This window comes from Runella aurantiaca (assembly GCF_003339505.1).
In the GTDB taxonomy this organism is placed as follows: domain Bacteria; phylum Bacteroidota; class Bacteroidia; order Cytophagales; family Spirosomataceae; genus Runella; species Runella aurantiaca.
The window spans coordinates 57672-106118 of sequence record NZ_QPIW01000024.1 but is presented as its reverse complement, the minus strand read 5'-3'; the positions used below and the strand labels follow the sequence as shown (position 1 = coordinate 106118).

Genomic DNA, 48447 nt, shown 5'->3' with positions numbered 1-48447 from the left:
GAGGAATTGGTTAGTTTTTGAATGTTTAGCAACTCCAAAATACTATTCTTTCACTCTCTATGCTATGTTGTGCTCTTTAAAACCCAGTATTATCCTATATTCCCTGAAAAGTTCGCGTTTTTTTACATTTCAAAGAACATTTCTATCTCAAAACTCACAGCCTGCTTCTCTCTTTGATGCAGGTTAGGACGCTCCGTGTTACAGACACTTCGGTTCTTTTCAGTACGCAGTCTTTAAAACAACGCACAAAGGTTTTAACTTTTATTACTCAGAACACTATGGCGAACTAGTGAATAGTTTTTCGGTGATTAGCCGTTTCAATTTTTTTTCTACAAAGCCAGAGCCGCCTAAACCTGTCTCTGGATAATCTTTGTATTTCTGAGCTTCACTTTCTTCTATTGATTGCCGCCTTATTTCATTCATGTTATCATCAAAATACACTAACTGTGGCTTGAATGGTTTTGTATGAGTAAAAAAAACAGGTACTGGAAAATCTCCCCTCTTAAAATTGGGCAAGCTATCCAAAATTTTCCACGTTCCATCTTTAAACCCTTGAAAACCAAACTTTATAATCAAAACTGGTTTTTGAAAATCTATAAGCAAATCATCAATTGACTGCGGTGGTTGATTAAATAATCTGCTAAAAAAATAACCCAATGGTGTTTTATAGTCATCAACACGAGTTACTAAACCTATCGCACATTGATTTTCAATAGGTAAAGCAATTAAATCTCCTTCTTTTGGTTTTTTTACTCTTACCATAGTCTATTTAGTTACGTTTCCTATATTTTTCAGCTGCTTTCATATATCCATGTCCTTTGGTACTTTTCAAGTTTTTATCCGAAATAGGTTTGATTTTATTCAACCCTCCTTTACTTTCTGCTCACTTTCACAGTCAAAACTGCAAAAATATACTCTCTGAATACAAGTGCATTCTCCGAGATTTACATCATCGTCAACCGACTTGGCATCAAATAAAATAATTTGTTATCGGGCCAACCATTTTTAGAATCGGAACAACGTTGAAATTTGGAAGGCAATAAACCGTACACATCCCAATTTGAGATGCTTACCGCATGATAAATTTATTGGCTATTACCGCCATTACTTTTTCCTTGGCACCCGCATTTTTCTGCACGTAGTCTCGGCAAATATCAGTTTTTTGCTTTCTTAACTCCTCATTTTCATACACTTCTGCAAATGCTTTGGTAAACTCATCGGCATTAGCCACGGTCTGCGCGCCGCCGAGCTGGAGTAAATCCAGAGCTTCCTGAAACTTCTGATAGTAAGGCTGTCCGAAGAAAATTGGCATACCAAACACCGCCGGCTCCATCGTATTGTGCAATCCGTCGCGATAACCACCACCTACAAACACAAAATCAGCGTAGCGGTAAATAGAAGAAAGCATACCCACAGTATCGAGAAAAAGCAGCGAAGATGAACCCAAAGCGCCTTGTAAGAAATCTCCGTTCTCCGTTCTCCATTCTTCCATTTTACGTCCTTCATTTTCACCACTTCCCAACAAATCACTATAAATTAATGACTTAATCTTCACTTTCTCTTGCCAACTTTTAATCTGTTCGGCATTGATTTCGTGCGGGGCTACAATTACCTTGAGCGGTTGGTTAAAGTTATTCAGGAATGAAAAAATCACTTCTAAGTCATCGGGCCACGCGGAGCCGACGATGAGCAGTGGCGTGTTGCCTTTGAATTGTTCAATCAAGGGAAAGGTTTTAGCCTGTTTGGAAATTTGTACTACTCGGTCCAAACGCGTATCTCCTGCAAGCGTAACCTTCTCATAATCAATTGACTTAAGCAAACGCTCAGACTCCAGATTTTGGACTAAAATATGGTCTAAACAAAAAAGTACGTTTCGGTAAAAACCGCCATAGGCTTTAAAAAACAATTGATTGGGTCGAAAAATGGCCGAAAACAAGATGGCTGGAATGCTACGCTTTTTGAGTGCTGAAAGATAATTCGGCCAAAATTCGTACTTGATAAAAAGCGCCATATCGGGCTGAACTACGTCCAGAAAACGAGACACATTGGCAGGAGTATCGGCGGGCAAGTAGCAAACAATGTCCGCTTGGTCGTAGTCTTTTTTGTTTTCATAACCCGACGGCGAAAAAAATGTTAGGACGATTTTGGCGGCGGGATATTGCTTCCGACACGCCTCAATCACGGGCCATCCCTGTTCAAACTCACCCAAAGAAGCCGCATGAAACCAAATGGTAAATTTGTGATTGGTGACGGTCCGTTCTCCGTTCTCCATTCCCCGTTCTCCTTCCTCCGATTTCCTACTTCTGACTTCTGACTTCTGACCTCCTTTATCCTTTCTCCGTTCTCCGTTCTCCGTTTTCCAATCTCCAATTAACGCCCACGTCTGTTCCTGCCCATTGACCCACAGGCGAGTTTTGGCGTGAAAAAGAGCGACTAATTTGGCGATGCCCTGCGCAAGATAAATTCCAAGGGTATAGATGAAAGCGAACAATTTTTGGATGAGTTACGTTATTTCCGTAAAAATAATCACTCAATCACTAATTTGCTCATAAATAAATGAATTGGCATCCACTCAATGACAGTGCCCAGTTGGAGGAAATCAAAAAAGAATCCCACCATTATCCCGTTTTGATTTTGAAACACAGCACCCGCTGTTCTATCAGTTCCGCCACGCTCGGGCGGTTGGAGCGCAGTTGGAAAAACGAGGAAGTAGGCGATTTAAAACCTTATTTTTTGGATTTGATTGCGTATCGCCCTATTTCTAATCAAGTAGCCCAAGAATTTGAGGTAGAGCACGAGTCGCCACAGGCGCTCATCATCCGCAACGGCGAAAGTGTCTATGACGCCTCCCATTTTGACATTTCTTTTGACGACCTCAAAGCGCAAGTAGCGGCTTTGGTCTGATTAACATTAACGTAAAGCCGCAAAATTTTGCGGCTTTACTGTTCAATCGCTGCGAAATATTCCTTGATTTTTTGGGCCTTATCTTTCCCCACAAACTGCGCAATTCTCTCAACGTCTGCCTCGCGAATGGCCTTTACACCCCGAAATTCTTTGAGCAAATTAGCGGCCGTTTTCTTCCCGATTCCTTCGATATTTTCCAGCTCACTCACAAACGCATTGCGACTGCGCTTATCGCGGTGGTACGTGATGGCAAAACGGTGCGCTTCGTCGCGAATCTGTTGAATAAGGCGTAGCGACTCTGATTTTTTGTCGATGTACAACGGCAGCGTATCCTCAGGAAAATAGATTTCTTCCAACCGTTTAGCAATGCCCACAATGGGGATTTTGCCGTAAAGTTTCAACGCCTTGAGCGCATCGCAAGCCGCGCTGAGTTGGCCTTTTCCACCGTCCACTACAATCAAATCGGGAAGTTCGGCCTGTTCTTCGAGCAGGCGTGTGTAGCGGCGCGTTACTACCTCGTGCATACTCGCAAAGTCGTTGGGTCCAATCACCGTTTTAATGCTGAAATGTCGATAATCTTTCTTCGACGGCCGTCCTTCTTTAAAACAGACCATCGCCGCTACGGGGTTGGTACCCTGAATGTTGGAGTTGTCAAAACACTCAATATGACGCGGCAGACTTTTGAGTTGAAGGTCGGCTTTGAGCTTAATCAGCACCCGGTCGCGGCGATTGGTGGTGGCGCTCGATTCAATCATCTGCCGCTCCGCTTTTTCTTTTCGGAAAAAGTGCACGTTTTTAAGCGCCATTTCCAGCAAGCTGCGTTTATCGCCAATTTTTGGAATGGTGATTTCAGCTTTAAAATCGGTGGTAATGTCAATGTTAGAAATGATTTCTTTGGCGTCGCTTTCGTACGTGGTACGCATTTCAAACAGCACCAACGCCAGAATTTCATCGTCAGGCTCGTCGAGTTTTTTCTTCACTTCGAGCGTTTGGGCGGCCATGATGTACCCGTTCACGATTTTCAGGTAATTCACGTATGCCGCATCTTCATCCGACGCAATCGCCACCACATCCACATTCCCGATTTTAGGATTGATAACCGTTGATTTGGACTGGAAACTTTGCAGCGTTTCTAGCTTCATTTTCCATTCATGGGCTTTTTCAAACTCCATTTTCTCGGCCGCCGCAATCATATTTTCTTTAAAATAGTTTTGCGGAATGCTCAGTTGTCCCTTCAAAATCTGGTGGATTGAGGCCACTTCGCGGTCATAATCTTCCAGCGACTGTCGGCCTTCACACGGCCCTTTGCAGCGTTTGAGGTGGTATTCCATACACACTTTAAACTTACCCGCTTCGATGTTTTCGGGGGTCAGATTAAGGTTGCAGGTACGGAGCGTATACAGCTCCCGAAACATATCCAGCAGATTGTACATGGAGCGCGCATTGGCAAACGGCCCATAAAATGTCCCCGTTTTTTTATCCAGCCGCCGAGAAGTCTCCACCCGTGGAAACGGCTCATTGAATACCTTGATAAAAGGGTACGTTTTATCGTCGCGGAGCAAGATATTGAAACGCGGCTGATAACGCTTGATGAGTTGGTTTTCGAGCAACAACGCGTCAAACTCTGTATGTACAATGGTGTATTCAATGCGCCGAATCTGGCTCACCAAGCGTCTTGTTTTGCGGTCGGAATGGTTTTTAACAAAATAACTACTGACGCGGTTCTTGAGATTTTTTGCTTTCCCAACGTAAATAATTTCCCCTTCTTCACTAAAATAACGGTACACGCCCGGCTCAGTCGGGATTTTAGCTAACTCTGCTTTGGCTTCAAAAACGGACATATTGGCTCAGTTTTTACTAACGACAAAGTTCGCCAAAGTTTGGGGAAAGAAAAATTGGGGGAATAACTTATGCTTTCACATCCCCCAGTCTAAAAAAGTTATTGACGACGTTCAATCCTCTCCTGCCGATTTTTTCCGACAACGTTAAATAATTCACGATTCGCAAATTGCGAATTCTTGCCCCTCTTTTTACTTTTATCACTTACTTTGCGTCTTCATTCAGTACTAATTTCAATCATCAGTTTTCAAAACACAACAGCCAATCAAAATCCAGTATTATGAAAAAGTCTCTCATCGTCTTTCACTTCTTACTTTTCGCTTTCGGGGCAATTGCCCAAAACCAAGATTATCAGAACGTTGTTAGCGTTCAATCGGGCGTAAGTCTCTTTTCTCCCTTCCGGGGCACCATCACCGGCTCACAGGAATCGTCGGATACAACCGTTTCTTTTTCGTCGGGAAACGCTAGCAATTTCCCGCAAATAAACGTTGCTTACGACCGTGGCATCAACAAATGGTTTTCGATTGGCGGTGCCGTTAGTTACAATAAAGGTTCAATGGATTTGAAGAATGTCGTGTATAACAAAACCGAAAACCTCGGCGATGTCAAACTCAACGTATCACGCATTACGATTGGGGCCCGTGCGTTGTTTCACTACGGCAACGCCAACCGCGTAGATATGTATTCGGGCGTTCGGTTAGGCGTCGGTATTTGGGGCGTAAACGCCAGTTCAAGTGCCGTCGACGGTAAACTTGACGAGGTTTTCAACGAAGCGGGCGGCAGCGGCATCTGGCGTACCGTACTGGGCAACAAACTTAGAGGGGGATTTGTAATGCCTCAGGTGCAAGTAATTCTGTTTGGACTACGCGGCTACATTACCGAAAGTATCGGTCTAAACGGCGAACTCGCCGTAGGCAGTCCTTATTTTGCCTCGATTGGCATCAATTACCGCTTCTGATTCTAGTATTTTGGCGTCAGACGGTTTAAAACCGTCCGACGCCAAATTTTCACTGTGTTGTTTTTTCTGCGCCAAGCGGTTGATAAACTCACACCGCCCCCTTATTCTATCGCGAAACGAATAGGCAAAAAATACTGAACTCGTAAGTTTTTCCCACTTTGACGACCCGGTTTCCATTTCGGAAATTCATTAACAACTCTTAATGCTTCTTCATCACATCCGTTTCCAAGACCACGTGTGATTTCTGCGTTAGTGATACGACCATCTGCCTCTATTATAAATCTCAGATGAACCACTCCCTTAATTTTTGCTTCACGCGCCGCAGCAGGATATTTCAGATGATACTTTATAAATCTGTTTAAGGAATCTTGACCACCCACAAATTGTGGTGGTTCTTCCACAAGTACAAAAGCCATTTCTTTTTCAGTTTGCTGCGCCCATCCCGCCAGAGGTAAGAGCATGAGCATTAATAGATACCATTTTTGATGTTTCATTGAGGAGAGCGATTACTAATGATTGATAACTTAGCTAAAGCTTTATTGTGCCTAAGCGTCAGACGGTTTAAAACCGTCCGACGCCAAAATAGCGTTATTTTCTCTGCGCCTTCGCACCTCTGCATGAGCGCTTTACTCCAGCGCAAATACAATCGGCATCGTAAATTTTACCCGTACGGCCCGCCCAGACTGCTTACCCGGTTTCCATTTGGGCATCAATTTCATGACGCGGATTGCTTCTTCATCGCACCCAAAACCAATGCCCCGAATCACATTGATGTTGGACAACGAGCCGTCTGGCTCTACCGTAAACGTCAGGTACACCCGCCCTTGGATGTTGCTTCGTTGCGCTGGGCTCGGATAATGCAGATTTTTCATTAAAAATGTCCGTAAGCCTTCATTACCACCGGCGAATTGCGGGTCAATTTCTACTTTTTCAAATATTTCGGGTGCTTTGGCTTCCACCTCAGCAGGTTTTGTTGCTTCGGGTGCGGGGGTATCTTCGGGCGGTGCGATAATGGCTACTTCTTCAGGGCCCGTTCCTTCAATGGTTTCCTGACCTGGGTTGGCTTTCTCCAGGTCTTCGACTGGAGGCGGCAGCTCTTCATGCGGAGGGTCTTTGAGTACTTCCAACATTCGATAACGCACGGAGGTCTGCTTCGGGAGTTCTTTGGGTTTTTCCAATTCAGGCAGCGGCTTTTCTTCTTTCGGAACAGGTTTTATGTCCATAACTTCAAATTCACTCATGGAATATTCAGTCTCCTGAGGGGCCAGACTTCCGTAGAGTATCGGCCCAATAAACAGTAACAGAAATAGGCCAATGCCCAACAAAACAGCATTTCGAAGCACTTCAGGATAAGATTTTCGGAGGTCATACGCGCCGTAAGCGCGGTGACGATTCATAAAAACGATGTCGTCCAAAGTCATAGCTTCGCTACTCTCAGCCAAAGCTGGGAAGGGGTGTTTGTAATTACTCATGGCTATTTTTTAGTTTAGAATTAGTTCTTTTTAGTTCTACAGAAAATGGTTTTTCATTGTTTTCTACGTTCATACTCATCTGATTTTCAGAAACTTTAAACTTTAAAAAACGAGACATTGGAGGCCCCACTCTTTTGTATATACGCAGACGATTGACAGCTATCGACCTCTACGTATTTTAGGTCTAAAAATCGAGCTAATAAAGGCGTGAAAATGAAGGCTAAAGTTGTGAACGATGCAAGCCAATGGCACAGCACCTTGTGATTGGAGCAAGCAAGATCGTGTAAAAAGTTTCGGAATTATAAAGAATTTGTCGCAAGTTCCGATAATGGCCCACGGATGACACTGATTCCTTTGGAAACACGGGTTAATCCGTGAAAACCCGTGTTGGAACATGGCAGCGGCCAACCGTCCGTTTTATCGCTGCGGCGAACCGTCCGTGTTCTATTGACCTACGACAAATAGTTAATAGTTCCGAAAAGTTTTATGGCTGTTAAAAGGCAATAGCTACGCTAGAAAAGCCAAAATGGCTTTTTGAATCAGCGAAAAAAGGCTGTTTAATCCTAAAATAGTTTCAGTGCGGAGCGCTATCAGGCAGGCACCGCGTACCGATGGGGGGCTTTTCTAAAAAACCACGTCCCCAATGAATACGCCACCCCGCATACGCCCAGCATCCACATCATTCCGGCAGTGGAAAGAAAACTCCATGACCCCTGCGCCATGCCCGACAAAAATGCCATCAGCATCATAAACAGCCCGACGCCCAATATCAGCGCACTGCGCAGGGCAAACGGATAAGATTGACGGAGGTCATAGGCCCCATAGGCTTTGTTACGAAACTCAAAAATAATATCGTCCAGCGATGCATTTTCGAGTTGTTCGGCGGTCATGGCTACTTCGTGTTGGTACGTTTCGCGTAGATATTTGACCGCTTTTGTATTGGCTTCCTGGGTGATTTTTTCCAGTGCTAAATCAAAGTTATACCCTTTCCAAAGGTATTCCTCGGCTTCGCAGGCTAAATGATCAAGCAATTCAGTAATCAGGGCGTCGTTGGTACTGTTGCCGAGAAGGTGGTTGTGCAACCTGCTTAATTGTTCGGGAGTTAGCTTTTTCATCTCAAAAAGTCGTTGGGTATTAGTCGCTGATAATCATCCAATTCATTAGGTATGAACAACAAATTGAATAAAAAAATTGATTATTTCTTAACCTATTGACAGTCCTTGTTGGGGTTGAAGCAAGATTTGCATCGCTTCCACAAAACGCTCAAATTCAGAGACTTTTTGGATGGCAGTTGCGCTCCCGCTCGGTGTGAGGGTGTAGTACTTGCGCAACCGCCCATCTACTTCCTCTGATTCAGTTAGCAAAAAACCTTCCTGCTCCAATTTGTGTAATACCGGATACAACGCTCCGAAGGTCAGAGTGATTTCGCCGTTGGTTCGCTCCTTTACTGACTGGGTAATTTCGTAGCCGTACATACGTCCCTGCTCGGCCAACAATTTTAACACAATTGTCTTGAGAGTTCCCCGTAAAAATTCGTTACTTGTTGCTTCCATAAGATTTAAAGAGTGATTTATGAGAACAAATATATATAAGTTTTTTATATATTAAAATTCTACACTGATTTTTTTCAAATTTAATTTAAAACCTAACGAAAACTGCATCATTTTGATTTCATCCCACGTTATTATGATATAGGAGGGGAAAACTTTAACGGTCTTTTTCTCTTTTTCAAACGTCGAAAACAGGAAACCGTAACAAATATGAAAAATATACTGCTGTACACAACAGCCGTCTCGTTGCTGATTCTGATTCAATCCTGCAACTCAAATCCCGACCCCACCGAGCTGAATTCACTCACCTTGGCGTTTGACCATCGCGTTGGTGATAAGGCACTTACGTTAGGAACTGACACCTACCAAAATACGTTGGGAGAAGACTTTTCGGTGACAACGTTCAATTATTTTATCAGCAATATTTCGCTCAAAAACGTCGACGGCTCCACTTTTGTTTATCCGCAGGATTCGAGTTATTTTCTGGTCAGAGAAACATTTCCAGCATCCAAACAAATTACGTTGAAACGTATCCCTGCTGGTGATTATACCGCCATTACTTTCACGATTGGCGTAGACAGCCTCCGAAACACGATAGACCTCAGCCGCCGAAAAGGAGTACTGGACCCAGGTGATGCTTCGCACGAGGGAGATGGTATGTATTGGTCATGGAATTCGGGTTATATTTTCTTAAAAATAGAAGGCAACTCCTCTAAAATCACCCCAGACCCCGCTGGCAATCAGAAGTTCAGGTACCACATTGGAGGGTATGGAGGCTACAATGCCAAAACATTCAACAACCTCAAAACCGTGACTTTGCCGCTCGGAAACATTCCCGCCAAAGTTGGACCCGACCAACAACCAGTTGTCACCATCACGACGGACATATCGAAGTTGTTTGACGGAGCGCAGAAAATCAGTTTGGCTACGACCCCAACGGTTATGTTTTCGGACTATTCTACCACCGTTGCCAACAATTACGCTGCCATGTTTCGAGTTTCGGCGGTCAAAGAATAAAGGAAGTTATTAATGAAAAAAACATTCATCATCGGGTTATCGTTGGGCCTCTGGGGATGGGCCGCGTGTAATCGTACCAACGAACCTCCTACCCCAACCGCCCCTGACCCCTCCACGGATAAAATCGAGGTTCCTCAGCCGAGTTATTTTCCCAACAAAGTGTACGATTTATCCTCCAATCCAGTGACATTCGATGGGTTTCAACTGGGAAAATCATTGTTCTACGACGGCATTTTGTCGCGCAATGGCACCATTGCCTGCGGCACCTGCCACCAACAAGCGGCCGCTTTTACCCACCACGGGCACGACCTCAGCCACGGCATCGACGACCGAATCGGGGCCCGCAATGCGCCTGCCATTCAGAATTTAGCTTGGACCAAAGCGTTTTTTTGGGACGGCGGTGTGCCACATTTAGATTTATTTCCAATCGCGCCCATCGAAAATCCCGTTGAAATGGACGAAAAATTGCCCAACGTCCTGCAAAAACTGCGCGACAGCAAAACCCCCAATTACCCCGAACTTTTCAAAAAAGCCTTTGGTAGCCCCGACATCACCACCGAACGATTTAGCAAAGCCCTCTCGCAGTTTATGTTGCTTATGGTTTCCAACAACTCTCGCTATGATATCTACTTACGCGGCACCACCAACGCACTCACAGCCACTGAAAAAGAAGGACTTACGATTTTCAAACAGAAATGTAGCAGTTGCCATTCGGGAGAACTATTTACGGACCAAAGTTACCGCAACAACGGGTTGAGAACCGACCGAAACCCCGACCAAGGGCGTTTTAATATTACCCAAAACTCCGACGACCGCTATAAGTTCAAAGTGCCCAGCCTGCGAAATATAGGCTACACAGCACCCTACATGCATGATGGCCGATTTACGTCACTGGAGCAAGTGTTGGATCATTATTCAAAAAATGTAAAACAAACACCCAACCTCGATGGTTTACTTCAACAGGATGGAAAATTGGGCATAGCACTTACGGAAGAGGAGAAACAAAAAGTCATTGCCTTTCTGAAAACACTATCCGACGAACAGTTTGTTCAGGATACTCGTTTTTCAGACCCCGGCTTCGGACATTCTTTCTAATCCCCAACTTATTAAGCGCTTCAATTGCTCACTTATTCCAGAAAAACAGTTGTTTTCGCGTTCTATTTTTTGAATTAAACAGTTAGTAAAAATGTATTCTACGTCTGCTTTTGCCAACATGATACGAAAGTCTTACGCCAAATCGGAGGGTGATTCTCCGCTTTTTTGCTGGGACATTGTTCAGCTGTACCGGGCAACGTCAACCAATACCCAACACGATGTTTCTACGCTGAAAACCCTCATGGCAACGCAGCAATGGTCATTGGACCTCAATTTTGACGAGTTGTTGCAAAATGAATATACGATTGTTGTCACCGATACGCGTCAGACTATTCAATGGGTAAGCTCATCGTTTCAGCAAATGACCGGATACGCCAAGCACGAAGCCATTGGGCAAAAACCGAGTTTTTTGCAGGGTGCAAATACCAATCCACAGCAACTTGCGTTTTTAAGAGAACAACTCACGGCTGGTAACAAAACCCAGACCGAGGTGGTGAACTATCGCAAAAACGGCGAAGAGTATTTATGTTGGATTGAGGCCTTGCCAGTCATGAATCGTAAAGGCGAATTAGTCAATTATTTGGCCATCGAAAAAGAAGTAAAACAAGTTGGATAATCTTTCAACGCAGTCTCTTCATTCCTGTCCCCGCTGTCATCGGTCGTTTGAATGTACGCCCACTTCGGCGGCGGGTTGCGTATGTTTTCAGTTTAAGATTCCTCCTCAGGTAGCCAATTTTATAAAAGCGAATTTTGATAGTTGTCTGTGTCCAGCGTGCCTTACTGAATTGATTGAAGCGTCAAATTAAACCATTACGCCGAAGAATTGTCTCATTAGCAGCCTTCTGGAAAGTAAAAATAACGTATCTTCGACCGGTAAAATAGCCCTGCATCTGAATGAAGACCTTCAACACTTACTACGCCACATTATTGACTGCCGTCACAACGGCGTTATGGGTAGGCTCCTGCCAAACCAAAGAGACCGATGTGCTTGAAGAAGGCTCCTTTAAACTCATTCAGACGCAGATTTTCGATAAGTCATGTGCCACATCAGGCTGCCACGCTTCGGAGCAAGACGCCTCCTTTCGTCAACACGGATTAGTGTTAACCGCCGATGTTTCTTATACCAATCTGGTCAATAAATTTGCCAAAAACCCCGCTGCCAACGCCGATTCTATGCGCTTGGTAATGCCCGGCAACGTATCCAAGAGCTTTCTTTACACCAAAATCAACTGCAGCGCCGCGTCGCTTTTGGCAGGAAAACAGTACGGCAATCCCATGCCGCTGGGAGCCAACGGGCTTTCGGTTGGCGAAATAGAATTTATCCGTAAATGGATTGAGTCAGGAGCGGCGCGTTCGGGCGGCTCAGTCGACGCCTCGTTGATTACCAATTCGGTGCCGCTGTGCGGCTCTAGCTTCGGAAGTACATTTACGGCGCTTGCTCCGCCAAAGCCAAGCGAAGGCCTACAATTACATTTGGAGCCGTTTGAGGTTGCCAATACGTACGAGCGTGAGATTTTTGTGCGTAAGCCCGTCGGCAATGCGTCTGAGCTTTATATCAATCGCGTTCAGACGCGTATGCGTCCTGGCAGCCATCATTTTATTTTATACAACTTCAAAAACTTCACGAACTTACCCACGGAGGGGCAAGTTCGTGACCTCCGCAATTCCGATGGCACCAACAATCTGCTTACTTTTTTGAGTATGCAAAACCACGTTTTCTGGGCAGGAACGCAAACACAAGAGCACGATTATCAATTTCCCGAAGGTGTAGCGCTTCGTATTCCCGCCAATTATTCGTTTGACTTTAACTCACATTACGTCAATAAAACAGCGGACAAAATCCCCGGTGAAGTCTACGTAAATCTCTACAAACTAGAGAAGGAGAAAGTGAAAATTGTGGCTAATTCGCTCAATTTAGGCCACGAAAGCTTTAGCCTTCCCGCTGGACAGCGCACGGTAGCGACCAAGAGCTTTATCTTTTCCAAACCTACCAAAGTGCTGATGCTGACTTCTCATACGCACAAATTAGGCGAAAAATACGTCATTAAAATAGTGGGCGGTCCCCGCAATGGAGAAATTGTCTACGAAAGTACCGACTGGGAACACCCACTTATCAAAACGTTTGTGCAACCACTCGAATTTAACAAAGGAGAGGGCCTGATGTCGGAAGTGACCTTCAATAACACCACCACAAAAACCGTCAAATTCGGTCTTACCAGCGAAGACGAAATGGATATTATTTTCGGATATTATTACGAACAGTAAATGGCTAAATCGGGATTTTACTTCTATCGAAGTAGTACGCCTCTGTGGTGTTGTCTGCTGCATTAAATTTCGACAAGGAAAGCCAACAAATATTTTTGCCCGTATTGTTGGGGAGGTTTGTGTTTAAACACTCTTTTTGAGTTATTAAATAAAATCCTTACCAGCATACACCATGATCAATCGTCGTACTTTCATTCAAAATACTGCTGCGGGGGCGGCGGTTACCTTATTTTCTCCCTACGGAATCGCCGCGCCACGCGCCACCAAGTACCGTACTGCACTCATCGGTACCGGTTGGTGGGGTATGAATATCCTACGGGCCGCCATAGCCGCAGGGCAATCGAAAGTAGTGGCGATGTGCGACGTCGACCAAAATCAAATCGGCAAAGCGGTGGCGGAAGTAGAAAAACTAAACGGTGATAAACCCAAACAATACCGCGATTTTCGGGAACTACTAGCGACCGAAAAACCTGAGATTGTGATTGTTGCTACCCCCGACCACTGGCACCCGCTGATTTGCATCGCAGCCGTGCAAGCTGGCGCACACGTGTACGTCGAAAAACCCATCAGTCACACCATCAACGAAGGGAAAGCCATGGTAGCTGCGGCTCGCAAAACCGGCAAAGTGGTACAAGTAGGAACCCACCGCCGCGTATCCCCGCATAACATCTCGGGTCGGGATTTTATCCGTTCGGGCAAAGCGGGGAAAATCGGAATGGTGCGCACTTTTGTGCATTACGGCGGCGGCCCCGGACAAGTAACCCCCGATAGCGAAACCCCTCAAGGAATAGATTGGGATATGTGGTGCGGCCCCGCTCCGCTACGTCCTTTTAATACCAAAATTCACCCGCGCGGTTTTCGTCAATACCTCGACTATGCCAACGGGACATTGGGCGATTGGGGCATTCACTGGCTCGACCAACTGCTTTGGATAATGGAAGAAAAATACCCCCGAAAAGTATTCTCCACGGGGGGACGTGCCATCAAAACCGACAATACCGACGCGCCCGATCATCAAGTCGCCGTGTATGAATTTGAAAACTTCACCGCAACCTGGGAACACCGCCAATTTGCGGGAAATAACGCCGAAAAAACCCACCCCCAGCAGGCCGTTGGTTGCTATTTCTACGGAACAGAGGGTACTTTTCACATGGGTTGGCTTGATGGTTGGACATTTTACCCAACCGACTCCAAAAAACCCGTTATCCACGAAGATGCCAAACTAGACCTGCCCGACCAGCAAAACATTGCCAACCTTTGGGCTGATTTTCTGGACTCCATTGAGAAAAAAAGAACTCCCGTTTGTGACATCGAAATCGGGCATCGCTCCAGCAATATGGCATTATTGGGTATGCTTTCCATGAAAGCGGGCCGAAGTGTAGAATGGGACGGAGAAAAAGGAATCATCAAAAACGACCCCGAAGCCAACAAACTTCTGGAAAGAGCGTATCGGAAGGGTTGGGAATATCCGAAGGTGTAGCTGTTTTGAACTGAAAAACCGAGAAATGAGCAATGTAAAACCGCAAAAGTATCAATATCATTTTTGCAGTTTTACATTTTAAAAACAAGTACTACTGATTCTAACATTTACTGATGAAAAAAGTCATTTTCTTTTTGTTGGTCCATGCTTTTGCGCAAGCTCAAACCTTCAAAAACCCGCTGCTCCCCGCGGGAGCTGACCCGTGGTCGATTTACAAAGACGGTTTTTATTTTTACATGCATACCACTGGTAAAGATTTGACCATTTGGAAAACCAAAGATTTGTCGCAACTCGCCACGGCTCAAAAAACAGTTATCTGGACTCCACCCGCCACGGGCCCCTATTCAAAAGAAATCTGGGCACCCGAACTACATTTCTTACAAAATAAATGGTACATCTATTTTGCCGCCGACGACGGTCGCAACCGCAATCATCGCCTGTATGTATTAGAAAATTCCTCCCCTGACCCCACCCAAGGCACTTGGATGATGAAAGGACAACTCAAAACACCCCAAGACAAATGGGCCATTGACGGTTCGGTTTTTGACCACAATGGCCAAATGTATCTTACATGGTCGGGTTGGGAAGGTGATGAAAACGGTCGTCAGGATATTTATCTGTGCAAAATGAGCAATCCGTGGACCTGCGTCGGTAAGCGTATCCGCATCTCTGACCCACAGTTTGCATGGGAACACCACGGCCTGCTCACTCGCCCCGGGCCTGACGATAAGCCCGTCGTATTGGTCAACGAAGGTCCCCAGTTTTTGAAAAGCCCTAACGGCAGGATCAACATCATCTTCTCGGCGAGTGGCTGCTGGACAGACTATTACGCCTTGGGTATGATTCATGCCTCACCCACTGCCGATTTAATGAATCCTCAAACTTGGAAGAAGCATCCGACCCCAGTATTTTGGGCAAATAACGTACAGGGCACTCATGCGGCCGGGCACAATAGCTTTTTCAAATCGCCCGATGGAAGTCAAAATTGGATTCTTTACCACGCCAATTCGGAAGCAGGCCAAGGCTGCGGCAAGCAAAGAGCACCGCGTATGCAGCCCTTCACATTTACCGCCGACGGCGTGCCTGTTTTTGGGAGTCCGTTGTCGCCTGAAGTAGAAATGTCGATTCCGAAAGTGAATTAACGCATAATTTTATTTTCGGCTCTTGTGTTATAAACCTATTTATAAGGCTCCCTGTTATTAAATCCATTCCCTAAAAAGGGAAAATTAAAAACGTAAAAGACATACATTTTATCAGCATAAATGCTAAGATTGCATACATGAGTAAATGATGACGATATAAAACGACTGTATGCACAAATCTATTCAGATTCTCATCGCCGACGACCATCGCCTTTTTGCCGATGGTTTGAAGTTTATTCTTAGCTTTTCTGTTGAGTATGCCTCTGTAGACACGGTGGAAGATGGAGAAGCTGTCCTGCAATATTTACAGCAAAAAGCAACCGATGTGGTATTATTAGACATTCATTTGCCCGGCATGTCTGGCATTGATGTTGCCCGACACATTCGCCAACATCATCCGCAAGTACGAATCTTAGCGGTATCTATGGCCGAAGACCGCGAAACCGTCCAAGCCATGATTGAGGCGGGCGCTCAGGGATACTGTCTCAAAACAGCAGGACAAGCGGAGTTATTAAGAGCACTTGATAAAGTGAGCAAAAATGAGCTTTATTTCAGCCCTGAAATCGTCCCTATTTTGTTACAGCAGCGCCCTAGTGAGAAATTAAACGCATTTATTGAAAAACTCACCGCCCGAGAAATCGAACTCATCAAATGGTTGATTCAGGGACACAGTGCCGCTGAGATTGCCAAAAAACTTTTCATCAGCCCCTATACCGTCGAAACCCACCGAAAAAACATCTACGCCAAACTCAATGTCCACAGTTTGAGTGAATTGATAACCTTTGCCCTACAACATAACCTTGCCTAACCACTATGCATCTACTGCGTTACATCAAAGTGTTATGTGCGGTGTTGGCAGGTGGATTGCTTCACTACCGAGCAGAGGCGCAAAAGAAGTATTATGTGACGCAAATAGATAGCGAGATCGGGATGCCTCAATCCACCGTCTACGCCATGATGAAAGATTCCAAAGGCTTTGTTTGGTTGGGTACGGCGCAAAGTTTGAGCCGTTTTGATGGCAGTAGAATACGAAATTTCACCACTACAGGCCTGGGCAACACTCATAAAGTGTCAGGACGGCTCGTCAGAGCAATTGTGGAAGATGCCGATACCCATTTATGGCTTTCGATAAGCGATGCGCTGGTCAGATTTGACCGTAAAACAGAGCGCTTTACCTTTATTAAACAACGCACTGGGAAAAATTCAGAGCACGTATTTGGGTGGCCGATGGCCATCAAAGACACCAAAGTTTGGTGTATAGCACCCACCACGGGTGAATTGTTTTACTATGATTATCAAACGCACAAAAAAAGGGTCATTTTGACCAATGTACCTTTTTTAAACGATACTTATCGGTTCCTCAATAATACTACTTTTGACGGTAAAACAGGAATTTGGGTTCATCTTACGGAAGGACTGATGTATATTAATTTGAACACTGGGCGCACATCCTATTTTTTTAGTAAACACCCCCGTAATCAAGCAGGTACTCCTGCATCGGCGGTGACCTTTAAACTTAAAAAAGACACTTTATTGGTCGGGACCAGCAGCGGAGCATTAGCTATGCATATTCCTTCCCGACGCTATAAGACAATGCTAAATCCAGCTGTTTTCAACGGTTCTCACAATTCGGCTGTTGCTTTGCCAGCCTCTCAATCTGTAGCAGCCACCGATTTTGGAGATGGCATTCTTTGGGTTCAACGCGCACACGGTATGTATAAACTCAGCCCTGTATTGCCAAAATTCAATAAAGTTACCCCAAGCACTCATCCTGGCTTCAATGGCGAAACCTCCGTCCGCTCCATTCTCTCTCTGAATGATAGCATCGTAAGAATTGGCACAGGGCAAAACAACTACCTATACAATCGTCGTTCGAAACAATTTTTACAAACGTCCTCTGCTGATATTTTGATTTCGATGCCAGGCAGGCTAATTCCAACTTCAAACGGCGATTATTGGCTTTTGTCTTCAAAAGGACTGCGTCTCTACACTGCCCGCACCCGCACTACTGAATGCTTTACAAATCCTGACACCCTCACACCCGAAACAAAGTGGGCAAATTCCATCTTTAAAGTAATTGAGACGCCCCCCAATGCGTTGCTGGTATCGACTGAATCAGGTCTTTTTGTATTCAACAAACAAGATAAAAAATACCAGCGAATACCCTTTTTTGGTAACCACCCTACCCGCTTCCCCTTGAAAGACCACGAAGGTCGGCTGTATATTACCATGGACAGCACGCTCCACATCGGTCGTCTTAAGGGTACGAATTGGATACCTGAAACCGCCCCAAAACTCGGGTATTATTTTAGGAACGGTTTTGAGGATACCCTGCATCAAGTCATTTGGGGTGCCGCCTGGAATGGCTTAAAAATGATTCATAAAAAGGATTGGTCAATGAAAATTTGGACAAAAAAGGATGGACTGATTGATTCCTATATCTACGACGTGCTCGTTGATAAAAAAGGCGATGTCTGGTTCAGTACCAATAAAGGCATTTCGAGGCTGAATTTAAAAACTAGAAAAGTTGACAATTTTCGCCTCTCCGATGACCTTCAAAGCCTTGAGTTTAATTCCAACACGGCTCACATTACCGCTGATGGGGAGTTCTTTTTTGGGGGTGTGCGCGGTTTTAATCATTTTTATCCCGAAGATATAAAAATCAACACCCGCCCAGCCATCCCGATTCTGACCGACTTTAAAGTGCGCGAGCAGCCCTACAAACTGCCCGCGCAGGTAGGAGAAACCTCTGATATTCAATTATCTCCAGAGGATAATACCTTTTCAATTGATTACAGCGCCATTGATTTTTTCAGTTCCGGTCAAAACACCTATCAATACCGACTAGTGGGGCTCGATGACCACTGGATCAACGCTGAAGCCCAAACAACCGCACGGTTTGGCCAAGTTCCGCCAGGAAGCTATACGTTTGAACTGAAAGTGGCCAATAATGACGGGATATGGAACAATACTCCCCGGCAGCTTCGTATCGTCGTGCCTCCCCCTATGACCAGTACGTTATGGTTTCGCGCCCTAATGATTCTCTTATTGCTGGCTGGTCTGTACGGCCTATACCGTTACCAGCTTTTTCAGGTGTACCAAAAGCAGCGGTTGGAATTGGAAGTAACCATGAAAACACAGGAAGCAGAACGTCAGCGTTTTGCCATAGAGCTTCATGATGGCATTGGGGCAAACCTGGCAACCCTCAAACTCTACCTGAGCGCCCTCGAAAATCCTAAGTTTCCGTCTAAAGAACTTAGCCAACGTGCTTCTCTGCTGCTGGATACCTCATTCGTTGAGTTACGACAATTAATTCATAACCTAAGCCCGCGCACCCTGACGCAATTGGGGCTTGTGGAAGCTATCCGTAAAATCACTGCCGATATTTGTCAAAGTCATCAGCAATTGCACATTGCTTTTGAACACGATGACATGCCAGAATCAATGGAAGAGATCACACGCATAAACCTGTACCGCATCGTGCAGGAGTTGCTCCAAAACACCCTCAAACACGCCCAAGCCACGCAAATTTCCATTGAACTTAGGCAGCTGAACCACCAATTTCAATTGCATTATCACGACAACGGACGAGGTTCTTTATCCACTCAAACTACTCGCGGCAACGGCCTGACAAACATTGAAAGCAGGGTGATGCTTCTGAACGGCAAGCTGCACATTGATACTGCCCCGGGCCAAGGGTTTACAATTCTCCTTGAAATACCGTCATAATTTGCCTCAAAACAATTGCGTATATACACATGCGTTTGATTGCAACACGTAAAACTACGCAGTCATCTCCCCTGCTCAGGGTATCAAAAATACCGCACTCAGGGTATTGTACACTGCCTGAACATTCCTCAACTTTGAAGTATATTTTTCTGATACATGAGCACCAATCCTAAACCTATGCGGTGGTGGCCTATTTTGTTTTTGGCCGTCATTGCAATATTGATTGCCATCATAGGTTTATTGTTTTTCTAATACCCCTACCCGAATTGGGGGGAGAGAAATAACCTATTTTATGCAAGTTTTGTACCAAAAAAACGTCTAAACATGCCCTACAATGAATTTACTTCCTACCGCTCGCGGCAGTGAGGTACAGCTCCCCTATAATACGTGTATTGAATTAACTTACCCTATTAATGAACACTACTGACCGAATCAAAATATTACTTGTTGATGATCATCAAATGATTTTAGAAAGTCTAAAACTCCTCTTTAGACGAATTCCCAATGTAGAGATTGTGAATACCATCAGTGATAGTCGCCAAGTTCTACCGTGGTTAAGTACCAATAAAGTGGATTTGATCGTGTCTGATTTTAACATGCCCTATTTGAGCGGGGTTGATTTAACCCTTCAAATTAGACATCAACGTCTCGCTATCAAAGTGATTTTACTCACCATGTTAGAAGATGCAGCTCATATCCGTGAGGCGATTAAGGCAGGAGTGAATGGGTATATTTTAAAAAAATCAGAACGAGAAGAATTGGAAAGGGCGATTGAGTTGATTATGCAAGGGAAGCGATATTTTAGTCCAGCGATTATCGATGAACTCAGTGCCTACACGGATGAAGACCAAAACAATGCTCAGCCAGCAACTATTCAAAACCTCACAGAGCGTGAAATCGAAGTTTTAAAGCATATCGCAATGGAGTACTCAAGCCCTGAGATAGCTGATAAACTTTGCATCAGCCTTTCGACGGTTGAAACGCACCGACGGAATTTGTTTCATAAATTGAATGTCAAAAGCGCCATTGGGTTGACCAAATATGCCCTGAAACACGGAATGGTAGAATAAAACTTTAAACCAGCACGGCAATTTCATTGCAAACACCGTTGCCCTCCGTATTTTTAGTGTGCCACGTTCCATTGAGACTTTCTACGCGGGCCTTTACATTTTTCATGCCTTTTCCATCAGAGTCATTGTCAAAAAAGCCACGCCCATTGTCGGCAATGGTAAGCTTTACCTGATTCTGTTTACGGACGAGGCCAATAGAAGCCTGCGTAGCATGGGCGTGTTTGAGGATGTTGTTGATCAGTTCGAGGCAAATGCTGTAAAGTTCAAATTCTGTTTTGGGCGAGAGCCTTCCCAACTGCGGGTCAATGGAGAGGTCAAATTGGATGGCTTTGGTTTGGTTTATTTTTCGGACAAAGTGCCTGAGTGCTTCGGCAAGTCCTTGTTTTTCAAATTCTTCGGGTAAAAGGTTGTGGGAGAGGAGCCTGATTTCGTTGTAGGCCGTATCAAGCATTTGTTTCAGGTGTAGATAAACGTTTTTCTCCTCGTTGTCGAGATTGTTGGTATCAATGGCATTGACGGTATAAATCAGCGACGACATCGTACTGCCGAGGCTATCGTGAAGGTCAGCCGCTACGCGCTTGCGCTCAATGGTTTGGCCTTGGAGCAGGGCAGCTTGCAGTTCGGCGTTTTGTTTTAAAAGAGAAGCTTCCTTTTCTTTGGCAAGCTGTTGAAATTTGTAAAAGTTATTTTGCAGTTGCTTTTTACTATTGGTAAAATCAACCATAAGATAATACGAAATAGCGGCCGGCACGGCTAAAGTAGCAGTAGAAAAAGTTAGTTCATTCCATAAGAATTGGTAGGGTAGATTTATTTGAAACTCTCGCATTAATGTATAAGTCGTATATAAAATTAAGAAAATGATTGAGGCTATGAAAATCCCATAAGCTCCTTGAATTCCGTTTTTGTGAGCTTTAAAGCAAATGATAGGGAGACCTATGGATAAAAGTAAAGAAGGAGCTAAGATTCCTACAATTTGCCCCCCAAAATAAGGTCTGAACATGAAAGGAATGGACAAAAAGCAAACAATTACAGTCAATTTAAAATAATAGCCTTTAGTCAAGCCAAGGAAATAATAAAGTGCGATAAAAATGAATAATTCAACGAATGGATGTATAAAGTAGATGATTATGGCGATTTGATTTCGAAGATTGACTTCAAACACAAAGGTTGATGCCAGGGTTTCTACAAAAAAAATTAGAAATGCCAAAAAAGCATATAACCCAAAATGGAGATTCGCTTTTTGCTTTTTGGAAAATAGAAAAAAACCTAAGTGTAAAATAGTAAACAAAAAGAAAATGCCTGCTTTAAACATCGCTGAGTAATATGCTCGATTGGAGAGTCGATTTATATGCTCACCAATTATATGGCTATCTTTGGTTGGGCAAACAATAAGCTTGAGACAGTAATTAGGCGCATAAAAGTTCTTGACTAAAAAAATGTCTGGAAACGCGAAACGTACGGCCAGCACATTAGATTTATTAAGTTCCAGAGGAAACGCAATTGCTTGCCCCATAGGGTCATATCCGATTGTATTGGCTTTTGCAGGAGATATATTTCCAAATTTGCCTAACAACCGTCCATTTAAATAAAAGGCAGTGGCACCTGTCTGCTTCACCACCAAGGACAGCATTTGATAGAGCGTACTATCATGCAGAGCAAGAGGTAACCGAAACCAAACTACCGGTGGCTTTCTTATTTGATCAAGTGCCATAATGTCTTTTGTCGGGTCAATACTCTCCCATTGGCTATCATCAAAATCAGGTTTTGCGAAATCGGGGTTGTCGCCTGCGTGCCATTTCCAGCCCTTGTCGAGCAAAATGCCCTGTGTAGGAATACTGTCAATACGAAAAACCTCACTTTGGGCCCAACTGCTCAAATGAATACTCGTCAGGAATAGCAGCGTCAGGAGTTTTTTCATTGCTTAAATAGGAATAGAAATGGCTGAAGAAGTCCCTATATTCTGTTTTGAATCATACTGCCAGGTTCCGTTAAGGCTTTCTACGCGGGCTTTTACGTTTTTCATGCCTTTGCCGTCGGATTCATTATCAAAAAAGCCGCGACCATTGTCGGCGATAGTTAGCTGCACTTGGTTTTGCTCTCGGGCAAGGGCAATAGAAGCCTGCGTAGCGTGGGCGTGTTTGAGGATGTTGTTGATGAGTTCGAGGCAAATGCTGTAGAGTTCAAACTCTGTTTTGGGCGAGAGTCGTCCCAATTGCGGGTCAATGGAGAGGTCAAATTGAATGGTTTTGGTTTGGTTGATTTTTCGAACGAAATGCCTAAGTGCTTCCGCTAATCCCTGTTTTTCAAACTCTTCTGGCAGTAGGTTGTGAGAGAGGAGCCTGATTTCGTTGTAGGCGGTATCAAGCATTTGTTTGAGGTGTTGATACACATTTTTCTCGTCTTGGTCGAGATTATTGGTATCAATGGCGTTGACGGTATAGATCAGCGAGGACATGGTACTGCCGAGGCTATCGTGGAGGTCGGCCGCTACGCGCTTGCGCTCGAGGGTTTGACCTTTTAAAATAGAAGTTGATATTTCTTTATTTTTCCTTTTGAGACTCCGGTTATGGTAAAAAAGTACGCCCGCAAGTGTCATCAAAAATGCGATTCCAGCTAATAGCAAATTACGGGTTTGTCGCTGGACAGTCAGCTCATTTTGTTGAGCCAATTGTTCCATAGCCGCTTTTTGTTGTTGATTTGTGTTCTTAAACTCTGCTTCTTTCCGTTTTTTGTCAGCGTTTTGTTGGGCTACGAGTGCTTGCTGGAGCAAAAGGTCCTTGTTAAGAAAACTCATTCTTGATTGATTGAGTAAAAGGTTTTGTTTACTGATAGCTAATTCTGCCCGTTGACGTTCTATTTCAGTTTCTTTCTTCTGAGTTTGGTATTGCATTTCCAATTGAGTGAGCTTGAGGCTCACCTCGGCTTTTTCGAGTGAGTCGTTGATTTGCTGTGCTTTACTGTAATGATACAACGCCTGTTCGTGATTTTTGAGATTTTGGTAGCTTTTATGGAGCATTTCGTGTGCGGTACGAGCATAAGCTACCGACTTATTTTTTTCGGCAAGCTGTAGCGACAGCTGAGCCATTTTCACTACTTTTTCGGGCATACCAGCCCCATCAAAAAACTCAGAGAGGCGATTGTAGGTAAAATTATCGTTGATTTTTTCGGGGTTTTTGTCAATATCAATGCCTTCTTTAGCAAAATAATAACGCCCGCTATCAAGCATATTGTTGAATAGATAAGACGTGGCTACGTGCTTGTATTCAATAAGTTGAGGGTTTAGTTTGTACTTTCCTACCAGATACATTACTCTACGGTGTATTTCCAATGCTTTGGTATAATTGTTCCTACTTCGATACACATTGCTCAGGTAGTTGAGGGTATTGGCTTGGCTAAAATAGTCGTTGTGTTCTTCAAATGTTTTGAGTGCTTGGTTGAGGTAAAAAAGACTCTTGTCAAACTGCAAATCCATCAATAAAGCATTGCCCAGGCGCGCACTTGCAATACCTGCCTGTCGCCAGTTTTTTTCTTTTTCCCAAATCGCTATGGACTTAATAAGATCGGCTACCGAAGAGTCTTTTTTGAGGGTAAAGACATAATATTGGCCACGAGCACGATAAAAAAAGCCCCATCCACGCTGCCATTTGGTTTTAGTAAGCATTTTTTCACTTTCCCAGAGCCAATAACGAACAGAGTCCAGTTTTTGGAGACGAGTATAGGTAGTTGCAAGATTAATTTGTGTACCTATCAGTAGCGTATCCTTTTGAAAAGAAGGAGCCATTCGGCGAAACTCGGCGATTTTTCGTAAATCATCTTGTACTGATTGCGCCTGGGCAACCGTGCCAAACATGATTATTACAATAAGAGCAATTGTTCTTTTCATAGTTAAGCGGTTAATAATGCCAATATCTGTTTAATCTATCATTTCTCAAATAATTATGGAATACAATAACCCAATATCATGGTAAACCATGAGTGCAAAATCAGGGGATACCATGAGATAAAATCAGGGTAACTGATGAAAAAGGATTTGGGACAGAATCTGGACCTTTGTATCAACTAATTCACCCTGTGCTAATGCTCACGAAACGCGAAATGGAAGTACTGCAACTCATCGGCCAAGAACTGACCACCGAACAAATAGCCACCCGGCTGCAAGTAAGCATCCCGACCATTGAAACCCATCGTCACAATCTGTTGCAGAAGCTGGGAGCTAAATCGGTGGTGGGAATGATAAAGATAGCTTTCAAGAAGGGGTTAATAGACTAATCCCGGAGAATAATTGAATTACTTAAACCATAAACCATCTATTCTCAAATGAAAAAGCTAATCCTTACCCTCGCTCTTTCTTTTGTCATGCTGACGATAGGAAGCATCTACGCCCAAACCGACCTTAAAACCGCTTTTGAAAAAGGTATGGCTGATTATGACAAAAATCCGACGGAGGCCGTCCAACAAATGGATGACAATATCCGCTTTGTGGCAGGGCATAGCGGGCAGTTTTACGACAAAGCCGCAACACTTGCTTTGGCTAAATCTCGCCCCGCTGCCAAAAGCGAAACCCAAATGAGCGACCTGCGCGTGAAACAATCGGGTAATTTGGGCGTGGTATCGGGCATTAGAAACCACGCTTTGGTACTACCAAACAACCAAAAAATGACGTGGAAAGATGCCTTTACCTACACATTTGAGTGGAAAAAGAATAACTGGGTGCTGACCGATATACACCACACCAAGATTGACTATCAAACGGGAGAAGAGGCAGCCGTTCGGCAGGTAATTGATGCCGAAACCAAAGCCTACCACGAAGCCAACTTAGCGGTATTGGGCAGCAATTTTGCCACTACTCCTTACATAGAACGGCATGACGAAAAGCTCAGAAAAATGGCCAATACGCCCTATCTAAAAGGTGATGCTCTCCAAAAAGTCTATGAGGCATTTCCCAAAACCCATAAACCTACGGGTCTTAACGCAGTTGTGAGCGATTATGAGTCGCATGTTTCAGGCAATTTGGCTTGGGCTACTTACACCCAAGAAGATAAAAAAGCCGATGGAAGTGTAGCCCAAAAACAGCGTTTCTTGCGCATCTTGGAGAAAATTAATGGCCAATGGAAGATTGTGATGATAAGTCTTACGGGCTTTTAGGGGTTTGTCGAGCGCACAAGTTCACGGATCGTTTTTACGAAGAAGCCATGAAACTACCCGAATTGGGGGGAAGCAAATGACCCAATAGTGACAAATTTTGTACCGAAAAAACGTCTAAACAACCCCTAGCATGAATTTACTTCCTACTTCTCCCAGCAGCACCGTAACGCTTCTCAAAGATACCCCAGGTACAATCTCTCTGCTGCGCGGAAGTGTAACGATAGGCTACGATGACATCGTCCGGCTGGAAGGAGAATCCAACTATACCCGCTTTGTACTGGCCAACGGCCGTACCCTTCTTACCTCCCGAAACATAGGTTTTTATGAGTCACAGTTACCCGAAAACTTTCTGCGGGTACATAAGCGGTGCATACTTAATCAACGCTACGTGACCAAAAAATGCAAAGAATTCGTGCGAATGAGCGATGGGGCGGAAGTGGAGGTAGCGCGGAGAAAGAGGCGGGCTATAAGGGAAGAAGCTATGATTTAAAAGTTAAAGAAATGTATCAAAAAACATATTAAATGGCTAAAACTATGAAATTCCCCTATTTTTCAAGACTTCTCTTTGCTTTTCTAGGAGTATCAATAGTCATACATAATGCTCACGGGCAAAGCTTATTCCAGCTCCCAAAAGTCTCTACCACGCCATCAAGTTGCATCTCAAACGAGAAAGGCTATATGGTTTACAATACCACCGACAATAAGATATATTATTGTAATGGCACCAATTACCAACCTTTGTGTGGGATTTCTACCAACTTCTTTTCATTGGATGGTTACTCTATTGTTTCTCAAGGAAAGATAAAATTGAGTGGCTTGAATCCAAATGAAGGAGCTGTAAAAGACAAAGTTTTAACAGCAGTTGATGACTTTGGAAATGTAGAATGGAAAGTCGCTTCTGGTGGAAGTGGTGCGGGTAGTGCAGGTTTTTCTGCAATAGGAACATCCCCGGGAGGGTCAAATGGACAGAATTTTACTGGTAACACGTACACAAAATTAACAATTTTTAATATTGAGGAATTTGATGATGCTGCTCAATTTAGTGGAAACACTTTCACCGCAGCTACTGCAGGAGTTTATCACTTTGATATAAAACTTTCCATATTTCCAGTAACAATACCTGTTCCAGAAGCAACTATTGCTACTATTCAAATTCGTAAGAATACAAGTACTAATATACGTGTTTCAACTCAAGCTATTGTTTTGGGTGGTGTGGACTTTAATTCTTCATTTAACATTAAGTTAGCTGAGAACGATACTATTGAAATTTACGCTGGTACTACAGCAGGTTATACAATGAAGATAAATGGAGGTTTAAATCTGAGTTTTGGGGGATATAAAGTTTATTAAAATAATCTTGTAATGAAAAATATAGAGGCAAATACCCTTCGAAGACATATTAAAGTCTTAACTTTTTCTATAATCTGCATTATTTGCAAATTGTCCTATGCTCAAACTCCTGCAATCCAACTTGATACAGCAACTGTTAGGGAAGGAACTTATAGAGCTATTGAAATTCACCCCGACGGCAGTTTCAATAGTAATAATAAATTTTACTTATCCGTTGTCACAAAAATCACGTGGAGTGCTTCGTCGAACCCCAATGACCCAAAATATATCAATGAATTTACGAATGAATCACCCATAGAGAAATGCAAAGGCAAATATGTATTTTGTTATGAAGCCCCAATTTTAGGGATTTACCCTATATCAGGAGATAATAGAACTATTTGGAATGTTGAACGGGTATATTCCGTTTTTTCGACATCACCATACCTAAAAACAAATTTTAGCCCCACACTCTCATCTAATGGTAGTAACAATTTAGTATGCACACCCTGTGAGCGAGATACGCTGCAAATAGTAAATCTTTCTGAAACAATCAATATGTCATCTTACGAAGTGCCAAGGGAAGCTACGGTACATCATTATTTTTTGATAAGAGATAAAAATAACGATCCCGTTGAAGGTGTTGTTTTGAAATATCAAATTAACGGGAGTCCAGAAATTATATCTTCGCCTCCAACTAAAGAGTCGGGTTTAGTTGATTTGACTGTGAAAGTTGGTGGCGAAAATGTAGAAAGTATTTCAGATGACATAATTTCGGCAGGCACACAAAAGGAAGTCAGTTTTGTTGATGTGGCGATTGCCAATAAAAGTTATGAATTACTTTCAAATGCTTTTGAAAACCCTTTTACTATTTCTGTTATTGATAAAGCTGAACCAACCGAAAAAGAATTTGGAATAGGATTTGAAATTGGCGTTGGAGCTGAGCTAGTCGAAGGAACAGAATTCAAAGTTGTCCCTATTAATTTTAAAGCCGGAGTGGCAAGCATTGGCATAGGAGGCACTTACTCACCGTCTTTAACATTTATTCCAGACAATTCGAACCCTAATATATGGCAGGCCAAAATCGCCTCACCACTTGGAATCAAACTTAATGGCTCAATCGGCCCTAAATTTGAAGGAGATGTGGGTGTTTTTGGGGTAGAAGGCGGAGCATCCATTGAATCAGAAGCGAGTCTCTCGTCTGTTGAAGAATATACCTATAATTTAGATGTGACAAATACAAATCACAAATTCTTTTTGGGTGCACAGCTTTTTTCCTTGGGTGTTAAATTGGCACCCAGCGGCTTTTTGCTATCCAATTTTTTATACCGTCTTGCCAGTTTTTCAGGATTAGCTAAATCAGAAAAATACGGCTTTAACGTTGGCACACAATCAAGCTTTAATGCCGGAGTATCGTTTAGTATTTCAAAGGAAATTTCAAAAAAAGAAGAGGGAGCAAATGTTGGTATCGGTTTGGGTGCGGAGTTCAAGGCAGGTCTTTCGTCTAACGTTGAGTTTGCTTTAGAACAAACTCAATCGGAAGGGGTGAATTTCTCAACGACAATTTCGGCTGGAACCAGTGTAAACGCGGGAATAGCGATAGGTCTTAGTGCAGAAGAGTTAGAGGATAATCTTGAGGAAAACCTTTCTCTACCTTTTTCTTTGGCGTCTTACGAAAGTCAAAATAGTTTTGCCACTGTTCTTAACAGACATTTGGAATCGTTTGGTGGTAATTTACTTGATGCATCTGTATCATTCTCTAATGAGAGAAACAAAGAAATAGCCGGAAAGTCATACAAATTGAACTATGTGAACAAACTTACTTACAGTAAAAAAGCCATAGATAGAATTGGACTGCTATCAAACAATTTTGTATCTAAATTTTTTGAAGATGGCAATACTTTGAAAGCCCCTTTTACTCTCGTAAGTAGCGCTCTTAGTGGCTCTGGAAGTGCGTTCAAACAAATCAATCAATATCAGTCACAAGCCTTTGGAAAACCAAAAGGAACATTAAATACGGCTGACTTTTCAACTAGTAATACCAAAGAAGTTACTAACATTAATGACTATTCGATTGGTTTTGGATTAACAGCTTTTGTAGGAGTGGAATTTGAACTAGGCTATAAAGAATGGAATAAATATACCCTTCCCTTTAAAGAATATAAGTACGCAAAAGATGTTGACAGACTTTTACCTGTCATAGACTACCCTGACATTGAGTCTAACATCCAACTGCCTGCCTCAACCCCATTGGCTAACTTTATTTCTAATCTAAAGACAAGCATTGACAACACACCCATCAGTGCCCTCAATACTGCCAAGAGTTTTGTTACAGAGTTGTCAAGTATCCTGTCGAGCATAGCACTTACTTTCTCCAATAGCCAAAATGGCTCAACACTGAGACTGGGATTGGATGCCAAACCTTTTATAACCAGTGCCAAAAACGCACGTACCAATACAGCTCCCAGTACTTTTACTTTCAATATCCCTGGTGGAAATACGGCTTTCAATGCAGGGGATGAAATGCTTTTCAAGTATTACTATCCAGAAAATCAATTGAGTGCAGCTACGCTAAGTGATACATTCAAACTTGTAACAGATGTATTCTTCCTCAATGCCATGAACGGCACTACAGATTTAGATATCGCCCCCAATGGCAACTTCACCGTCAATACAACCTTCAATGATTATGAACTTGAATTGGCAGGTCTACCGCTTACTCTTACGCCCAAAGTTCTTTTTCAACCCATTGGCAGCAATACTTGGGAGATAATCGGCGATGTTAACCAAACCATCAACTTCAACCGTTTGGGTATCTTCGCCATAGGGGTATCGCTTCAGAAAGATTTTGTTCCTCCCACTATCACCGTCACCCCACCCGCTTCTTTTGTTGATGGGCAAAACTTTCAATTTACATTGACCGACAACCTGTCGGGGATTGATTGGAGTAAAACGTATTTTATCTGCAACGGTACAATAGTGCCTTACCAGAGAGTAGGCACAAGCAATTCAGTTAATATCCCCATTGCTGGCCTTCACGTAAGTGGCTCGCCACTTCCCGAGACGTTTTCCATTCAAATCCGTACGATTGATTTGGCATACAATAAAAAATCATTTTCCAATACCTATCCTTGCCCTAAAAACATCAAATTTTTCAGCATTTTGGGCGGTGGTGCAACCCTCAACAAACACCAAGCCCTCGAATCCATCGAAGTAAGCGGCTCGGCGGTTATTCCACCATCCATAGAACTGAAAGCTGGCAAAGCTGTTTTACTAAGTCCGGGCTTTAATTCAGAAAATTCAGGCGGCTACTTAACAGCAGAAATCGGTGGGTGCAATACTTCCAGTGTCCCGGCTCAACCGGTCAATTTTACAGTCAGTTCAGCCGCAGTATGCAAGGGGCAAACAGGTGTAATTTATACAGTGCAAAGTGTAAGTGGTGTAACCTACAACTGGTCTTACACCGGTACGGGCGCTACCATCAACGGTACCGGCAATAGCATTACGATTGATTTTGCCGCCAATGCCACGGCTGGGACACTTTCCGTAACTGCCACCAATGGCGCCGGCACAAGCCCTGCCCTCACGGTCGCCATCAGTGTCGATACGCCCCCCAATTCACCTATTGCTTCCGGTGTGACCATTTCTTCAGGTTCGACAGCAAACCTTACTGCTACGGGATGTACGACGTATAAATGGTACGGTCAGGCAACCGAAGGTACCGCCGTTTTTACCGGGCAAAATTTTACAACACCAGCATTAAATTCAACGACTACCTACTACGTATCCTGCAACAACGGCACCTCCTGTGAATCGTCCCGTGTACCGGTCGTGGTAACAGTCCAATAAGTCATTTTCATCATTTGCACGAAATACCCATGAAAAAGCATCTATTCATTTGCTTGTGCCTGTTATTGTTTCAAACAGGATTTGCCCAACAATTCCCCACCTTCGATTGGGCACGGGTGGCCAGCGAAAGCTATCCCTCAATTCCTTCGGTTGGTACGAGTTATGGATCTGACATACGGCTCATCAAACGTGATGCCGCGGGCAATTTGTACGTAAGCGGGCAAATCAACAAAGCCATGAAATTTGCCAATCAGGATATTTATGCTCAAAATTTTTATGGAAGCATTTATGGAAATTATTTCATGAAATTAAATCCGACGGGCGAAACTATTTTGTGGATCAAAACGATGGTCTATGCAGGAATTTCAGATTTTGAAATTGACAATGATGGTTTTATTTATGCCGTTTCTGAAGGCGGTGGTGGCGGCACAATAAAATACGGTGATGCCACTATTGCCGGAGGAGATGCATACCCTAATATTGAAGTAGCTAATTATTACAAAATAAACGCCAGTAATGGTGACTTAGTTTGGATGAAAAATGCAGGAACTCCCAGTTTTGCACCCTCTATTTATCCTTTTGTTGAAACAGATAACAATGCCCTATATCTGACCGATTGTTTGGGGCCCAATGCTAACAATAGCACTACTGCCCGAGGGTATCGTTTGATAAAAATTTTAAAATCAGTAGCAAATGCAGACCCTGATGGGCATATCGAAAACAAAGCATGGATATTAGATAAAGACTGGTTTGCGGCCAATGTTGACCCTTTGTTTGAAAACTTTATTTTGGATATAAAACTCACCAATGATAAACAGAGTCTTTGGCTTTATTTGAAAACGGGTGATGTTTGGATTGATGATTTCTCTAATCAACAATTTGACACGCGTGATATGATTGTGGTGCGGTTAGACAATCTAAACAGTGCTACTCCGACGGTAGGTTTTAAGAAGAAATTCAGCACAATCATTTGCCCCGACCAAGGTGATTTACAAATCGACAGCCAAGGAAATGTTATTCTGACCGGAGCCTTTCATACCGACCCATTACGCTATACCGCAAACGCAAACGGCAAAGCTGAAGTAATTTTTGGAGGAATTACCTATGAATTTCCCATGAATATTCACCAGCAATTTATAGCCAAACTCTCGCCAACGGGCGCTGAAACTTGGATAAAATTTTATGACATTCAAATTCCCTATCAGTTTCGTAGCCTCACACTTGATGCCAGTGATAATATGTACGTAGCGGGAGGTACTATTTATACCAAGAATAGCACAATCGGCTCATTTACAAGCTATAATGACGCTTTTTGGATAATGAAACTAAAGCCCAATGGTGACCAAGTATACATGTGGTCGAATGAAGAAGGAAATGGATTTGGCAGTGAAGCTGTTTTATGTGCAACAGGATCAGATGGAGTACTCATCGGGACCGGAGGAACACAAAGAAGGTTACCTGATGCACAAGCGTATTTCAAAGTTGGCAATAAAGAAGTTTTTGATGGAGGTGGTTTTGTACTTTCAAATTTAAAACACTCAGGTACTGCCAAACCTTTTGAAGAATTCAAAAAACTGAAAAATATCAATACCAGTTATGATGTTTTAAGTCACTATAGTTCGCACCCAAATAACTTTACCGAATTGGGCGGCAGTCTTGTGTTTTTTGCTTGGGGGGGAGCAGATTTGAATAATGCTGGCTACTTGTGGAAAACGGATGGCACTGAGGTTGGAACGACAATTCTCAAAGAAGTAAATACTAACAGCGATGTAAGTAGTGGACCTTACAAAGGACAGTTGGTTAAGACACCCACAGATTTATATTATGAGGGGCAAAGTAAACCAACTGCAACAACTGTACAAAGAGAAATATGGAAATCAGATGGAACGATAGCTGGAACTGTAAGAGTAAAAGCATTTTTAGGAGCAAGCCACGAGAATGCAGGAAAAGAATCAATGTATGATATTTTGGACATGGAGTTTTGTAATGGCATCGTATTCTTCACAATGACAGATAATGTAGCCAATAAAATAGACCTTTGGAAAACCGATGGAACAGAAGCAGGCACAGTGAGGGTTTATGAAAACTGTCAATCACAAATACAGGCTTATAATAATCAAGTTTATTATTTCATAGCAGGTGTCCCTGACCCCAATTTTGGCACAGTGAGTTTTAGTATGAGACGATACAGCACCCTTACCAATTCGGGTGGTTTTGTAAAGAATCTCGCCTCCACTAATGCCGCCAACATTCCTCGTTTTTTTGGGGTAGTCAATAATGTTATGTTGTTTGCAGGCGATGGTACAATAGTTCTAAACAACAATAACGTCAATTCGGGAATGGAACTGTGGAAGTCAGACGGAACAAGTGCGGGAACCGTGATTGTAAAAGATATAAACCCAGAAGTCCCAAATAATTTTCCTTCCGGACCATTTTCGTCAGGAAAACATTCAATATCTTATGCTAATAAATCTGAATATTTTATTGGAGCAAATTTTAATTTACCCAATTTAGATACCCGAAGCATCATTTATAATAATAGCCTCTATTTCAATGCAGACGATGGCATAAATGGGAGTGAACTATGGAAATCGGATGGAACGCAAGAAGGGACTGTATTAGTTAAAAACACGGCAACCGGGAGTTACACTGACATTTGGGGACAAACCTACCCGAGAAATTCTGACCCTGCCTATTTATACCCATTCAATGGAAGTGTCTATTTTATGGGGTACGATGATGTAGGTAATGGAAATAGAGGACTTCATAAAACGGATGGTACAACTAATGGTACAGTATTGGTAAAAAGTGATATACTCTACGGCGGTTACAATATTGACCCCTATTATAATTCAAGCTTTGGTAGCGTTGATGCAAGTGAAAAAATGCCATATGCCGTTCTTAATAACAGATTATATTTTGGCGGAAAAGAAACACCAACCCCGGTAACTGCTCAAGACAGTGAAATTTGGTCCACAGATGGCACAACTGAAGGCACAAAACAACTGAAAAATTTAACAAAAGTAGCTTCTACAACTCCTGTAAATATGTACGCCTGGAATGGCAGTTTATATTTCACAATGCATAAATATCAAAATGTAAGAAATTTTTATTACCCAGCAACCGAAGCCGAACCATGGAAATTCACTCCCGCCCCCTGCACCAATCCTGCCCCGGCGGGACCATTGGCCACTGCACCAACAATTTTAGCAAGTTATCCTGCCACAATTAAATCCAATGGCTGTCTTGGAATTGTAAAATGGTATGCCGCAGCATCGGGAGGTTCCCCCATTTTTACAGGAGATAATTATACCACGCCACTGCTCAATACCACTACCACTTATTACCTTACCTGTACGTTCAATAATTGCGAAAGTCAGCGCAGCCCGGCCACCGTAACGGTCAATCAGCCCAACTGTACTACACTCCCCTCACCTCCTACCTGCAACGGCGGCAGCGTAGTAAACGGTAACAGTATCACCCTCACGGCGCTGGGCTGTGCTGAGCAAACCCGTTGGTATAATCAACCCGCTGGCGGCACATTGTTAGGGCAAAACAGCACATTCACCACGCCCAATCTTACTACCCCCACCACCTACTATCCCGTGTGTTTTATGCAGGGTTGCGAAAGCCCCCGAACATTGGCGGTGGGTATTACGATCACCCCATCCAGCGGCCAAGCCCTTGATTTTGACGGAACGGATGATGTGGTTACAGTACCTGCAAATGAAGGCTTTAATCCGCAATCATATACAATAGAAGCATGGGTAAGATTTGATATTAATAACCGAAATCAAACCATCATGGATAACAGCCGAAGATGGATGTACTACAATTACGCTCAAGCTGGAAATTCAATCAAATTTGGATTTGAAGACAATGGGCACCCCAGAGAGGCAGGGTTTTCATTTACCCCAACAGCGGGTATCTGGTATCATTTAGCTTGTAGTTTCAATAATACTTCAAAAGAATCTTATTTCTACATCAATGGTGAACTTCAAGATGTTCAAAACATCAACTACGCACCAAGTCAGACTAATTTTGAAATGAAAATTGGCAATCATTATACATTTACTGGATGGGAATTAGACGGACGAATAGAAGAAGCACGTTTTTGGAATGTAGCAAGAACAGAAACCCAAATCGGGGCAAGCTACAATACCGAATTGAGTGGCAATGAAAGCGGCTTGGTTTTCTACTATAAATTCGATGGCGAAGCCACTTGCGATGTACAAGATTGTTCGCCAAACCAGTTGCATGGTACGCGTGAAGGTACCACAGGAACAAACAATAAACCGCAATTTTTTAATACAAGTGTTGCTTTGACCGATGTTGCCTGCGGAGTTTCGAGTGCCTGTACACTGCTCAACCCCTGCCCTGCTTCACTGCCCATTGCCTCTCCCAACTACACCACCGAAACCCTCACTCGCCAAGCCAATGCTATCAATGGTGCTATTACGGCCATCAACCAAATCACCAATACCGCCAAAATAACGTACGAAGCTCGCTCAATTACGCTTAATGAAGGTTTTGTAGCGCAGCCCACCAATACAGGGTATTTTAAAGCACAAGTGGGTGGGTGCAATTAACAGAATAGCCAATACTATTTTTCAAACCTAAACCTTTCTAAAAAAATGAAAACCAACACATTTATCCTCATTGTATCTGCTTACAGCATATTGTTGAGCTTGCCGGCCATTTTTGCCCCGGGTCTGGCCATCGAATATTTTGGCGGGACTGTCGGTGACATGAACGAGCATGCTTCCATCAATTTTATCGGAGGCTTCCAATTGACGATGGGCTATCTGGGTTTTATCACTTATCGCTCTACCGACCGTGCGGTGCGCCGAGGGTGGTTATTGGCCGTAGCGTTTTTAACCCTTTTTTCCATTGCTGTCTTTCTTTTCAATCTCAATGTCAGAAACCTGCCCCCTACCAAAACCTTCTATTTTGACATGGCTTTTTGGGCTTGCATGGCTGTGGGGACTTTGTATTTCAGAAGTAAGGAATAAAAGTCAGCAGGAGCTTTTCTATTCAAAATCTCCAAGTGACATTTCAAAAAGAAACTCAAATTTTAAACTGTCAAACCAATGAAAACTTTCATTACCCTACTGTTATTGCTTCCGGGTCTGCTCTTTGCACAGGGCAACTTTACCGAAGCTTTGTTCAATGAAATAGATATGCGCTTTAAGCAAAACCCTACTGAGTACATAAAAAATGAAACGGCCCCCAATTTTATTTTCACGAGTTCCAATGGACAGGTTCAGAACAAGGAGGAAGTACTGACACTGTATGCTTACTACGATGAGCCTTACCGTGAATTCAGCAATGTGGTAATCCGACAAAATGGCTCCAATGCCTACGCCACGGGCATTTTATCCCACGCCTATGTTCACAAAACGACCAAAGAAAAAAGAGCGAGCAAGTCTGTCATTACCTATACATTCGTTCAGGAAAAAGGAAAATGGCTGTTTCAAACAGGACATCATACTCTCGCACCCGTCTCGGTAAAGGAAGAAGAAGCCGCCATCAAAAAAGTAATCGAAGGAGAAACCCAAGCCTACATTGACGGCGACGGCAAAAAACTGCTGAGCTTTTGGGCCGACAAGAAATCCAACGAGCACGCCAGTCAATTTTTAGTGCCCATCATCGGTCAACCCTACGCCAAAGGTGAAAGCATGGACAAGCTGAGAAATTTAGTACTACCCAATCTCAAAAAGCAGAATTTCACGGTAGAGCGGGGCGATTTTGAGGTCAGGATCAACAACAACATGGCCTGGGCTACCTACACCCAAAAAGCAGTTGCCAACGGAAAAACCTTACAAACCGACCGCGAAACCCGCATCCTCGAACGCCTCAACGGCGAATGGAAGATCGTGTATGTGGGCGAGCAGGCGATAAAGTAAAAGCCATGAAACTACCCGAATTGGGGGGAAGCAAATGAGCGAACAGTGAGCAGTTTTGTACCGAAAACAGCTTCAAAAACACCCTGAAATGAGGCTTTAAAATTGACATACAAAATTTAACTTAAACACAAATAAAATGAAAACAGTACTGTCGGCATTACTCCTATTTTCAGTGCAACTCTTTGCGCAAAACAATAAAAATCTCGCTCGCGTCCAGCGCCTTGATGGGGTAGAAGTATATATTCTGGCCGAGCCCTTGCGGGAATATGAAACCATGACGAGCGTAACCACTGGAGTGAAAGCAGAGTCAATACTAACAGGAGGCCTGTTTAACGAAAGTATTACAGACAAAGTATTGCAGTATATCCGCCGAGCACGCAAGCAAGGGGCCATGTTTGATGCCGTACTTTATTCGGGAGGCAAGAGTATTGTGACCATCCGATTTACGGGCAAACCTTCTGAAAAAACAAAAGGGATAGCAAGAGCAAGGCAACTAGAAGGGGTAGACGTATATATACTATCGGAACCGCTTAAAGACTACGAAACCATTATTTCTTCGGGAAACAATCTCAAATGGAAATCCTATCTCACGGGCGGGTTGGTCAACAACTCAATCGAAGAAGATATGGCGGGGTTTATCAAAAAAATGCGTAGCAGTGGCGTGAATATGGACGGGCTGATTTATTCGGGCGGCAAGTCAGCGATTAGTTTTAGATACCGGCAGTAGAAATTCTAATCGTTTTTTCTAAATGAAATATATTCAAACTCATAAAAAGTACCCATTCTTAATTTGTTTACTGCTAAGTATCGTACTAAACGTACGAACGGTCTCACGATGATTGGTAATGGCATTACCATCAACTTTAACTTTCGGTCAATGGTCGGCAAGTCGTAAAAATACCCCTAAACAATAGACTATCAACCAATTTTGTAATTTTATGTACTCACGCCATACTTTCGGAAGCCTGCTGAAACAACTCCTGCTTGGAGTAATTTTAGTTCAGCTTTTATTTTCTTGCCGTAAAGAACCCCAAGAGGTTTCTCCTCCTGCACCACCTACCGTATTAACTGGAAGTGCGTCTGGAATCAGTACCGACAAAGCTACTGTTTCGGGAAAAATAGAAACCGTTGGTAGTAGCCAAGTGACTCAGTACGGACACTGCTGGCTAATCGGGAGCGGCACACCAACTACTACCGACGCTAAAACTGCCAAAGGAATTGGAGATGCCGGGCTTTTGTTTACGAGTGAGCTATCAGGTTTAAGTCCTAACACCACTTACAGTGTACGCACATATGCCATCAATAGTGCCGGAACGAGCTACGGAACTATCATCTCGTTTAAGACAGATAGCCCCCCCGTTACCATTGTTAAACCTGTGGTAGAAACAACCGAAGTGACTGATATCACAACGACCAATGCAGTGGGAAAAGGGCGGATTGTTGCCAATGGCGGTTCTGATTTGACCGAATACGGAATATGTTGGATAGCAGGAAACGGAGAGCCGACCATTAGTAATTCAAAAAAAACAACCACCAACCGAGATGCAAACGGTAATTTCAGTGGTGTCATAGATAACCTGACTGCCAATACACTTTATTCAGTTCGGGCATTTGCCACCAATGCATCTGGTACCGGATATGGACAAACAAAACAAATAACCTCCGCCTCTGCCGTTGCCTGTACGGTCACTCCGACGGTGAGTACCACCACCGCTTCCAACATTACGCAGACAACGGCGGTCGTGGGTGGCAAAATTGACAACGAAGGCGGCGGCAACTGCCAAGTATCTGAATACGGACACATCTGGACCGTGAGCACCAATGCCGACCCAACCGTGCTAACCAACGGTGGTAAAACCACCAAAACAGCCGCCATCAGCAGCGGTGGCACGTTCAGTTCGGATATTACGGGGCTGACCGCTGGCACAATCTATAAAGTCAGGGCTTATGCCAAAAACCAAACCAATATCGTCGTATATGGTTCCATAGTCAACGTAACGGCTGCTGCCGCTACCTGCACTGTCAATCCAACGGTGAGTACTGCTGCGGCTTCCAACATTACGCAGACAACGGCGGTCGTGGGTGGCAAAATTGACAACGAAGGCGGCGGCAACTGCCAAGTGTCTGAATACGGACACATCTGGACCGTGAGCACCAATGCCGACCCAACCGTGCTAACCAACGGTGGCAAAACTACCAAAACGGCTGCCATCAGCAGCGGTGGCACGTTCAGTTCGGATATTACGGGGCTGACCGCTGGCACAATCTATAAAGTCAGGGCTTATGCCAAAAACCAAACCAATATCGTCGTATATGGTTCCATAGTCAACGTAACGGCTGCTGCCGTTGCCTGTACTGTCAATCCAACGGTGAGTACTGCTGCGGCTTCCAACATTACGCAGACAACGGCGGTCGTGGGTGGCAAAATTGACAACGAAGGCGGCGGCAACTGCCAAGTGTCTGAATACGGACACATCTGGACCGTGAGCACCAATGCCGACCCAACCGTGCTAACCAACGGTGGTAAAACCACCAAAACAGCCGCCATCAGCAGCGGTGGCACGTTCAGTTCGGATATTACGGGGCTGACCGCTGGCACAATCTATAAAGTCAGGGCTTATGCCAAAAACCAAACCAATATCGTCGTATACGGTTCCATAGTCAACGTAACGGCTTCGCAAGTCAGGTCGATTAGAATCACCAATAATTCTTCGCTGCCAATCACGAGAATTGACGTTATTGAAGGGGCTAATACGAGACAACTGTCGCTTTCGGGTGGGCGGATAGGCTTAGGAGCTAATTACACATTCCCGGTTTCTACGGCACAAGTAGGGTTGACTATCAATTCAACAAAAGACGGATGTGGAGTATCTCAAACTGCGACAGTTTCCGTTGCAAGCGGACAAATAACGAATGTCAGCCTTACCAACCCAACTGTCGCACAGGTTATGACCGGTTTCAAGGCAAGTGGTTTCAGTACGTTTACCTCGGTCAATGTTCGTCCGGGGGGGCTTTATACAATCAGCTATTACTTTTATACGGACGGCAGATTCGCCTGGGAAGATTCCAACAACGCCCGTGGCAACGGCACCTTCACGCTACTGAGTTGGCCTGCCAATTCTACGGCAATTACGGTACACACAAACACTTCGGGCGATTTTGTCGTGCCTTGTCCTTACCGTGCTTTCTCGTCCAACGGCTATTCATTTGAGTTTGAAAGGTAATTATACATCGTCATCAATATTTTTTAAAAAAATCAACTTACACTTACTCTAAATACCATGAACAGTAATTTCAAATTCTTAGGAGCACTCGTGCTCATTGGCTTAGCGATGTTTGTATATGAAGAGTATAAAGCACAACAAAGAGAAGATGCTTTCTTTAATCAATTTAAGGCAAACAGCTATAGCCAACAAAATCCCGCTTCTCAAGCCTATAATCCCAACGCCATCACTAATTACGAATTTGGGTTCAGCATTCCGATATTGGCTGATTTGACGCTTGTACCGACTGCGGCAAAGTATTCTTATTTTTTTGTAGATAAAAAAACAGAATCTCGAAGTGATATTATTATGGTGATTCCTACTATTGACGACTTGAATACAGTTGCCCAAAATCTACAATCGGCAGGTACACCATTCACTAAGACTGAAAATACTGTGACTGCCACGATTAGTACACAGGAGATGGCTGCCACTATCATTTTTGGAGCGTTGCCGGATGGGAGTGTACTTGGAGTGATGAGGATTATTACGGGGCCTGCTACTATTTCACAAAAAACCGCCGAAGCACTCGGTAATGGTATTCGATTTATACAGCCTACTGTTTCATTGGAAGAAAGACAAAAACTAATGGAGATGGATATTGAAAACCAAAAAATCGCCAATCGTAGAAGGGATGTCGATCATAGAAGTGCTACCGATGGCGATTTACTAATGGCAAGGGTTCAAAGTGTTTTAGATCGCTGCTATGCCTGCGATGGATTTTAAACACTAAAACAAAACTTCAAACATGAAAAGCCTATTTCTTTTTACCTCATTTCTACTTGTGTTTAATAGCATGGCACAGAAAATAAATGGAAAATACCAAGGCGAACTGACCGCTGCCAATCAATCAAAATTGGAAAGCAGTATGATGCTGACCGTCAAAGGTACAGCCATTACGGGTACAATGACACTCGCCATCAACGGAACAAATATCATCTCGGCACTATCAGGAAACTTCTCCGACGGCGTATATAAAGGGACTTTAACGAATGAGACCGGTACCGCCAATTTTTCTCTACAGGATTTGAGTACGCTGGGTGCCGGTATGACCGCCCTGTTTGTACAGGTGATCGATCAGGGACAGGTCATTCTTTCCGGTATGTTTGAGAAAGCAGGGACGGGGAGCAAACCTCAAAACAACATTGGGCAAAGCCCAACCCCGAACAGAGCCCCGAAGGCCAACGACAGACCGACACGAGACCCAAACCTAATTGGAACATGGAGCAAGTTTTCTGCTTACACCCGAAACAGCATGAATACTGAAGAATATTGGGCCTTTAATGCAGATGGTACTATAGAAGGGCAAAGCCGCAGTTCGGCCATCATTTACCAGCCCGGGTTGGAAGCTAATTATAATGGGGGTTGGACTGAACATGAAGGCTTCAAAGCCGAAAGAGAAGCAGGCATCAGGTGGTTTACAAGAGATGGTCAGCTACTTTATAAAATGCCGGATGGTTCGGAGAAATTTCAACTCTATTACAAAATTGAGCACTACGATGGGAAGATCAACCTTTTCATGAGGGTAAATCCAAATCAGCCAAAAGCATCAATTATGTTCCAGAAGGTCAATTAGTTGATAAAAGAAGCGAAGACACAAACTTGAATTAATAACCTTAAACCAATCCATCAACATGGGAATGCCCGCCGCAAGAGTAGGAGATATGCACGTTTGCCCAATGGTAACAGGCACAGTGCCCCACGTAGGAGGGCCTATTTTACCTCCTGGAGTACCGACTGTTTTGATCAATAATATGCCCGCTGCTACGGCTACAGGTATGTGTACATGCGCCGGACCACCCGACATCATTGCGGCAGGCTCTGCCACGGTACTGATCGGAGGGCTTCCCGCCGCCAGAATGGGCGACATGACCGCCCACGGCGGAAGTATCGTCATCGGATCCCCCACGGTACTGATTGGCTGACAGAGCGTATCAATCATTTTTCACGTATAAACAATTCACTTTTAGATTTTTACAAACATGGCACACAAAGCAACTATCAAAATTGACGGCAAAGAGTTTGAAGTTCTTCATTGCTCCTACAGCCTGCACCAACACGTAAACCCTAACACCAATGAAACTACTTCGGAGGTTTTTGGCGGCAACATTGACGTCTCCATCGAGACCCGCAATGCCGATGCCAAAATCATTGAGTTGATGATATTGCCGCACAAAGACGATATCAACGGTGAAATCAAATTCAGCAATCAAAAGGGAGAAGAACTACGCACGATCAAATTTGAACACGCTTCCGTGGTGAATTTCAGCGAGACCTTCAGCCTTTCGGGCAGTGGTGCGGGTTCGCAAAGTTTCACCATTTGCTCACGAGAATTGGACATTCAAGGGCAAAAACTCAAACTGAAACGCGACTAAAACCCATTTGCAGGTTTCGGCTCTTTCGTCGGGAGTCCAAACTTGCAAATAAAAATTAACTGGTAGATGCTCCATCCCCTAAAATATATATTCGTTTCCATTGCACTCATTGCGGCGGCTGATAGCTTTCGGGATGTGCAAAGCCGCGCAGAAAAGGAACCATTGCCTGACAGTACGGTGTTTGACAACCCCACTTTTGGCTATACCATCCACCTGCCCAACACCATCCGAAAATACCCGCTCAGTACCGAATATGTTTTTGTAGGAACCTCTGTAGGATCTACACCCATTGATTTTGACTTGATTGTTATCCTACCAGACATGACTCCCTTGCCCGAAAACCTGAAACGGTGGCGGGCAAAAAAACTAAAAATCGAAAGAATAAATGCCAACACGCTGTACATAAAAACGCTTTGTCGGCAAGCCAAGTCAGTTGTCGATTTTGTACGATTTGATTCAGGGACAGGCGTGAGTTACTGCATTTTTCATATTCGAGGGCTTGATACTTGGGGTAATGAGGAACGAGCGCTGCCATACGACATCTCAAAACGAATTATTGCAAACATCAGTACTGCCAAACCAATGTTGCCATTGAAAACACGCGTTCAATTGTTGGAAGAACACAAAAAACACTGGGCCACTCACCCTTTTCAGTCCATTGAAGATTCCACTTACATTGATCCTAAAGTAGTTGATGATGGCTGGGGGAAACCTAATTTGAAAGGAAATACCAAAGGGAAAAGGGATAGAATTTTGAGGTGTATGGCGGAGCTATATTAACTAATGACTAAATATAAACCGTAAATAAAGATGAGTTTTTTAGAGAATGCCCGAAAAATTTTCTCCTCAAAAACAAAATTTGAGGAAATGGTGGAGGCCGGACAAGCCAATTTTCAAAAGAACAACGTCATAGCCCGAGGCGGCCCAGCCGCTTCTCTGATTGCTCAATGGCAACGGAATGGATGGCTTGAGCCGATCTACAAAGATGGTCGCGTATATATAAATCCGTTCACGCCTATCAATCAGGAAATATTTATCGGAAAAGTGGGACAGGATGCCATTTTTATGAAGGGTGACATGCTCTATCGTGAACATTATACCCGTTTTGACCAAAAAATTTCGCTTGATGCCATTGCCATCGGAGTATCAAGGGCGGCATGGTTGGTTCCTTATGCACAAGGCACGGTAATGTTTTGTTGCGCCGTTATGGGTGGCTATTTAGGGCTTGGTGCGGTGGTTACAGTTGTAACGACGGCAAACAAACTCACCGTGCTAGCCCAGTATTTTTTTCAGAATGAAAAAAAATTCCACACAGCATTCGATAATGTAAAGCCCATTTTGCAGGATTTGCAATTTCTTTATAAAAACTGCCCCGATACCTTCAAGCTGTTTACCGCAGTACTATTCAGAGACAAGTCTGAGCCTATCTCTCGGTGGAAATTGATTGGCGAATGGCTCAAACCCGATGCCAAAGAAGCGGGGGTATTTGTTGGTAAAATGTTATCGGGTAATACCGCCGAAGCTGCCATCAATACCGCCCAAAAAGAGGCGTTGGCACTCACCTTAGCCTCACTTATTTCTTTTAGAACTGTATTAAAAGAGGTTATCAAGGCCCGTGGCGCGCTGAAGATAGCGGGAGATATAAAAGCAGCGGCCGGCATTGCTTCAGAAATAAGCAAGTTAGTTTCGGGAAAAGACAAAACAGAACTGAATGAGGCATTTATCCACAAAACCCTCACTTCCGGGTGTGGCTCCTCGCCCGAAGTAACCCAATGCATTGACCGCATGTCCAAAAATCTCGGGTTGGCGATCACTGTTTTGGAGGAAATTAAAAAGGAGCTGGAAACGAAAGTAATGTAAGTTTTTTAAGCTTTCACAACGATGGAAGAATCAGGGCATTACTGACCAGTGCCAAAAGATTAGGTGAAGTAATTAGCATAGGGATTAAATTTAACAAACTGAAATCATGGGAAGAGAAATATGCTTATTAGAGTTTGACAACGACCTATATCTGTTTCGTCGAAAGAAAATCCCTGACAGCAAAAAAAGTGGTTTATCAGGCATGAGCAAGAAAAATATGAGAAAAATTTTAGCTGATTCTCGTTTAATATGTAATGCTGATAATTCAACTTATTTTGAACCTCTTGATTATACTCCCATCAATCCGGAATCTGTTAAAGATATGTTGATAGAAGAAGATCAAGCTATGGCTGGGATGAGTTGGGATGAAAGGTCAAAATTTAACCTTTTTGACGACCCAACACCTCCGGTAATAACACATGAACAGCTATTTTATATTTGGGGAAACCCTGTTGAAAAATGGTTTTTATCAGCTTTAAATTTTTATTTAAAGAAATACAAACTAACTACTAAAATCAGGCTGTCCTTTTTCTTGGCAAACGTTTCTGTTGAATGTGGTCATGGTCAATATTTCGAAGAAATTGCCAGTGGAATGAATTATGACCCTGGTGTTAATACAAGAAAAGCCAAGAGAGTAGGAAACTCTCAAATAGGAGATGGTCCAAAATACAAAGGAGGAGGAATAATTCAATTGACAGGGCGATATAATTATCAACAGCTTAGTGATTACATAGATGACCCGAATGTAATGGAAGGAGTAACATACGTGGCTAATAAATACCCTATCTTTTCAGCCTTTGTTTTCTGGGAAAAAAATAAAGGAAATCAATTATGTGACAAGGGTGCCACTTTTAAAGAGGTAGTTTATATGATTAATGGTGGACTTACACATATAGCCGAAAGAGAAATGTATTTAAAAAAGTGCGAGGAGATATTACGATAATTTATATCAGAACCTGTTGATTCTATATCATTTTTTTAAAGAACTTACTATGCCCTCTACCCTACAACTCATCGCCTCGGTCGAAGTTAATATTAATGGCCTGAAAATCACCCGCATCAGCAGCCTCTCAATCAACCAACCCTTTGACAATCACCATAGTTTTGAGGTGAGTCTGTCGCCCGATATGCTGCCGGAGAAATCTCCCACAGTCAAACTCAAAGAACTGGGCGATAAGGTCGTGGGCGAGGCGGTGGTCATCACACTCGCGCAGGGAGAAAAAAAGGCAGATGGCACCGTAAGCCGGCAACAAACGATGGTCTTTAATGGCATTGTGACGGCGGTGCGCTTGAGTAAGGGCAGCAGTACCTCCAATACCGTCGTCATCACGGGCGTGAGTCCAACGGCGCTGTTGAGTGCGGGGCGTACTACCCGCTCTTTCTCCAAACTTACCTTAGAACAGATCGTAAATAAAGTACTACAGCCATACAGTAATTTAAAAAAAGAGGTGAAACCTGAATGTAAAGAAACCATTCGCTACGTGACCCAATACGAAGAAGACAACTTCCACTTCCTGCAACGCCTCGCCGAAGACTACGGTGAGTGGATGTACTACGACGGCCAACAGTTTATATTTGGGAAAGCCGGGCGGGTAAAGGGAGATGAGATTGTACTCAAACACTCAGCCAATTTTTTTGACATGAATTACAGTATGCGGGCCACTCCCCTCAATCTCACAGGTTTACATTACGACTATTACACAAATACAACCTACGAAGCTCCGTCGTCGGCAGAAAGTGTGAGCGGGTTGAATTCCTATGAGCAGATAGGACTGAGCAAGTCCGAAAAAGTGTTTAGCGACGAGCTCATTGAGATTGGCTACCAAAACCACCGCAGTACATCCACTTTAAAAAAAGCCATCAAGCTCAAAAAAAGTGAGCAAGTCAATAAATTGGCCGTGCTCAGTGGCCGAACACCTGAGATGGAAGTAAAATTGGGAGGTGTTGTAAAAGTGACTGATACCTTTATCAACGCCAAAAATAAAGTCGAAACCATTGATTACGGGTCGTTTGTGGTCACTCGTTTGAGTCATTATTTGGATTCGAGAGGGGTCTATCAGTGTAATTTTGAGGCTGTTCCGCATGATACTGACTTTGCGCCAGTCGATTACCGTATCATTCAACCCAACGCCGAGCCACAACCCGCCGTTGTGATGCACGTAGATGATAAAGATAGCATGGGACGCGTAAAGGTGCAGTTTCCGTGGCAAAAAGCCAGTAATGAAATAACGCCGTGGGTAAGGGTAGTGAACCCAATGGCGAGCAAAGAAAAAGGAATGTACTTTATTCCGGAAGTGGATGAAGTGGTATTTGTAGATTTTGAATTTGGCAATCCCGATGTCCCTTTTGTAACGGGTAGCATGTACCACGGCGACGCCAAGCCGGGTGAACTTTTTAATAAAAACAACAACATCAAGGGCATCATCACCAAAGGGGGCAATCACATCCTCATTGATGATACCGACGGCAAGGAGACGATTCGGATTTTTAATAAAGACAGTAAAAACGAAATCGAACTTTCGCTGGATGGTGGCTCACACATAAGAGCCAAAAGCAACGGAACCATCTTTCTGGAAGCCGCCAAAGGTATTCAGTTAAAAGCGCCCAAAATCAAAATGGAAGCTAGCGATGAATGGGATGTAAAAGCGGGAAAAACGCTAATCAAGAACGATACAAGTATGGAAGTAAGCGCCGGTACCGAACTGAAAGTGGAAGGTTTGACGGTAGATGTGAGTGCCCAAACAACTGGCTCATTTAAGGCATCCGCGCAGTTGGAACTCGACGGCGGCGGCTTGGCGACCCTGAAAGGCGGAGTCGTAATGATTAATTAACGGCTCCTTTTCAGCAGTTTACGACTACATAAAAAACCTCCACTTTACCACCATGAACACACACCCTGCAATCTCTGCCTTTACAGGGCCGAAGTCCGTATTTTTGCTGTTTTTAGGAAATAAACAGATTACCCCTGCCGACATTATACGCCTTGAAGCGGTGGGAAATTATACCCGATTTTTATTGACTGGCGGCCGTAAAATCCTTACCTCTAGAACCCTTCGTTGGTACGAGTCACAATTGCCCGACACCTTCATCAGGGTCCATAAAAGCTCACTTATCAATACATCATTTATTGTAAAATACAGCCGAAGAGCCGAGATACAGATGAAAGACGGTGCGGTAGTGAAGGTATCCCGACGAAAACGCCTGGTTTTCGACCGATTTTATCAATCAATAAAGACAACTCCCCTATCATTCAACCATTCTTAAACATGACAACCATGAAGTTTTTTACCACAATTTTATTGGCATTGATATCCCTTGAGCTCACGGCTCAAATCAATATCATCAGCGGCACAGATGGTAGCTTGACAATAACACCCAAAGGTATAAGAGGAAAGTTGCCAACTTCCACCGCTCAAGACGTAAATAATATTTCTATTGGCAATAATAGTTTAAGGTTAAATTTATCAGGAGCTCAAAATGTTGCAATTGGAATAAATGCTTTGAGTGACAATACAACGGGTGGCTCTAATGTTGCAATTGGTGTTGATGCACTTGTTACTAATAAGGTCAATTCCGGTAACGTATCAATCGGGACTTCGGCTATGCAATTTGCCGATGACCAAACTGTTACACAATACGTCACTTATAATACAGCAGTAGGAGTTGAAGCTTTGAGGGGTAGCTTCGTTCCTTCCAATAATACCGGTATAAGTAACACTGCCATAGGTGGCAGAGTCCTCGCAGACAATACCTCCGGCACTGAAAATACGGCGTTAGGTTCTCTGACTTTAATTAGAAATACGAGTGGAAATTATAATACATCCGTTGGCCATTTTTCCTTAGCACATAATGTAGCGAATAGCGGAAGTACTGCTATTGGACATAAAGCAATGAATAACTCGGATAATCGAACTTCCGGTATTATTACAAACAATACTGCAGTTGGAATAAACGCACTACGAGGAAGCGATACACCATCTAATAATACAGGAATCAGCAATACTGTTCTTGGAGCAAACACATTATTTACTAACACTTCTGGCAGTTCAAATGTAGCTGTGGGAGTTAGTGCATTATCTGATAATACTTCCGGTGATTTCAATATAGCGGTTGGAAAAGACGCACTCTTATCAAATGTAGTGAATTCAGGTATTACAGCTATTGGTTATGGTGCTATGAAATATGCCGCATCTACAAGT

41 protein-coding genes (1 of these 41 cut by a window edge) are annotated in these 48447 nt (G+C 43.5%); 32 read left to right on the top strand and 9 right to left on the bottom strand.

From position 1 onward, the window contains the following. Positions 1 to 276: 276 nt before the first annotated feature. Both DVG78_RS22675 and DVG78_RS22670 read right to left on the bottom strand, forming a co-directional pair. Positions 277 to 762, bottom strand: a complete 486-nt coding sequence (locus DVG78_RS22675; RefSeq protein WP_114463320.1) for a hypothetical protein — start codon at positions 760 to 762, stop codon at positions 277 to 279. Positions 763 to 1069: 307 nt separating this feature from the next. Further along, entirely contained in the window at positions 1070 to 2491 is a 1422-nt protein-coding gene (locus DVG78_RS22670; protein ID WP_114463319.1) for a 3-deoxy-D-manno-octulosonic acid transferase, read from the bottom strand. 65 nt (positions 2492 to 2556) lie between these two features. Here DVG78_RS22670 and ytxJ point away from each other — a divergent pair, with 65 nt between their 5' ends. Then, positions 2557 to 2904, top strand: a complete 348-nt coding sequence (ytxJ, locus tag DVG78_RS22665; RefSeq protein ID WP_114463318.1) for a bacillithiol system redox-active protein YtxJ — start codon at positions 2557 to 2559, stop codon at positions 2902 to 2904. Positions 2905 to 2939: 35 nt separating this feature from the next. On the opposite strand, the gene uvrC is transcribed toward ytxJ, so the two are convergent. Beyond that, complete coding sequence (gene uvrC, locus DVG78_RS22660; RefSeq protein WP_114463317.1) at positions 2940 to 4745, bottom strand: excinuclease ABC subunit UvrC; 1806 nt, start codon at positions 4743 to 4745, stop codon at positions 2940 to 2942. 278 nt (positions 4746 to 5023) lie between these two features. Here uvrC and DVG78_RS22655 point away from each other — a divergent pair, with 278 nt between their 5' ends. Next, positions 5024 to 5701, top strand: a complete 678-nt coding sequence (locus DVG78_RS22655) for a hypothetical protein (RefSeq protein ID WP_147277152.1) — start codon at positions 5024 to 5026, stop codon at positions 5699 to 5701. Between the two features lie 101 nt (positions 5702 to 5802). On the opposite strand, the gene DVG78_RS22650 is transcribed toward DVG78_RS22655, so the two are convergent. From DVG78_RS22650 to DVG78_RS22635, 4 genes are all read right to left on the bottom strand, one after another. Then, complete coding sequence (locus DVG78_RS22650) at positions 5803 to 6195, bottom strand: energy transducer TonB (RefSeq protein WP_114463315.1); 393 nt, start codon at positions 6193 to 6195, stop codon at positions 5803 to 5805. A gap of 132 nt (positions 6196 to 6327) precedes the next feature. Continuing rightward, positions 6328 to 7173: an energy transducer TonB gene (locus DVG78_RS22645; RefSeq protein WP_114463314.1), complete on the bottom strand. Its 846-nt coding sequence runs from the start codon at positions 7171 to 7173 to the stop codon at positions 6328 to 6330. A gap of 590 nt (positions 7174 to 7763) precedes the next feature. Continuing rightward, positions 7764 to 8288 carry a hypothetical protein gene (locus DVG78_RS22640; protein ID WP_114463313.1) on the bottom strand — a complete coding sequence of 175 codons (525 nt, stop codon included), beginning with the start codon at positions 8286 to 8288 and terminating at the stop codon, positions 7764 to 7766. Between the two features lie 87 nt (positions 8289 to 8375). Further along, the gene (locus tag DVG78_RS22635; RefSeq protein ID WP_114067082.1) at positions 8376 to 8726 is read right to left on the bottom strand and encodes a PadR family transcriptional regulator; all 351 of its coding nucleotides are present in this window, start codon (positions 8724 to 8726) and stop codon (positions 8376 to 8378) included. A 207-nt stretch (positions 8727 to 8933) separates the two neighbouring features. Here DVG78_RS22635 and DVG78_RS22630 point away from each other — a divergent pair, with 207 nt between their 5' ends. The 10 genes from DVG78_RS22630 (at position 8934) to DVG78_RS22585 (ending at position 20521) form a co-directional block, all read left to right on the top strand. Continuing rightward, entirely contained in the window at positions 8934 to 9740 is an 807-nt protein-coding gene (locus DVG78_RS22630) for an MbnP family protein (RefSeq protein WP_114463312.1), read from the top strand. Positions 9741 to 9752: 12 nt separating this feature from the next. Continuing rightward, entirely contained in the window at positions 9753 to 10835 is a 1083-nt protein-coding gene (locus tag DVG78_RS22625; protein WP_114463311.1) for a cytochrome-c peroxidase, read from the top strand. Positions 10836 to 10926: 91 nt separating this feature from the next. Next, positions 10927 to 11451, top strand: coding sequence for a PAS domain-containing protein (locus tag DVG78_RS22620; protein ID WP_114463310.1), 525 nt, complete (start codon positions 10927 to 10929; stop codon positions 11449 to 11451). After that, positions 11444 to 11641: a cysteine-rich CWC family protein gene (locus DVG78_RS30670; RefSeq protein ID WP_114463309.1), complete on the top strand. Its 198-nt coding sequence runs from the start codon at positions 11444 to 11446 to the stop codon at positions 11639 to 11641. The genes DVG78_RS22620 and DVG78_RS30670 overlap by 8 nt, the downstream gene beginning before the upstream one ends. 88 nt (positions 11642 to 11729) lie before the next feature. Then, complete coding sequence (locus DVG78_RS22610; RefSeq protein ID WP_114463308.1) at positions 11730 to 13100, top strand: monooxygenase; 1371 nt, start codon at positions 11730 to 11732, stop codon at positions 13098 to 13100. Positions 13101 to 13275: 175 nt separating this feature from the next. Continuing rightward, a complete protein-coding gene (locus DVG78_RS22605; RefSeq protein ID WP_114463323.1) occupies positions 13276 to 14580 on the top strand; it encodes a Gfo/Idh/MocA family protein in 1305 nt (434 codons plus the stop codon). A gap of 113 nt (positions 14581 to 14693) precedes the next feature. Further along, positions 14694 to 15722 (top strand): glycoside hydrolase family 43 protein, encoded by a 1029-nt coding sequence (locus DVG78_RS22600; RefSeq protein ID WP_114463307.1) that lies wholly within the window; start codon positions 14694 to 14696, stop codon positions 15720 to 15722. A 169-nt stretch (positions 15723 to 15891) separates the two neighbouring features. Beyond that, positions 15892 to 16530 carry a response regulator gene (locus tag DVG78_RS22595; RefSeq protein ID WP_114463306.1) on the top strand — a complete coding sequence of 213 codons (639 nt, stop codon included), beginning with the start codon at positions 15892 to 15894 and terminating at the stop codon, positions 16528 to 16530. Between the two features lie 5 nt (positions 16531 to 16535). After that, the gene (locus tag DVG78_RS22590) at positions 16536 to 19451 is read left to right on the top strand and encodes a sensor histidine kinase (protein WP_114463305.1); all 2916 of its coding nucleotides are present in this window, start codon (positions 16536 to 16538) and stop codon (positions 19449 to 19451) included. 413 nt (positions 19452 to 19864) lie between these two features. Then, entirely contained in the window at positions 19865 to 20521 is a 657-nt protein-coding gene (locus DVG78_RS22585; RefSeq protein ID WP_114463304.1) for a response regulator, read from the top strand. A 4-nt stretch (positions 20522 to 20525) separates the two neighbouring features. Here DVG78_RS22585 and DVG78_RS22580 read toward each other — a convergent pair whose 3' ends face one another. Next, the gene (locus DVG78_RS22580; RefSeq protein ID WP_114463303.1) at positions 20526 to 22439 is read right to left on the bottom strand and encodes a sensor histidine kinase; all 1914 of its coding nucleotides are present in this window, start codon (positions 22437 to 22439) and stop codon (positions 20526 to 20528) included. Between the two features lie 3 nt (positions 22440 to 22442). After that, positions 22443 to 24404 (bottom strand): tetratricopeptide repeat-containing sensor histidine kinase, encoded by a 1962-nt coding sequence (locus tag DVG78_RS22575; protein WP_114463302.1) that lies wholly within the window; start codon positions 24402 to 24404, stop codon positions 22443 to 22445. A gap of 194 nt (positions 24405 to 24598) precedes the next feature. Between DVG78_RS22575 and DVG78_RS22570 the strand changes: the two genes are divergently transcribed. From DVG78_RS22570 to DVG78_RS22475, 20 genes are all read left to right on the top strand, one after another. Further along, complete coding sequence (locus tag DVG78_RS22570) at positions 24599 to 24790, top strand: response regulator transcription factor (RefSeq protein ID WP_114463301.1); 192 nt, start codon at positions 24599 to 24601, stop codon at positions 24788 to 24790. Between the two features lie 48 nt (positions 24791 to 24838). After that, complete coding sequence (locus DVG78_RS22565) at positions 24839 to 25666, top strand: nuclear transport factor 2 family protein (protein WP_114463300.1); 828 nt, start codon at positions 24839 to 24841, stop codon at positions 25664 to 25666. Positions 25667 to 25796: 130 nt separating this feature from the next. Continuing rightward, positions 25797 to 26156 carry a LytR/AlgR family response regulator transcription factor gene (locus DVG78_RS22560; protein WP_114463299.1) on the top strand — a complete coding sequence of 120 codons (360 nt, stop codon included), beginning with the start codon at positions 25797 to 25799 and terminating at the stop codon, positions 26154 to 26156. Between the two features lie 44 nt (positions 26157 to 26200). Continuing rightward, positions 26201 to 27016 carry a phage tail-like protein gene (locus DVG78_RS22555; protein ID WP_147277151.1) on the top strand — a complete coding sequence of 272 codons (816 nt, stop codon included), beginning with the start codon at positions 26201 to 26203 and terminating at the stop codon, positions 27014 to 27016. Between the two features lie 12 nt (positions 27017 to 27028). After that, positions 27029 to 30844 (top strand): Ig-like domain-containing protein, encoded by a 3816-nt coding sequence (locus DVG78_RS22550; RefSeq protein ID WP_147277150.1) that lies wholly within the window; start codon positions 27029 to 27031, stop codon positions 30842 to 30844. Positions 30845 to 30873: 29 nt separating this feature from the next. Continuing rightward, the gene (locus DVG78_RS22545) at positions 30874 to 35433 is read left to right on the top strand and encodes an Ig-like domain-containing protein (protein WP_114463296.1); all 4560 of its coding nucleotides are present in this window, start codon (positions 30874 to 30876) and stop codon (positions 35431 to 35433) included. 45 nt (positions 35434 to 35478) lie between these two features. Then, complete coding sequence (locus DVG78_RS22540) at positions 35479 to 35856, top strand: hypothetical protein (protein WP_114463295.1); 378 nt, start codon at positions 35479 to 35481, stop codon at positions 35854 to 35856. 78 nt (positions 35857 to 35934) lie between these two features. Continuing rightward, positions 35935 to 36750 carry a nuclear transport factor 2 family protein gene (locus DVG78_RS22535; protein WP_114463294.1) on the top strand — a complete coding sequence of 272 codons (816 nt, stop codon included), beginning with the start codon at positions 35935 to 35937 and terminating at the stop codon, positions 36748 to 36750. A gap of 136 nt (positions 36751 to 36886) precedes the next feature. After that, the gene (locus DVG78_RS22530; protein ID WP_114463293.1) at positions 36887 to 37477 is read left to right on the top strand and encodes a hypothetical protein; all 591 of its coding nucleotides are present in this window, start codon (positions 36887 to 36889) and stop codon (positions 37475 to 37477) included. A gap of 211 nt (positions 37478 to 37688) precedes the next feature. After that, a complete protein-coding gene (locus tag DVG78_RS22525; protein WP_114463292.1) occupies positions 37689 to 39974 on the top strand; it encodes a hypothetical protein in 2286 nt (761 codons plus the stop codon). A 57-nt stretch (positions 39975 to 40031) separates the two neighbouring features. After that, positions 40032 to 40739 (top strand): hypothetical protein, encoded by a 708-nt coding sequence (locus tag DVG78_RS22520; RefSeq protein ID WP_114463291.1) that lies wholly within the window; start codon positions 40032 to 40034, stop codon positions 40737 to 40739. A 70-nt stretch (positions 40740 to 40809) separates the two neighbouring features. After that, positions 40810 to 41589: a hypothetical protein gene (locus DVG78_RS22515; RefSeq protein WP_114463290.1), complete on the top strand. Its 780-nt coding sequence runs from the start codon at positions 40810 to 40812 to the stop codon at positions 41587 to 41589. Positions 41590 to 41647: 58 nt separating this feature from the next. After that, entirely contained in the window at positions 41648 to 41938 is a 291-nt protein-coding gene (locus DVG78_RS22510; RefSeq protein ID WP_114463289.1) for a PAAR domain-containing contractile injection system baseplate protein, read from the top strand. 57 nt (positions 41939 to 41995) lie between these two features. Then, on the top strand, positions 41996 to 42388 hold the full coding sequence (gene tssD / locus DVG78_RS22505; RefSeq protein ID WP_114463288.1) for a type VI secretion system tube protein TssD: 393 nt from the start codon (positions 41996 to 41998) through the stop codon (positions 42386 to 42388). Between the two features lie 66 nt (positions 42389 to 42454). Continuing rightward, a complete protein-coding gene (locus DVG78_RS22500) occupies positions 42455 to 43168 on the top strand; it encodes a hypothetical protein (RefSeq protein ID WP_114463287.1) in 714 nt (237 codons plus the stop codon). Positions 43169 to 43198: 30 nt separating this feature from the next. After that, a complete protein-coding gene (locus tag DVG78_RS22495) occupies positions 43199 to 44248 on the top strand; it encodes a hypothetical protein (protein ID WP_114463286.1) in 1050 nt (349 codons plus the stop codon). 106 nt (positions 44249 to 44354) lie between these two features. Beyond that, positions 44355 to 45191: a glycoside hydrolase family 19 protein gene (locus DVG78_RS22490; protein ID WP_114463285.1), complete on the top strand. Its 837-nt coding sequence runs from the start codon at positions 44355 to 44357 to the stop codon at positions 45189 to 45191. Positions 45192 to 45240: 49 nt separating this feature from the next. Further along, the gene (locus tag DVG78_RS22485; RefSeq protein ID WP_114463284.1) at positions 45241 to 47079 is read left to right on the top strand and encodes a type VI secretion system Vgr family protein; all 1839 of its coding nucleotides are present in this window, start codon (positions 45241 to 45243) and stop codon (positions 47077 to 47079) included. A 52-nt stretch (positions 47080 to 47131) separates the two neighbouring features. Beyond that, positions 47132 to 47512: a LytR/AlgR family response regulator transcription factor gene (locus tag DVG78_RS22480; RefSeq protein WP_114463283.1), complete on the top strand. Its 381-nt coding sequence runs from the start codon at positions 47132 to 47134 to the stop codon at positions 47510 to 47512. Positions 47513 to 47523: 11 nt separating this feature from the next. Beyond that, positions 47524 to 48447 carry the 5' portion of a tail fiber domain-containing protein gene (locus DVG78_RS22475; protein WP_158550078.1) on the top strand. 858 nt of this gene lie beyond the right edge of the window, so 924 of the gene's 1782 nt are visible here — the first part of the coding sequence; the start codon lies at positions 47524 to 47526; its stop codon lies beyond the right edge, outside the window.

Excerpts from the sequence above, each read along its gene's own strand:
- DVG78_RS22625 (WP_114463311.1), top strand. The coding sequence starts at position 9,753 with ATGAAAAAAACATTCATCATCGGGTTATCGTTGGGCCTCTGGGGATGG.
- DVG78_RS22645 (WP_114463314.1), bottom strand. The coding sequence starts at position 7,173 with ATGAGTAATTACAAACACCCCTTCCCAGCTTTGGCTGAGAGTAGCGAA.
- DVG78_RS22655 (WP_147277152.1), top strand. The coding sequence starts at position 5,024 with ATGAAAAAGTCTCTCATCGTCTTTCACTTCTTACTTTTCGCTTTCGGG.
- DVG78_RS22635 (WP_114067082.1), bottom strand. The coding sequence starts at position 8,726 with ATGGAAGCAACAAGTAACGAATTTTTACGGGGAACTCTCAAGACAATT.
- DVG78_RS22500 (WP_114463287.1), top strand. The coding sequence starts at position 42,455 with ATGCTCCATCCCCTAAAATATATATTCGTTTCCATTGCACTCATTGCG.
- DVG78_RS22490 (WP_114463285.1), top strand. The coding sequence starts at position 44,355 with ATGGGAAGAGAAATATGCTTATTAGAGTTTGACAACGACCTATATCTG.
- DVG78_RS22550 (WP_147277150.1), top strand. The coding sequence starts at position 27,029 with ATGAAAAATATAGAGGCAAATACCCTTCGAAGACATATTAAAGTCTTA.
- DVG78_RS22580 (WP_114463303.1), bottom strand. The coding sequence starts at position 22,439 with ATGAAAAAACTCCTGACGCTGCTATTCCTGACGAGTATTCATTTGAGC.
- DVG78_RS22620 (WP_114463310.1), top strand. The coding sequence starts at position 10,927 with ATGTATTCTACGTCTGCTTTTGCCAACATGATACGAAAGTCTTACGCC.
- DVG78_RS22540 (WP_114463295.1), top strand. The coding sequence starts at position 35,479 with ATGAAAACCAACACATTTATCCTCATTGTATCTGCTTACAGCATATTG.
- DVG78_RS22485 (WP_114463284.1), top strand. The coding sequence starts at position 45,241 with ATGCCCTCTACCCTACAACTCATCGCCTCGGTCGAAGTTAATATTAAT.
- DVG78_RS22675 (WP_114463320.1), bottom strand. The coding sequence starts at position 762 with ATGGTAAGAGTAAAAAAACCAAAAGAAGGAGATTTAATTGCTTTACCT.
- DVG78_RS22650 (WP_114463315.1), bottom strand. The coding sequence starts at position 6,195 with ATGAAACATCAAAAATGGTATCTATTAATGCTCATGCTCTTACCTCTG.
- DVG78_RS22515 (WP_114463290.1), top strand. The coding sequence starts at position 40,810 with ATGGCACAGAAAATAAATGGAAAATACCAAGGCGAACTGACCGCTGCC.
- DVG78_RS22560 (WP_114463299.1), top strand. The coding sequence starts at position 25,797 with ATGAATTTACTTCCTACTTCTCCCAGCAGCACCGTAACGCTTCTCAAA.
- DVG78_RS22590 (WP_114463305.1), top strand. The coding sequence starts at position 16,536 with ATGCATCTACTGCGTTACATCAAAGTGTTATGTGCGGTGTTGGCAGGT.
- DVG78_RS22640 (WP_114463313.1), bottom strand. The coding sequence starts at position 8,288 with ATGAAAAAGCTAACTCCCGAACAATTAAGCAGGTTGCACAACCACCTT.
- DVG78_RS22495 (WP_114463286.1), top strand. The coding sequence starts at position 43,199 with ATGAGTTTTTTAGAGAATGCCCGAAAAATTTTCTCCTCAAAAACAAAA.
- DVG78_RS22520 (WP_114463291.1), top strand. The coding sequence starts at position 40,032 with ATGAACAGTAATTTCAAATTCTTAGGAGCACTCGTGCTCATTGGCTTA.
- DVG78_RS22555 (WP_147277151.1), top strand. The coding sequence starts at position 26,201 with ATGAAATTCCCCTATTTTTCAAGACTTCTCTTTGCTTTTCTAGGAGTA.
- DVG78_RS22565 (WP_114463300.1), top strand. The coding sequence starts at position 24,839 with ATGAAAAAGCTAATCCTTACCCTCGCTCTTTCTTTTGTCATGCTGACG.
- DVG78_RS22610 (WP_114463308.1), top strand. The coding sequence starts at position 11,730 with ATGAAGACCTTCAACACTTACTACGCCACATTATTGACTGCCGTCACA.
- DVG78_RS22575 (WP_114463302.1), bottom strand. The coding sequence starts at position 24,404 with ATGAAAAGAACAATTGCTCTTATTGTAATAATCATGTTTGGCACGGTT.
- ytxJ (WP_114463318.1), top strand. The coding sequence starts at position 2,557 with ATGAATTGGCATCCACTCAATGACAGTGCCCAGTTGGAGGAAATCAAA.
- DVG78_RS22630 (WP_114463312.1), top strand. The coding sequence starts at position 8,934 with ATGAAAAATATACTGCTGTACACAACAGCCGTCTCGTTGCTGATTCTG.
- DVG78_RS22535 (WP_114463294.1), top strand. The coding sequence starts at position 35,935 with ATGAAAACTTTCATTACCCTACTGTTATTGCTTCCGGGTCTGCTCTTT.
- DVG78_RS22510 (WP_114463289.1), top strand. The coding sequence starts at position 41,648 with ATGGGAATGCCCGCCGCAAGAGTAGGAGATATGCACGTTTGCCCAATG.
- DVG78_RS22570 (WP_114463301.1), top strand. The coding sequence starts at position 24,599 with ATGCTCACGAAACGCGAAATGGAAGTACTGCAACTCATCGGCCAAGAA.
- DVG78_RS22480 (WP_114463283.1), top strand. The coding sequence starts at position 47,132 with ATGAACACACACCCTGCAATCTCTGCCTTTACAGGGCCGAAGTCCGTA.
- tssD (WP_114463288.1), top strand. The coding sequence starts at position 41,996 with ATGGCACACAAAGCAACTATCAAAATTGACGGCAAAGAGTTTGAAGTT.
- DVG78_RS22595 (WP_114463306.1), top strand. The coding sequence starts at position 15,892 with ATGCACAAATCTATTCAGATTCTCATCGCCGACGACCATCGCCTTTTT.
- uvrC (WP_114463317.1), bottom strand. The coding sequence starts at position 4,745 with ATGTCCGTTTTTGAAGCCAAAGCAGAGTTAGCTAAAATCCCGACTGAG.
- DVG78_RS22545 (WP_114463296.1), top strand. The coding sequence starts at position 30,874 with ATGAAAAAGCATCTATTCATTTGCTTGTGCCTGTTATTGTTTCAAACA.
- DVG78_RS22600 (WP_114463307.1), top strand. The coding sequence starts at position 14,694 with ATGAAAAAAGTCATTTTCTTTTTGTTGGTCCATGCTTTTGCGCAAGCT.
- DVG78_RS22530 (WP_114463293.1), top strand. The coding sequence starts at position 36,887 with ATGAAAACAGTACTGTCGGCATTACTCCTATTTTCAGTGCAACTCTTT.
- DVG78_RS22525 (WP_114463292.1), top strand. The coding sequence starts at position 37,689 with ATGTACTCACGCCATACTTTCGGAAGCCTGCTGAAACAACTCCTGCTT.
- DVG78_RS22585 (WP_114463304.1), top strand. The coding sequence starts at position 19,865 with ATGAACACTACTGACCGAATCAAAATATTACTTGTTGATGATCATCAA.